This window comes from Streptomyces sp. LZ34, from assembly GCF_053890475.1.
Window position 1 is genome coordinate 6,694,554 of the sequence record NZ_CM132680.1, and the last position, 55,964, is coordinate 6,750,517.

The window sequence follows — 55,964 nt, forward strand, 5'->3', positions numbered from 1 at the left end:
GGGATCACCATCGGCCGCAGGCCGTACGCCTATATGGGCTCGCGCGCCAACGGCGCCGTCTACCGCACCGATCTGCGCACCGGCGAGGGTGGTGTCGTCCATGAGGGCGCCACCGGCACGGTGGCCGTCGGGCTGAAGCTGGACGAGGACGGCCTGCTCTATGTCGCGGGAGGCGGCGGAGGGTCCGCGCGGGTCGTCGACTCCCGTACGGGCGAGCTGGTGACCACGTACCAGCTGACCGACGCCACCGGCCACTTCATCAACGACGTCATCCTGCTCGGCGACCGCGCCTGGTTCACCGACTCGCGCGACGCCGTGCTGTACGGCGTACCGCGCGGCCGGGCCGGAGCGGTCCGCCGCCTGCCGCTCAGCGGCGACTGGGTGCAGACGCCCAACGTCAACAACGCCAACGGCATTGTCGGCACCCCCGACGGCCGGGGGCTGATCGTCGTCAGCAGCTCGCCCGGCAGGCTTTACCACGTGGATCTGAAGAGCGGTCACGCCACCGAGATCGCGCTGGCCGGCGCGGCCGACGTGGCCAACGGCGACGGTCTCCTGCGCATCGGCCGCACCTTGTACGTCGTACAGAACCGGCTGAACCTCATCGGTGTCTTCGACCTCGACACCGGCTCCCGCACCGCGACCTTGCGCCGCACGGTCACCGACCCCCGCTTCGACGTCCCCACCACCGCCGCCCGCTGGGGCGACCGCCTCTATCTCGTCAACGCCCGCTTTACCTCCCCGCAGACGCCGGAGACGACGTTCAACGGCGTCGCCGTCCCTGTGTGACGCAGGAGAGGCGGGCTACCAGGCGCGGGCCGCGCGCCGGAGGTGGTCGCGGACCCGGACGACGTCCGGGTTGGCGTCGGCGCCTGGGCGCCGCACGAGGAAGAGAGTGTTGAGCGGCGGTACGTCCGGGTCGTGGAGCAGCGCGAGGGCGCCCGACGCGAGGTGCTCATGGCACAGCGAGCGGGGCAGCACGCTGTAACCGGCCCCCGCCGCGACCTGCACGGCCCGCAACTCGCCGTTGAACCGGTCGATTTCGGGCTGGGCGGCGCGGAGGGCGGCGGTGCCGTCGTCGGTCAGCTCCAGCACCACGGCGCGGTGCTCGCGCGGGTGTGGTCGTCTGGCGAGGAGGCCGGCCTTGGTGAGCCGCGTGACGAGCGCGGTGATCTTGACAGACGCGAGGGCTGGGCGGGAGGGTCACTTCACTGGTGAAGCGAGTCACTGGTGAAGCGAGTCACTTCTCTGGTGAAGCGAGGGTGGCATGAACGAGACTCTGGACCTGGCGGTCGCGCAGAAGATGCTGGCGGCCCAGCCCTTCAGCAACCTGCTCGGCGCCCGCCTGGTGGCCTTCGGCGAGGGCGCGGCGACACTCGAGCTGGACATCCGCGACGACCTGCGCCAGCAGCACGGCTTCCTGCACGGCGGCGTACTCGGCTACGCCGCGGACAACGCGCTGACCTTCGCCGCGGGCTCGGTAGCCGGTGCCCGGCTGCTCACCGCCGGGTTCACCATCGACTATCTGCGCCCCGCCGCCGGAGCGCTGCTGCGGGCCGAGGCACGGGTCGTCCGGGCCGGCCGCACCCGCGTCGTATGCCGCTGCGACCTGTCCACCGTGGACGGCGAGGGCATGGAGACCCTGTGTGCCGTGGCGCAGGGCACGATCGCGGTAATGGCGAGCACGGAACCTCCGAACGCGACCTGACCCGTGTCGCGGGTCCGCCCCCGACCCCCTGGCACGATCAGCCGCATGCGCGATCAGCTGCGAGTCGATGACCCGTCCTTCCCGGTGAGCCACCGGCCTCGCCTGTTGCGGAGGCTGCGCACCCTGCCCCCAGCGGCCTTCGACCTCGGCATCGCGCTGCTGGTGCAGTTGGCCGTCACCATGCCGTTCGTCGTCCCCCGAGGTCCCGAACTGCCGCCCGCGACCTGGTCCGCCTACGCACTGACGACCCTGGCCGTGCTGCCGCTGGTGTGGCGGAGGCGGGCACCGTTCAGCGTGCTCTGCGCCGTCTCCCTCGCGCAGTTCTGCTACGAGCTGACCCTCGACGGCCCGGGGCAGCCCCTCCCGTACGCCGGCCTGGTGGCCGTCTACACCGTGGCCGCCGTCTCCCCGCGGCGCACCCGCATCGCCATGATGGCGCTCGCGGCGCCGCTGATCCCGGCCGGCGTGGCGCTCAACACGGGCGAGGCCCGGGAACTGCTGTTCAGCCTGATCGTCGTCTTCGGCGCCGGCACCCTCGGCACCCTCAGCCGCACCCGCCAGGCCTACGCCGCGGCCGCCGAGCGCAGGGCGGCCGAGCAGGCGGTGGTCCGCGAGCGGGCCAGGATCGCCCGGGAGATGCATGACGTCCTCTCCCACTCCGTCGCCCTGATGGTGGTGCAGGCCGAAGCCGGCCCGGTCGCGGTGCGCGCCGCCCCCGACCGGGCCGAGGCGGCCTTCGACGCGATCTCGGAGACCGGCCGGGAGGCGATGGTCCAGCTGCGGCGGATGCTGGGGGTGCTGCGCGAGGACGCCACGGACCAGCGGGGGCCACAGCCCGCCGTCAACGGGCTGCCCGCGCTGCTCGAGCGGGTGTCGGGCAGCGGGCTCACGGTCTCGTACGACACCACCGGCCAGGTCAGATCCCTGCCCCTGGACACCGAGGCCACGGTCTACCGTGTGGTGCAGGAAGCCCTGACCAACGTCGTCAAGCACGCCGCCGCCGAGCAGGTGGCGGTCCGGCTCGACTACGGCCGTGAGACGCTCGGCATCACCGTCACCGACGACGGCCGCGGGCCGGGCGCCAACGGCCCGGTGGGGTCCCGTTCTTCCGGCCATGGCCTGATCGGGATACGGGAGCGCGCCGCCGCACACGGCGGCACCGCCCGTACCGGGCCCGGGCCGGGCGGCCAGGGGTTCGAGGTCTTCGTGAGTCTCGGGGTGGGAAAGTGACGATCCGTGTGGTGGTGGCGGACGACCAGGAACTGGTCCGCAGCGGCTTTGTGATGATCCTCGACGCCCAGCCGGACATCGAGGTGGTCGCCGAGGCCGGGGACGGCGCGGCGGCGATCGAGGCGGTACGCCGCCACTCCCCCGATGTGGCGCTGCTCGACATCCGCATGCCCGGGACCGACGGCATCGAGGCGGCCGGAGCCATCTGCCGGGAGACCGATTGCCGGGTCATCGTCCTGACCACCTTCGACTACGACGAGTACGTGCATGACGCCCTGCACGCCGGGGCGAGCGGTTTTCTGCTCAAGGACGTCCGCCGGGACGACCTGGTCCACGCGGTCCGGGTGGTGACCGCGGGCGACTCACTCCTGGCGCCCTCGGTGGCCCGGCGCCTGGTCGCGGACTTCGTACAGCGCCCCCGGGAGACCCCCGCGCCACGGCCCGACCGGCTGGCGGTGCTCACCGCGCGGGAGCGGGAAACCCTCCAACTGCTCGGCAGGGGCCTGTCCAACGCGGAGATCGCCGCGGAGCTCGTCGTCAGCGAACACACCGTGAAGACCCATGTGAGCAATGTGCTGACCAAACTCGGACTGCGCGACCGGATCCAGGCGGTCATCTGCGCCTATGAGACCGGCTTGATCACCGCGGGTTGACCGACTCCGAGACCGGCGCGACCGCCACGGGATGACCGTCGGGTGACCGACTCCCTCACACGGGGGAGCGGCGGGCCGCCGGAGATCGCTCGCTCCGGCGATCCGCCGGAGGCGCGTGATCACCAGCATGGGAGTCGTCCCTGACACCGACCCCTTCCTGGAGCGCACCGATGAGGATCGCCGCCCGCACCGCCCTGACCGCCGCCGTCGCCCTGGCCCTCACCGGGGGCGCGGCCGCCGTCCCGGCCCTGGCGCACCCGGCACCGACCGCCACGGCGCGGGCGGCCACGACATCCACTTTCGACACCTCCACTCTCGACACCTCCACCCTCGACACCGACGCCCTGCAACGCACGATCGCCGACCTGCCGGCCGACGACGCCACCGCCGCGATCATCAGGGTCGGCGGCAGAGCCGGAAGCTGGCAGGGCGCCACCGGCGTCCGCGACCTGGCATCGGGCCGGCCGGTCCTCGCCGACGGCCGCTTCCGCGCCGGCAGCGTGACCAAGGTCCTCACGGCCGCCGTCGTCCTGCAACTCGTCGCCGAGCACAAGGTCGCCCTGAACCGCCCCGTCCAGCACTACCTCCCCGGGCTGCTCCCCGCCGACTACCCGCCGATCACCATTGCCCAGCTGCTCAACCACACCAGCGGACTGCGACCCGCCGACGGCCCCGGGAACTCCTTCGAGGCCCAGTACGCCCACCGCTTCGACACCACGACTCCACAGCAGCTGATCGCCTCCGCCACCGCCGACCCGCTGGGGCTGGAGTTCACCCCCGGCCACAAGCAGCACTACCTCAACATCAACTACACCGTGCTGGGCCTGCTCATCGAGAAGGTCACCAAGGACTCCTACGAGCACCAGGTCCAGCGGCGCATCCTGACCCCCCTCGGCATGCACGACACCTCGTACCCCGGCACCGACCCGCGCATCCCCGGCCCGCACAACCTCGGCTACCAGAGCACCCCCACCGGCCTGGTCGACGTCACCGACTGGAACGTCTCCGCGGGCTGGGCGGCGGGAGACGTCATCAGCACCGCCGCCGACCTGGAGCGCCTCACCGTGGCCCTGTTCAGCGGCCGGGTCGTCCCCAAGGCTCAGCTCCGCCACATGCTGGAGGTGCCCCGGGGCATCACCATGTACGACAGCACCGACCCCGCCTCGTACACCATGGGCCTCGCCCGCGCGGTACTCCCCGACGGCACCGTCACCTACGGCAAGACGGGCGAACGCTACGGCTACGCCACGGGGATGGGCGCCACCCTGGACGCCCAGGGCCGGATCGACCGCACCTTGGTCTACGCGGTCAACTCCACCAACGCCAAGTCGGCCTCCGGCAACCCCCGCAACCTGCCGATCGTCCTGGCCGCGCTGCAGGACTCCTGATCCCGCACACGACGAGGGCCCCGGCCGCGCAGGCCGGCCGGGGCCCTCGCTCGCCCACTGGTCGTCATCGCGCACTTCACCGCGACGGATCTTGCTGGCAGAGTGAAGCGATGGATGCAGGCATGAAGCAGGGGCAGTGCCCGGACTGCGGATCGGCCGAGGTCTTTCCCGTCGACGTCCACCGGAACCAGGGCGGCGCGATCTGGCTCTTGCTCACGGACAACTACGCGCGAAGGCGCGTCGACCTCACCACGCTTGCCTGTGGCGACTGCGGGCTCATACGCCAGTACGCGGCCGAGGACGCGAAGAGCCGCAACCATTTGGCACGAGCCCTCATCCGACCCGCGGATGACCCCCAATAGCGTCATTCGCGACTCCACCGCGGGAAACGGGCTCAGGCGACCGGGCTGTGCGTCCGGCTGCGGCTGGCCCGGGGCAGGACCGCCGACGCCGCGGCCCCCGTCCGAACGGCCCACGCCCGCCACGCCGCTTGCTCACGCCTGGCGGTAGAGACTTGCCAAGTCGATGAGTTGAACGCTCGGCGAGGTCTCAGCGGTGGCGCGTGCCTTGTCGTTGAAGCCTGCTCCGCTGAAGCACAGCAGGCGGGTGCGGGTGGTGTCGTAGCGGCCGGCCTGGGCGATGAGCTCGCGGATGCGCACGAGGCGTTCGATGTGGGCGACGCCCATGGTGTCGTTCCACTTGGCTTCGCCGATGGCCAGGAGCGGCGGCTTGGCGTGGCCGTCAGCGATGCCGACGACGGCCACGTCGACCTCGTTGCCGGTGCGGGCTTTGGGGTCGTGGACCACTCCGTGGCCGACACGGGCGGGCAGGCCGCCGAGCAGACCGGGGTCGGCATGATGCAGGGCCCAGTCGCGGCAGACCTGCTCGAAGTGGGGCCCCAGGACGTTGCTGACGAAGCGGCGGCGGCTGGCCTGCCAGACCCGGGCAGCGCTGCCGGGGCGCTCCAGCTGGTCCCATACCGGGCGCATGATGGCGTGGTAGAAGCCGATCAGGGGCTCGACGATGCGGTAGGTGGGGCGGTTGTCGCGGAAAGCGTCGGCGTCCCGGTGCAGCAGACCGGCGTCTTCGAGGACGTTGATGGGATGTGCGATGTCGGTGGCCTTGCGCTCCAGATAGCCGGCCATACCCCCGCGCGTGGCGTTGCCGTCGGCTACGGCCGCCAGGACGGACAGGTACAGGGCGGTGTCGCGAAGGTCTGGTTCCTCGGCCAGCAGGTACCGAGCCTCGCGGAAGAGGGGCGTCTCGGGGTTGAGGACCGTACGTACGACCCAGTCGTCGAAGTCCTCCAGACTGGCTGGGCTGTCGCCTCGGGCGAACTCACGCCGGTAGGCGGGGGTACCGCCGACGATCGAGTTGACCTGCAGTGCAAGACGGGGGTCCGTGATGTTCCAGAACTCGGCGGCGAGACGGTGGTCGAGGGGGCGTACGACAAGTTCCAGCCCCGCCCGGCCGCGCAGCGGCGCGTTGCCTGACAGCAGTCGGCCCATGAAGGACAGGGCCGACCCGCACAGCAGCAACCGAGTCCGAGAGCCGGTGCGCTGGTCACGCAGAGGGCGCAGCGCCTCCTGGATGATCGAGGGCAGCTCCGGATTGGCCTTGGCGAGATAGGGAAACTCGTCGATCACGACGGGGACGGGACGCTCGACGCCGAGAGCGAGCAGCGCGTCGACCGCCTCCGACCAGTCGGCGAAGTGGAACGGGCTGGCAGGGCGGACATGGGCGGTCAGTGCGCTGCTGATCCGCCGTAGCGACTCGGCGTCGGCGGCTTCGGTCGCACCGAAATAGAACCCGCCGGCGGCACGGCAGGCGGCGTCAAGCAGGAACGTCTTGCCCTGGCGGCGACGTCCGGAGACCACTCCGAGAGTCGCGCCCGGCTGAGGATCCGTGATGAACCGGCTCAGTGCTGACCACTCATAGTCCCGATCGAACATCTCGGCAGGCTTGTCCACGGCTCGCCTCGCCCCAAAATATAGAAGTACAGTTCACTAAAGTGTACCGCTAGTTCTGAACGGGGTCGTCTGGGAGCACTGAGATCCGGATCCTCTTCGCATTCGACCTGGTGCACCGGGCGGTGCTGCAGGTGGCCGGCGACAAAGCCGGGAACTGGCAGGGTTGGTACGACGCCAACATCCCGATTGCCGAGAAGCGCTATCAGGCACATCTGGCCGATCTTGAAACCAGGGAGTATGAATGAGCACGGTCAGCTGGGAGGAGACCAAGCGCAAGGCACGCGAGCGGCGTGAGGCCGCTGGGCTGCCAGTGCGTTCGGCGCAGGAGAAGCAGACCGCAATGGACCGGCTGACCGCAGAAGTGCGCGCTCACAAGCTCGCAGAGGTCCGGCGTGAGCAGGCACTGACTCAGCGCCAAGTTGCCACAACAATGGGAGTCTCAACACCTCGCGTCTCGGCGATCGAGCACGGCGAACTGGACCGCGCCGAGCTGGCCACAATCCGCTCTTATGTTGAAGCGCTGGGCGGTCGGCTGCGTGTGGTCGCGGACTTCGGGGATGCCGAGTACACCGTCGCCTGAGTACGGGGGCGCGAGACGACTTCGGTACCACGGGCATGTAGCGGGCGCGAGACGCTTAGCGCGGTCTAGACATGCCAGGAGGAGCAGGAGCCGGAGCGGCAGGAGGTGGGGGTGCCATGGAAGGGCAACGGGTACGTCTTCGCGTGGCCGACTGGCTGCCACACCGCCGGGACCGTCCTGGTGGGACTCCCCGATGTGATTGCGTGCGCGATCACGGCGTGGGAGCCGGTTCCGAGCACGGGCGCCAGGGCCTCGCAGACTCCAACCGAGACGGAAACTGAGACGGAAGATCACGAAGGGCCCGACCGCTGAGCGGTCGGGCCCTTCGTTCGCCCTGGTAGGGCGGGTGCGGAGGATACGAGATTCGAACTCGTGAGGGGTTGCCCCCAACACGCTTTCCAACTGTCCGTGTGGTCGTCCGGGGGCGTTCGTGGAGGTTCGCGTGGCAGGTCAAGCGGGGTGAGCGTACGGCGATGAACGGTGGCGTTCGTCGGTGGACTGGACAAAGACCAGGACAACGAGTCGCGCGCAGGCAAGGTTGAGCCGGCAGATTTACAGCGGGCTCCGCGCATCACCTGTGGCCTGCAGTTGTGCGTGCAGTTGAGGTTGTCGGGGGACGCCTGGGGGACGTCCACTCATCGAGCGAGCGCAGCAGGCCGTCTGCGGACTTTCTGCAGTGCAGGAGGTGGGATCTCGACCTTCCGCTCCGGCTCAGCCAGCTCTGTCGCCCTGACAGTCGTGTGGCAGTCACAAGTCCATGCGTCCACGGCCCGGACGGATGCCACGGCGCATGGAGCGCACCGACCCGGGCGCCGTCCTGTTCGGGAAACGCCCCGAGTGCCTGGTGTGCCCCAAGTGCGCCTGTGTGTCAGTAGGTTGCCCTAAAGTCGGGTCCGTGGATGACTTCTTCGACGTCTTTGCAGCTCAGGCTCAGCGCAAGGGTCTGGAGCAGACGGTGCTCAAGTTCCAGAATCGGTTCGACCCGGACGAGATCGAGGGCTACGTCCGGGAGTTCCAAAGGCGTGCGGAATCGGTCCGGGTGGGTTACCCGCCGAAGATCCTTGCCGCGCCAGGGATGAAGCCCTGGTATCCGGGGCCGTTGGCGGACGATCCCTATTGGGTGCCGTACGCCGAGTTTCTGCGACAGGACGGCTGGCCCACGGATCGCCTGGAGGTGCTGGACGAGGCCTCCTCGAAGATCATCGCGTACACCAACGACCCCTCGCACGGGACGTTCTTGACGAAGGGCCTGGTCGTCGGGCACGTGCAGTCGGGCAAGACGACGAACTACACGGCGGTGATCGCGAAGGCGGCCGACGTGGGATACCGGTTGATCATCGTGCTGTCCGGCATTCACAACGGGTTGCGCCGGCAGACCCAGGAGCGGTTGGCCGAGCAGCTGTTGGCCCGCAAGGACGACGGGTGGTTCACCCTGACGTCCGCAGAGGCGGACTTCGAGGAGCAGAACTCCAAGGCGGCCGCGTATCTGCATCAAAGCGGCACCGGGGTGACCCTGTGCGTGGTGAAGAAGAACCACAAACGGCTGCAGCGGTTGATCGAGTGGCTCAGGCCTGCGGTCAAGGCCGGGACGTTCGCCGACCTGCCGGTGCTGATTATCGACGACGAGGCCGACCAGGCGAGCGTGGACACCCCCATCATCAATCCGCAGATCCGCCAGTTGCTCGACCTGTTCGACAAGCGGACCTACCTCGGCTACACCGCCACCCCCTTCGCCAACGTCCTCATCGACCCCTCGGCCGGTGATCTGTACCCGGAGACGTTCATCCTCAGCCTGCCCCAGCCGGACGGGTACTTCGGCGCCGAGAAGATCTTCGGCCGGGAGGCGGTGGAGGGCGAGGCGACGGGCAGTGATCTCGACGGCCACGACATGATCCGCATCGTTCCCGCCGCCACGGTCGACCGGCTGCGGCCGCGCCGGCGAGCAGACACCGTTGGCTTCGTCCCGACCATGACCGACGAACTGACCGCAGCGGTGCACTACTTCTGGCTGGCGACCGCGGCCCGCCGCTGCCGCGGGGACCACGAGCACTCCACCATGCTCGTGCATCCCAGCATGCAGACGGTGGTGCACGAGGCCTACCGGGAGCCGCTGGAGCGGATGCGCCAGGCCATGGTCGACGCCTTGGAGCAGGACGACGAGGAGGTGGTGGGACGGCTGCGCCGGCAGTGGGAGGAGGAGAGCCGCAAGGTTCCCGCCGCTCAGTTCGGCAATCGTTTCGTCCCCTTCGGGGATCTGCGCGAGCACCTGCCCGGCATCGTGGCGCAGACCGATGTGGTCCTCGACAACCACCGCAGCCGCGACCGGTTGGACTACTCCCGGCCCGAGCCGGTGGTGGCGATTGCGGTGGGTGGCAACACCCTCTCGCGGGGCTTGACGCTCGAGGGGCTGGTGGTGAGCTTCTTCGTCCGTTCGGCCCGCACCTACGACACGCTGCTGCAGATGGGCAGATGGTTCGGGTTCCGTCCCGGCTACGAGGACCTGCCCCGGATCTGGATGACGCAGCAGCTCAAGGAGTACTTCCGGCACCTGGCGACGGTCGAGCACGAAATCCGCCTGGACATCAGGCGTTATGAGGAGGACGATATCCCGCCCGGCGAGGTGGGGGTGCGCATCCGCACGCATCCGGTGCTGAACGTGACGGCAAAGATGGGGCGGGCCCGGACGGCGTACGCCTCCTACGGCGGCCGCCGGGTGCAGACCCGCTACTTCCCCGAGGACGAGCGGGAGTGGCTGGCTGGCAACCTGCGCGCGGCTCGTACCCTGGTCGGCGACGCGCTGCGCGACGGCGCGGCACTGGACGACCGCGGCACCGGGGAGGTGCTTTTGCGCGACGTGGACGTGCGTCACGTCCTGCACTTCCTGGAGAGCTATCGGGTGCACGAGGACTCGCCGGACCTCGAGCCGCGTCTGATCCGCGCCTACATTGAGACCGAGAACCGGCGTTCGCCGCAGAGCCTGCTCAGTTGGACCGTCGCGGTCATGGGCGGCCCCGCCGCAGACGCCCGGCACGTGGTGGAGTTCGACGAGCGGGTGCGGGTCGGCACCGTCAACCGGTCCAAATTGAAGGACAGCGGCGGTGCGAAGGCCGACATCAAGACGCTGATGACGAAGGAGCACCGGGTCGTCGACATGGACGTGCCCGCGGCCGAGGCACGGCGCCGGTTCGAGGAGGGCCTGGTGGCGCTGCGCAACGACCACCCGGATTTCCAGGATCGGGGTCTGCTGCTTCTGTATCCGATCGCCAAGGACTCCCCGCCCGACGAGGCCAACCGGGACACCCGTCGGCCGCTTCAGGCCGTCGAGCACGTCGTCGGCGCCGCCTTCGTCTTCCCCGGCAACTCCAAGGACAAGGTCGCCAACCGGTACGTGCAGGTGGGCGTCGACCACCAGGCGGTCGACGACGCGGAGTACGACGACCAGGCCAACGCCCTCGACGATGAGGCGGACGACGCATGAGCGGCGCGGACACCGACTGGCGGCGCGAGCTGCGGTTCACCTGGCCGGTGGTGGGGGCGAGGCGGATTGCCGGCGAGCACATAACGATGGCGCCGATCGGCCTGGCCGTGACGGCGGGCGAGGTGCAGGTGGGGCTGGACGCGCGGGGGGATCGCCATCTGCTGCTGCCCGTCGCCCGCCTGGAGGAGGTCCACGAGGACCTGCGCTCGGCGCACGTGCGGCTCAAGCGGGAGAGTCTGCGGGTCGAGGGCCGGGTGCAGCACTACGCGGACCTGGTATGCCACCGCACGGACCTGGGCGACCTCTTCGACGACGTGGTCAGCGAGGTCCTGCAGCGCCTGGCCGAGGACGGCGGCGCTCCCGCGCACACCTGCTGGCAGACCCTTGACGCCTGGCGGGAGATGTTCCAGGGCCGCGGAGGGCGGCTGGCGACTTCCGAACAGCGCGGTCTGTTCGGAGAGTTGACCGTGCTGGAGCACGTCCTGCACGGCGATGCGTTCCTGCGGCCCACCCAGATCTGGACCGGGCCCGACCGGGTGCCCCACGACTTCCGCCTGCCCGGCACCTGGGATGTGGAGGTCAAGACGCTGGGTCGGGGCGGCTCCACCGTGGAGATCCACGGTCTGGACCAGCTGGCCCTGCCGCCCGGCGGCCGGTTGACGCTGGTCCTGGTCCGCCTGGTCGAGGACACGTCCGGCACGTCGCTGCCCGAGCTCGCCGAGCGTGTGGTGGCCGCGGCCGCCGACTCCCGCGGCGTGATCGAGCAGTTGGCTAAGGCCGGATACAGCACAGCGGACGCGGATCTGTACGCCGGCGCGCGCTACGGCCAGCCTCGGCTGCTCGGGCTCGCCGTCGACGCTGGCTTCCCCGCCCTGACACCGGCCGACCTGCGCGGTCCCCTGCCGCCCGGCATCGACGCCGTCCGCTACACCCTGGACGTGGCCGACCGACTGCCCGACGCCCTCGACCACGAACAGGTTGTGGCCCGGCTCGAGGGACGGTCGACGCCATGAATGCTCCCGTGTGGTGGGCCCAACCCTCCGCCCCTGAGGGTGCCTCCGACGCGGAGGGCATCCGCAAACAGCTCGGCCGCCCCGACCTGGACCCCCTGCAAGTCCTGGTGCGGGAGGCCGCGCAAAACACCTGGGATGCCCGCCTAGGCACCGGGGAGGTCGGTTTCGATCTCGCACTCGCCCGACCGGGCGAGACCGGCCTGGCGCCCTGGATCGATGCCCTGTTGCCGGTGTTCGGCGACGACACGTCGCTGGGCCTGGCCGCAGTGCTGCACGACCCCGACACCGTGCTGCTGACCGTCAGCGACCGCGGCACCGGCGGTCTGGGCGGACCGCTGCGCGGCGACCGCGTCCACCACGGCAGCACGGACTTCGTGGGACTGGTCCGCGACATCGGCCGCACTAACCGCCGTGCGCACAGCGGAGGGACGTACGGATTCGGCAAGGGCGTGCTGTTCACCACCAGCGCGGCCGGCACCGTCCTGGTGCGCACCCGATGCCGGTGGCAGGACCGCGTGCAGACTCGCCTGATCGCCGCCGCGCTGGGAACCGGCTTCGACCACGCCGAGCGCCGTTACACCGGCCGCCACTGGTGGGGACGCATCGCCGGGGACAACATCCCCGACCCGCTGCTGGACGAGGACGCCGACTCCGTAGCCGACGCCCTGGGCCTGCCGGCGCGCGCTGGCGACGAACTGGGCACCGACATCGTGATCGTGGGCGCCCGGTTCGGCTCGAGCGCCCCCGTGGAGGCTGACGAACCCGAGCGCCCCCGCACGATGGAGGAAGCCGCCCAATTCCTCGGCTCCGCCATGCTCTGGGAACTGTGGCCCGTAATGATCGACAACGCCCCGGGCGCCGCGCGCATGCGCTGCCGCGTCAGCGTCGATGGCCGGCCGCTGGACCTGCCCGACCCGGACCAAGTCCCCCGGCTGCAGCCGTTCATCCGCGCCCATCGCAGCGCCCACACCGACGGGCGTCACGTGCGCAGCAGGAATCCCGCCGTCGACCTCGGCCGCTTCGCCCTCGAGGCGTTCATGACACCGGTGCGCCCGCACTGGACGGACGTAGCCGCCCCATCCGAGGGGCCCATGCACCACTGCGCCCTGATGCGGCAGGCGGGCCTCGTGGTGCACTACCGACCGGGCCCCCAACTCCCGGACAGCGATGTCTCCTACGGCGCGGTCTTCCGCACCGCGGTGGGGGTGGACGACGCCTTCGCTGCCGCCGAACCGCCCACCCACGACGCCTGGGTGCCCAAGAACATGCCCGACTCCGACGCCAGGAAGCTGGTGCGCTCGGCGTTGCGCACGATCGACAACCGCATGCGCGAGTACGCCCTCGCCGAACCCGAACGGGTGTCGGCCGCTGGCCCCCAACCGCCGTTGGGAGCCCTGTCCCACCGCTTCGCTTCCCTGGTGCCCACCGGCAGCGGCCAGGGCGCCGACCATCCGCCCCCCGCCCCAGTGCGGCCAGGGGGCGGGGGAACGGGCAGCCTACTGCGTACCCTCGCCCCGCCCCGACTCGTCGAGATCGACGGCGCCTTCTACGTCATCACCGATATCAGCGTCGCCTCGGCCGCCGCCCCCATCCGCGTCCTGGCGATGGCTTCAGTGGCCCTGGACCACGGCAGCGAGAACGATCCACCGGCCGGCGCGATCGGCCCGGAGGTGGTGGGCTTCCGCAGCTCCGACGCGGCGGAGATACGCGAGGGCGACGTTTTGACCCTCACCGTTGCCGACCGACGCGACTGGGTGGTGGTGGTGCGCCCCGTCGCGGGCGCCGCAACACGAGTCCGCGTCAGCGCCCACCTCGTGCAGGAAGGAGCCCGCTGATGGCACACGACGTCATGCCGTTCCTGCAGCCCGCCCCCCAGGTCCTGACGTGCGGCCCCTGGCAGATCGACGACGCCGAGGGCACCCGAGAGCTGCCCGCGCTGCTGCCGGACTGGGACCCCCAGGCCGACCTCACCCTTTCCCGTCATGTCACCGTCGACCACCCTCGGGCGCTGGCCGACTGCAGGTTGCCCGCCGACACCCCGCTTGCCCTGGTCGTCGACTGGCACTCTTCAGCCGCGCACTACACGGGATCGGCGTTCCGCCGCCTCGTGGTCGACGCGACGAACCTGACCGTGCAGATCAAACTGTCGGGCACCGACCTCGGCGGCACCCTCGTGATCCACACACGCCTGGTGCTCGCCGACGACGTCCCCCGCCCCGAGGCGGCGCCCCCCTTCACCCCCCGCCACGCCGGGGAGATCCTGTGCGAGCAGAGCGCAGAAGTCCGCCTGGAGGGCGGCGCCTCCCGCTTCCCGATCTCTGTGATCGACTTCGCGCTGCACGGCTTCGACGAGGACGCCCGATGGGCGCTGGGCCTGCCCGACGACCCCGCCGTCCCCGTCACCGGCGGCATCCGCCTCTACCTCAACCGGACCGACACCGAACTGGTCACCGCCGCCACCCGGGCAGCAGCCCCCACCTCAATGCAGCGCCGTCTGCTCGAGACGATGTACGACGACATCGCCCGCCAACTGGTGGAAGCTTGCCTGCGCCCCGCCTGGCGCGACGCCGTCACCGACGCGGCTGACGAACCTGGCAGCCTGGCCGAAAGCCTGACGGTATTGGTCTCCAATCTGTTCCACGGCGCGTCACTGCAAACCGTGGCTACCTGGCGCGAGGCCGAACCCTCCGTTTTCGCCGCTGCCCTGCAGGGCGCCCTGCGCCGCCAGCATCAAATGCGCCGGGAGACGCCATGAGCCTGCTGTATCCACGGATCACCCCCGCCGAGGCCACGACGCTCCTGGCCCACTACACGACTCTGACCCCACAGGACATCAAGAACCACGTCGGCCACTCCCCCACCGCCTTCTACGGCACCACCGGCGGCACCCCCGTTACCCCAGCCCACCTTGACCATCTCGCCGACACCCTGCGCGACTGTGCACAGCGCGCCGGTCAGCCGACCCCGCCCGCTGACCACAACAAGATCCTCTTCGACCGCGCTGCGGCTAAAGCCCTGCACACCACGATGGACATCACCCCCGCCGAGGCTGGCCAAGGCGACATGTGGACCTACCTCGCCACCTGCCTCGTCCCCGACGTCACCGCCTGGCGCTTCGGTACCCGCACCCCCGAACGCTGGATCGGCACCGGCCTGGTCCGTCACACCCTCGCCCGCCTGTGGTGGCAGGCCCATGCCCTCGCCGAGACCCGCGACGGCGCCACCCACTACGACCTGCTCGACCGTCTCACCGAGTCCGACCTCAACCAGATCTTCGAACGCCGCACCATCGGCGGCACACCACCCCTCGCCCGCGCCCTCGCCCGCGAACTGACCGCCCCCCACCTCACCACCCTGCCTGTCCCCCGCCGCGCCGTCGTCCGCGACACCACGAAACGCCTACGCCGCCTCCTGCCCTACACCTCCTTCACCTCCCTCGACGAAACCGTCATCCAAACCAGAATCCACACCCTTGTCGCCCAATCCATCCAGGCCCTCCAACACGCCAGCACCCACCCCTGAACCCACCCGCCAACAACCACTGCCGCATCGGCTGCAATCCTCAGAACTGTAGGGAGCCTGTCGGCAGACTTACTGTGGGCTCCGTCGACCACCTGCGACCTGCGACGTACGGTGTGCCGCCCGCTGCCGGGGGACACCTGGGGAAGGCAGTCGCTCGCCGACCGCCTCACAGTCCGGTTCGATGGATGTAGGAGATGACAGTCAAGGTCTCCTCCTCGATGGTCCACGGCGAGGTGCAGTGGAGGATTCCACCGGTCGCGGTCACAGGTTCAACGGTGCGATCCAGTTCGATGGAGTGGACGATCACAAGAGCGTTGTCCGGCGCGAACCTGCGTTGCCATTCGACCTCGGCCCGCGTCAGGATGATCTGGCTGCCGTCGGACGTGGTCCCCTTCACCTCTACGTGGAGCTTCTCGCCCCCTCGCGTCAGGTGCAGGTCGTACGGCTTGCTGGCGCCGACGTCCTTCACGGTCCATCCCTGGGCCTCGAAGTGCTCCGTGGCGAGTAGGACACTGCGCTTCTCGATGGCCCTGCGCTCGGTTGCGGTCAGGAGGAATCCTTGACCGCCCTTGCGGGCGCTCCTGCGGTTCGCGGTGGTTGCCGCGCTCTGGGTTGCCTCTCGGACCTCGACCGGCAGGTCGCCGGGAACGTGGGTCGCGTCGTCCGCGGCCTTGTAGAGACGCCCCAAGAGCCGCGCCATGAAGAGCAGATCTTCGCTCAGGGCGCCCGAGTTGGGGATGGCGTCCCTCTGGTACTCGATGGCCACGACGTTGCCCGGCTCGTAGCCTTTGCCGAGCTTCGTGCGCGCGTTGAGGCGGATCTCTGTCAGCAAGTCGCAGCGCTTGGCGGCGACTTGCTCGATGAGGGGGCGGGCCCAGTCGATGCGCTTCTTCAGGGCGGCAGGCTCGCGGGGCTTGAGCTCGCCGGCGATCCACTCGGTCGTGCCCTGCATGAGCGACAGGTAGACGCGTTCACCGTCGCCGCTGAACAGATAGGCGATGTACCAGCCGTCGGTTGCGCTCGGGGTTCTGCTCTTCGAGTAGACGCGGGTCCATACGACTTCAGCCCTCTGCCCGGCCCCGTCCTTGCCCTCCACCCCTACATCGTCGAGGGGTATCTCCATGGCTGCGGCGAGAGCCTTGGCATGCTCACGCAGCCAATCGCGGATCTCGGTACGAACGACGAAGCCACGGCGCTGCATCTCTTCGTTGTTCTTCGCCTGCCACACCTTCTGAAGGCCGAGCACCTCACTCAAGAGTTCATCCACGCCCGAACAGTAGCTACGGACACTGACATTGGGCTGCGCAAGTTGGCCTGAGACGTACTGCGATCCCGGCCGGGTGGGCAGGCCTGCCTATGTCGCAGCGCGCTGCCAGCGCTGCTCGGCGTTTCCAGCCGGACGCCTTGGGGTGGCACAGGCGACAACGCGGCGCTCTTCGTGAGGCTTGCTGGCCTAGCCCGTAGGTCTGCTAGGCCGTCGTGCTGCCGAGACGCCTGAGTGGGCAGCTACGAGGTGAAATCGAGCCCAAAGCGGTTCGGCCCGTCGATCTCTCGGTTATCGGGAAGGTCGGGCGCTAGACCGGGTTCAAGATGCAGCTCATCCTCACGAGCGCGCGCCCAGAACTGGCCGTCCAGTGAGAACTTCGGTCGCGCATCGTCAGATGAGACGGGAACGAGGCGGGTGGAGATCCATTCACCCTTGATCGGTACCGGCAGTTCGAGCGCGCGGGCAACGTGGGGGTGTGATCCTTGGTGACCCAGCACGACGATGCCCTGCCGACGCAGCTTTATCCGTGCGTCGCGGGCTCGCTTCGGCGAGTCATCCTGCTGGGCGACGGTCAACACGGTCTGTCGGCCAATGATCCGGTCCGGCACCTCGCGGAATAGCTGGTTCACCCGCTGCTGTCCCGATGAGGCTCGGCCCGGCAGTGATGCAGTGAGAATGCGCTTGCGTGTTTCGGCTTCCAGATGGAGCAGCAGGTTCGTCGGCAGATCTGTCTGGAGCCCACCCCAGAGCCAGTACACCTCAGACTTGGCGCCGTAGTCGAGCTTGCGCTTGTTGTCTCGGTTGTAGGCGCGGACGCGGTTGCCGTTAGCATCCCGCTCCTGCTTCCAGCGCAAGCGCTCATCGGTGATCCGCACTATGCCTGCGGCCCACTGGCTCGTGTCGTCGTTCATCCAGGTCAGCACTGCAACATGGTTGGCACGACCACCACGCTCGCCGTGGTCAGCGCACAGATACATCTCCATCGGGATCTCCCAGCCGCCGAGATCCTTGGAAAACTTGCAGTCGATGTCGAGGCCGGCGATGGACCAGTCGAGGTCTGCGCCGTTGTCGATTTCGAACTCCTTGGTGAGGTTCACCTCGACAGCTGTGCCTAGATACGTCTTCTCGGTCTTCGTCAGGTGCTGGTACGCCCAGCGCCCGGTCCGCGGACCATCGAGCAATTCGTCGAGGGAGTCACGGAGTGCCCATCGGAAGCGCTCTCGCGCCTCCGGCTGGTTGTCGAACCACTCCACGAACGGGGCAAGGTCATCAGGGACGTGCTGCCTAAGACCGGACTGGATCCGCCACTCGCGCGGCACCTTGCCCATGGCCTCGCGCGGGGGATCCCAGGTGCGGAACCTATTGCGGCGCGAGTACTTCGCCGCCAACGCTCGCGACTCCTGCACGCCAGCCTGAGCAGCATCCTGCGGGAACGGCAGACCCTCTTGTATCGTCACGCGCTGAAGTCTGGCAGCAGGCACTCAGCCGGGTTCGACGAGCCCCACCACAGCGGGCGCGGCCGTCAAACAGCAGGAGACGCATCCTCGACCGGCTGGCGAACCGTCCACGTGTTAAGGCCCTGCAGCTTGTCTTCACTTGGGCTGACCCAGCCGAATGCGGCGCTGAGGACATGCATAGCCAGCCGGGGAGGCACGGCGTTGCCGATCTGCTGACCGACGTCACGTCCGGACCACGGGTAGTTGCTCGGAAAGGTCTGAAGGCGGCCTGCTTCGGAGAAGGAGAAGCGGTCGAGTTCGGAGCCATCCAGGCCGACTACGCGGTTGCGGGAGATCTTCCCCGTAACCGTGGCGGACGGCTCTTCGGACCGCCTGCGACCGCGGGCCTTCGGGTCGCCCCCGGTGCCGTAGTTGGAGATGACCTCAAAGGCGGTCGCTCGGCTGACCACGTCGGCCATCGTCCGCCACGGCAACAGGTTCGTGTCCCCGGAGTCTCGAGCGACGCCCTTGCGGTAGATGCGGTGGGTCGCTGATGGGAGCCTCACCGGATCCTTGCCGTATCGGGCGATCAGGACAGCCCGCCGACGGGTCTGCGGGACGCCAAATGCTTCGGTGTGCAGGATGCCGCAGTCGACCTGATAGCCCTCCTCGACCAATGCCTTCCCGTATGCCTTCCACACTGGAAGTACGGCGGGCACCTGCTCAAGGACGATCGCCCGGTAGGGGCGGTCGAGTTTGTCGATGGCGTCGAGCGCCCACATGAGAGGTTGCAGGACGAGCCCCGTCCGCTCATCGTCCAGCTTGGAAAGATCCTTCTCGACCTCCTCGCGATCCTCTCGGGCAACGAGCCGTTCGACAAACCTCAGAACGTCGTCGAGGGCCCTGCGGCCGACGCCTGTTCCCGCGACGGTGAAGGTCTGGCACGGCGGCCCGCCGGCCAACACGTCGGCCTCGGGGAAGTCGGAGGGCCCATACAGGCGAACGTCCCCCTCGACGGTCTCCAGGCCCGCGGCACGGCGGGTAGTGCATGCAGCCGAGTCCCATTCGACGCCCACCGTGGGGACACCAAGCTTCTCCGCTGCCACGTCGAGTCCGCCGGGGCCGGCGAAGAGGTCCACGATTTTGGTGGGCTGCACTCGGGTCTCCGGATGTGTCGTAACGGGGCGACGGTGCTCCGAGCTCGGTGAGCCCGGTTGCCCGCTCTGACTGTCGCTCGCTGGCGACCATGCAGCGTACCGCGAGACACTGACAGCGAAGCCTCATGCCCTTGTGAGGTCGTCCCGCCATGACACCGGCATCCTGGGCAACGACGAGGGGCCCGTGAATCGCTGCGGCTGCTCCCGCGAGATGTGCCCCCTCGGATCGCCCGCCCCTCCCCTGTGGTCGAGTACGGCGGCCCGCCGTCCTGGTCTTTCCTTCTGGGGGCCGATCGGGCGGCTCGCACACCGGCGACAGGCCGGGCTGCGCGAGCGCAGCGAGCGCCCTGATGCAGTAGAGGAAGCTGTAACGCGCCGGGAGCACGACAACGGTTTTCAAGACCGGTCGGTTCTCAGGGCAGACACCCGCACTGACCTGCAGGTCAGCACTTCCGCCTACCACTGAGGAACTGGCCCTGGCCACAGGTTGGCCGCGAGCGCCCGGAACTGCGCCTCGCAGAGTGCTGGGCTGCGATCACCCTTGGGCCCCGGGGCGCTTGCGCTTCGGCCGTCTTTGGGCGTTGACCACTCTCCGACGACAGACGCCGGCTACTGAGTCCAGCAACTCCATCCGGCACCAACACCTCTCGCCATAGAACGCAAGTTCGAATAACCTCGTGCGCGATCGAAGTCCAGAAGTCGGGACTGAGGTGTGAACTTGCGTGGCATATTATGCACATGGCAACGTACGCAGAGTCGGTGCGACAGCTACAGCCTGTCATCCCACCGGTTTTCAGCGCCCTTGAGGAAGGACTCAAGGCCGCCAATCAGCACCACACAACCAACAGCCTGGTCCGGACGGATGACCCATGGCACTACGCCCATACGGCGCGTCGGGTCGCTCTGGAACACCTGCGGAGCAAAGGGCTTCAGGCCGAGACCGACGAGGGCCGTCCGCTGTACCCCATGTCCGGCCTGCTGCTCTTCTACAGAAGCATGGCCGTACGGATACTCCGGCCCATCGAGGATGACCAGACCGGCGGGATAGCCATCCCTCCTCCCGGCCCTTCGAGGAAGCGGCAGGCGTTCTGGAGGCAGGATGCCGACTCCGCGATCCCTGGCCTGGAGACCGACAACCTGCTGCTCCTGTGGAGGGACGACGCAGGTAAGTTGGTTGATCCGATGACGCTCGTGCGGCCCACTGGGGGCGATCATCGGCGGAACAGCGTGCGCTTCGACTGGGTTGGCAAGCTCTCCCGGAGCATGGCTACTCTTCGGGCGGCTGACCTGGATGAGCTTGAACCGGACCAGCAGTACAGGCAGCTAGGAGAGTAAGCGACATGATCCACGGCGAGCGCGTCAAGCAGGTGCGAGAGATGCACCAGATGACGCAGAGCGAGCTCGCTCAAGTGGTGCCCGGACTGTCGCAGTATCAGCTGTCTCGGATCGAGCAGGGGGGTACGCAGCCAGACGAGGAGACGGAGGCTCTTCTGGCTGCGACCTTCGGCGTCTCGGTTGATTTCTTCCGGCGGCCACCGGCGGCCGACCTAGAAGCTCTATCTCCTCAGCTCCGAGCGCGGAGTCGCCTGACACAGCGAGTCAAGACTGCGGCGATGCAGTGGGCCAGACTCGTGTATGAAGAATATCGAAACCTAAGCTCTAGCGCTCGGGACATCCCCTGCCGGATTCCCATTATGCAAGGAACGAATCCCGCCAAGGCGGCTGCGGCTACCAGGGTCGTCTTGGGCTTCACGCCTCATGAGCCGCTTCCTTATCTAATCCTGGCGGTTGAGCGTGCGGGAGTCACCGTCCTGGGTCTTCCTTTCCGGGCAGACAATCTAGATGGATTCTGCGCATGGCAGGGCAACGAACCGGTTATCGCCCTACTGTCTGAAGTACCTGGCGACAGGATAAGGTTCACAGTGGCTCACGAGTTGGGACACCTTGTCTTGCATAAGCCCGGCCAAACGGGAACTGCGGTTGAAGCAGAAGCTGATGCCTTCGCGGCTGAACTGCTGACGCCTCGGTCTGCCCTGGAGCAGGTCATGCCTGCCAGGCCGACACTGAATTCACTCGCCATGCTAAAGACGCAATGGGGGGTCTCGATCAAGAGCTTGGTCCGTGGCGCCAGAGAGATTGGCTTGATCGACCAGGAGCGCGCAATCAGCTTGTACAAGCAAATCAGCGCTCGCGGTTGGAATCGCCAAGAACCTGGACACGTACCTCAGGAGAAACCGCGCGCGCTCCGAAAACTGATGGAAATCCATTATGGTGCTGGCCTTAGCACCCAATCTGCCGCACGTGGGGCCGATTGGTCTGAAGAGCTCATGCTGCAAGTCCTTGAACAGCATGCAACGGCGGAAGAACTGCCCCTTGCCCCCGTTCGTTCTGTATCCAATCAGGAAAGCAACGTAATTCAGCTGCGCAGTCGCGTCGCGTTCTAACGCAGAAGCTTCTGAAAAATGCACCCAACGATGCCCCCGTGCTCATCTTTCTGAGGAAGGCTCCTTCGCTCCCAGACGTGCGAGGCTAGGCCACAGACGTCCGAACCTCATCAGAAGCAAAGGAGGCCACGTGCCGCAGGCCAGTCCGCGAGGTACGTACTTGCAGATCTCGGAGTCTCTGCGCCAGAAGATCGAGAAGGGCAAGATCAGCGAGGCGCTGCCCTCCGAGGCAGAGCTGATGCGCACCTACGGTGTCGGCCGCTCCACAGTCGGGCGGGCGCTTAAGGCTCTTAAAGGCGACGGAGTGATCGAGTCTGTACAGGGCGCTGGCTGGTACGTCACAGGTACAGGCGACCGCCGGCCGCTCGTGGAGAAGGTGACTGATCTCCTGCGAGGCCCGGATGTCGAGGTGGGCGCCCCCTTCCCCTCCGAGAACGAGCTGTGTGAACAGTTCGGGGTATCTCGGACGGCAGTGCGCTCCGCGATCGCGCAGATGGAGGGCCGCGGGCTCATCGCGATGGGGCCGAACCGTCGGCGGCAGGTTCGGGCTCTCCCAGAAGGGCAGGCGGACTCGTAGCCTTGGCCACCATGGATCTCACAGAGCGGGCTTATGGCCTCGCCGAATCGATGCTGTCGGAACCGCTCCCGCGGCGCTGGTCGCACTCCCTCGGGGTGGCAGAGCGGGCCAGGTCGCTGCAGCCGATACTCGGGGAAGACGCTGGCCTTATGGAGGCGGCGGCAGTACTGCATGACGTCGGCTACTCGCCCCAGATCGCCTCCACCGGGTTCCACCCGCTCGACGGCGCCCGCTTTCTGCGCGACCAGGAAGGCATCGATGAGCGCGTCGTCCGCCTGGTGGCTCACCACTCGTTCGCCCTTCTGGAGGCCGAGGAGCGCGGGCTCCGGGCAGAACTGGAGGACGAATTCGAGCTCGAGCGCCCGGAGCTGGTCGACGCGCTCGTGTTCTGCGACATGACGACCACTCCGGTCGGCAGTCCTACAACCTCCGACGCTCGCATTGCCGAGATCGTCGGCCGGTATGGGCCCGACACCATCGTGGGGCGCTTCATCCAGCGAGCCGCCCCAGAGATCCACGCGGCGGTGCATCGCGTTGAGGGACGTCTCTCTGCAGTGCAAGCGGCAGGTCAGCCGATGTAAGGAGCGGTACGCGCCCCGTCCAGGCCGTGAGTGATCCGGAGCCGCATCGACGGGTGAATATCCAGCTTGTCGAGGTCCGCCGGGGAGACCCAGCGGACCTCTTTCGATTCAGAGCTGGTGCGCAGGACGCCGCCGATGGCGCGGGCATGGAAGCAGATTGAGAACTGTTGCCGGACCTCGCCGTCGTCGTAGGCCATGACGTGCTGAGGGTCGGTGTAGAGCCCCACGATGTCTTCCACGACGACCGAGATTCCGGTCTCTTCCTCCACCTCCCGCACGACTGTCTGCGCGATGCTCTCGCCGACATCGTGCCCGCCGCCGGGCAGTGCCCACAGATCGTTGTCGGTCTTGTGGATGAGCAGGAGGTTCCCGTTCTCATCGCGTACGACGGCGGTGACCGACGGTACGACCGAATTGGCCTGGGGCGCGTTCGGGTCGCGGAAGTAGTCGATACGGCTCATGCGGCTGTGCCTTCGTAGTCGGTGGGTGAGGTGATGCGGCGAGCGGTCTCCCAGACGCGTTCCACGCTGTCCGCGTACGTGTCGAACAGCTCGCCCCCGGGGACGCGCTGCAGGTGGAGGACGGGCGCCAGGTAGGCGCCGACTCCGTAGACGTGGCCGTTCGCCAGCAGCTCGTTGTCGGCGCGGTAGATCGAGTTGTATAGCGTCGTGTCGTGGAGCCTGAACTCCACGTTGGGGAGGCCGAACAGCGGCGCGTAGTTGAGCAGCGCGTTTCGGATCTTCCCCGCCATCGCCGAACCGATGCCCTCGTCTTCACCCCGTACGGCGACGGCCGGGCTGTCGGGGTCGCCCATCATGAAGCGCACCGTGACGCCGGCCGCCGACTTCTCTCGCACGAGTCGGTGGAACCGCGGTTCCTCCGTCAGCCAGAAGCCGGAGTACACCAGCACGTCGAACTGCGTGACGGCATCGGCGTACAGCTTGGTCCAGGCATCCTGCGGGACGACGGAGCGGTGGGGGTAGAGCTTCAGGACCTCCGAATCGCTGGATGCCGCTACCTCCTCGGAGGTCCGCTCATCCGACCAGAGGTACGAGACCTCACGTCGCAGCATCGAGGCAACGGCGTACTGAAACCGCCGGTAGGGCTTGCGGTTCGGCTCGGAGATCCAGCGCTCAACGGTCTTCGGAGACACGCCTAGTCGCTGTGCTACCTGCTCCAGCGTCAGGCCACTCTCCACGATGGCCCCGCGCAGCCTTTCGTTCGCCATGCGGTCTCCCCCCGCCTGGGACGTCCTGGGACGACTTTGACTGTAGCGGGTCGTGCGCAAGCCGTACATGCGCGGAGTCGAGTGTCCGTCACTTCGTCGCGATGCTGGTCATGTTGCTGATCGAGGGCGGCAGTTCCGGCATCGAGAACCACTCAGGTTGACGACGCGGAATTGATCTGCCACCTTGAGGAACAAGTAATACATGCTCCGCTTCGGCGGTGTGTGAGACCGCGCTATGCGTGTGCCCGAAGGACCCCGCGAGACGGGCCGACGGTGCGCGCTTGGCCGGTTCAACAACTCAACAGCGTGATCCACCACAGCGTGACGGCCGTGACCACACCGGCCGAGGTGAGTGGAGACCAGTCGGTCGAGACCGGGCCTGGCAGCAACCGGAGCCCCACACCCCGTGCAGGGGGACACGCCACCGACTCAAAAGAACGGGTCTGCCCAAGGGAACGGACGCCGCGCCAAGACCCCGAGTTGCGAACTCCTCGGGCGAGCGGGATGAGGCACAGATCCAGAGCCGCGTACGACGGGTACGTCGCCTCCCGGAAAAGGCGATCAAACGCGATGGAAGAGATCGCGTACCTCAAACCCAGTGTGTTGAGCACCAGTGCTCACAGTCCCCGACAACAGCGCTCCTGCGCCGGTTGCCGGGTGGCTGTGGCCACTCGTGACGAGAGGCCCAAACAAGCGCGGTCCCCAGGGATGCACCCCCGGGGACCGCAACAGGCACCTGGTTGGAGGCAACCTGTGATCACCAGCATGACACGCGGCATCCCCGCCGCGAACCCCGACGACAGCGACCCGGACATGGATGAGGCCCTGCGGCGCGTTCGGTCGGGGGGTGGGCGCTGATGGCTGCGTGTGGCTCCTGTGGCGGCGCCGGCGGTCGGACCGAGGACACCTCGGAGGGCGGGGTCACCCGCCAGACCTGGCGCACCTGCGGTTCCTGCAACGGAAGCGGGACCCGCTGATGGGCGCCCCGGTCCGCTGCACCACCTGCAACGGGACCGGTGAGGGCCAGTGGGTCATCACCGGCAACGGTTCCCAGAGCCGACAGCCCTGTGGCTCCTGCGGCGGTAGCGGACGGAAGTAGAACCCGCTGCCTCGGCGAACCTCTCTCGCCCGACTCATCCGGGGCGGCGGCCTCCGGCCAGGACAGCCCGCCGCCCCGGCCTTCTCTTCGTCTCTCACCCAAGGAGCTTCGGCATGACGGAGCGCACGTTTCAGATGACCACGCCCGGCCCGGTCGTGCTGGGCCTCAACCTGCCGATGGGCAGCATCGACGCCCAGGTCATCGACAGTCTCACCACAGCCTCGGTGGTACTGAGCACCCAGGACAGCACCGGGTCGGCCGCCGACGCCGTCAACCGCGCCCACGCCTGCCAGAACGGGCAGACGCTGGCCGTGGAAGTCCCCGAGCTGCCGGGCCCCGTGATGACGCAGACCGTCCGTGGCAACCGGATCGTCCAGCACGTCGGGGTGGTCACCGGCTCCGTGACCGGCCTGACCATCATCAACGGCCGCGTCATCCACGGCGGCGGTTTCCAGGACATGCAGCAGGTGAGCGAGATTCGCGCGAGGGTGCTCCTGCCCTCGCATTCCTCGCTCGCGGTGGTCTCCGGGTCCGCCGATGCCGTAGTCCACGGGTTCCTGGATCGGATGGAGTTCCGTTCCGTCTCCGGCGACCTGCACGTCAATGGCGCCCGCGAGCTGCGCACACAGACCACCTCCGGTGACCTGGACATCGTCCGCGTCACCGAGCGGCTCACTGTCAGCACCGTTTCCGGTGACGTTGCCGTCGACCACTACAGCGGCAACGGCGCCGAGCTGAACAGCACATCCGGCGACATCACCCTGGCCGCTACTCCGCAGGTCGCGGGCTTCATCACCGCCACTTCCGTATCCGGCGACGTACTGGTCACCGGCGCCCGGCACCTCAACCCCCGGGTCCACAGCGTCAGCGGCTCCGCGCAGGCTCTCTGACCGCGTTTTCGCCCTGCCCCGGGGCGGCGGCCTCCGGCCAAGGACAGCCCGCCGCCCCGGCTTCCCCTGCACACCCGAAGACATCGGAGCCTCACCATGAAGAGCTTCATCGGCCACCACGAGGTGGCCACGAACACCGACTACCTCGAACTCGCCCTCGGCACCCCGCTTGAGCTGTGGCTCGGCGAGGAGGGCGAGAGCGACGAGGAGCGCGCGGCCCGCCTGGACGCGGCCCGCGACATCCTCGCCGACGACCCCGAGCTGATCGACCGCGCGACGCGGATCGCCGCCGAGGCCATCGAGGCCCACGTCCCCACGCTCTTCCACAACGTCAGCCGCCTCCCGCGCCCGGCTCGCAGCGCGGGCCGTACCGCGCCGAAGACGGTGGCGGCATGAGCGCGACCAACACCACCGCTATCCAGCCGCTGCTGGAGATGATCGCCGCTGATGAGCGGACGCTGCTGCGTACCGGCGAGGTGGCCCGCGAGCTCCTGGCCCTGCATGCCGATCTGGCGCTGACCGGTGTGCGGCTGAAGTACGGCGGTGAGATCCGCCTGAACGCGCCGGCCCCCAAGGGCGTGAGGGCGTGGGCCGAGCGGCTGCGTGCCGAGGTCACCGAGCACACCGAGGACCCCGGATACGGCTCCGTGTTCCAGCACACCTCCACCGACACCGTGATCGACGGCGTCACGGTGGATGTCTGGCACTGCCGCATCCTCACCGACGCCGAGGCCGCCGCCTGGCGCGAGAGCGGGGGCCGGCCGTGAGTCACACGCTCACCGCGATATCGGCCGCCGCGCCGCTGGCCGCCGGTTGGACCATGCACGGGCTGTGGTTCCGCCGCAGCCTCGACCAGGCCCGGCGGGACCTGCTGACCGGCCTGCCCACCCGGGCCGCGTTCGAGAAGCACGCCGAGCAGCTGCTGAGCGAGACGCGCTGCGCGGTGCTGCTCATCGACCTGGACGGCTTCAAGCAGATCAACGACATCCACGGGCACGCGGCCGGTGACGCGGCCATCCGCGCGGCCGGTGAACGTCTCGGCACCTGGGTGCAGGTCCAGGACGGGGCTGTTGGGCGTTTGGGTGGGGACGAGTTCGCCGCCGTCGTACCGATGCCGCACACCTCGGATCTGCCCGTGGAGCTGCGCACCCTGCACGAGATGGTCTGCGAGCCGGTTGCCTTCGACGGCAACCTCATCCCGCTGGGCTGCTCGATCGGCGCCCATCACGGCCCTTCCCCCGCCCCGAGCCTGTCGACCGCGCTGCGGGTCGCGGACGAGGCGATGTACGGGATCAAGCAGACCGGCGGCGGCTGGCTCATCACCAGCAACCCCACCCCCGCATACCGCACGGTCAACGGCCGCCGCGACGGCCGGCCTGGCACCGACATCGACGCCGAAGGAGGAGCGGGAGCGTGAGCACGCTGGACGCCAACCTTGCCGCCGCGCACGCAGAGGTGAAAGCGGAGATCGCCCGGACCGACAACAAGACCGGCCTGTTGCTGGCGTTCATCGGCGCTCTGCTGGCCGGTGTGTGGACCGTCGCCAGCGACGCGCACCTTCCCGCCGCCGCCTATGTGGTCGGCGGCATGGGTGTGGCCCTGCTCGTCACGGCCGCAGCTCTGCTGCTGCGGGCGGTGCGGCCGAACCTGGGCGGCACCAACCCGATGGGCTTCCCACTGTGGGCAACGCTCACAGCCGAGCAGATCCGGGCCGAGCGCGCCGAGGACCGGCGTGAGCAGGACATCGCGAACCTCTCGCGCATCGCGGTCGCCAAGTTCGCCAACCTGCGCCGCGCGGTCGATCTGACCTGCGTGGCCGGTGCCCTGCTGATCGTGGCCGCCGGTATCTCCGTGGGGGGTGTGCTGTGAGCGCACTGTCGAACGTCGCCGAACGCGATGTCGCAGCCGTCCAGGATGACGGGCGGTTGACGGGCGTCAAGGCCGCTTCGACGCCCGTCAGCGTCGAGCGTGCGATCACTGCGGTTGCGGGGGTGCTGACGGTCGTCCTGACGGCCGCGGCCTTCTGGCTGTCGTACGAGCACTTGCAGGAGGTCGCCGCCCGTCACGGGATGGCCGACGCGGTGGCCCGCTCGTGGGTGTGGCCCGCGACGGTGGACCTGTTCATCGTGATCGGCGAGCTGCTGATCCTGCGTGCCTCGCTCGCCCACAAGGTGGACTGGTGGGCAATCGGCCTGGTCACGGCGGGAGACGGCGGTTCGATCGCCCTGAACGTGGCCGGGGTCGGCCAGAACGCCGGCGCTCTGGATTACGTGGTCGCTGCCGTTCCGCCGGTCGCCGCGCTGCTGGCGTTCGGCGCGCTCATGCGCCAGGTCCACGCCTACCTTGCCCGCCGCGCTACGACGGGGGTCAACCCCCCGTTGCCGGGCGTCGAAGCACCCTCGACGCCCGTTACGACGACCATCGACCGCACGCCGGCCGAGGCGCCCGCGGACGCTGCTCTTGCCGCCGTCGCGGTGCCGGAGCTCCCGGCGGCCGAGCCTGGCGTCGAAGCGGTGCCGACGGCCGTCAACGTCGAGGCGTCGCCCGTCGAAGCGCGGTCGACGGCCGTCGACCTGTGCTCGCCGGTGATCTACCCGAACCGGGTGGATCAACTGGTGCGCGCCCTGTACGGGACGGACTTCACTCAGCCGAACACTGCGCGGATGACGGAGGCGATGGCCGCCGCCGGGCTCGGCGCTTCGGAGTCCACCGCCCGTACCGCCCGCGGCCGGGTCAAGGCCCGCGAGCCGCATCTTGCCGACTTCCCGACCGCGATCGCTGGTTGAACCCCTGTTGAAAGGACCTGTCGTGATTGCTCGGCTGTTCTCCGGCCGTACGTCCGTCCGTGAGCTGAAGCGTCTGCGGCCGGATGAGCTGGCTGCCCAGGCGTATGACCACATCCAGAGCGCGCAGATCGTGCACCAGAGCCATGACCCCGCCACGCTGGCCATCGAAACGCAGCTGGCGACCGCGCTCCTGGCCCTGGCGGCCTACCTCAACGACTCGAAGTGACGCACAGGGCAGCCCCGGCCCGCTGTCCAGGCCCGGCCGGGGCCGCCCCTCCTGCTCCTGGAAAGGAGTGTGACCAGTGTCCGACACCATCCTGACCGCCGACGAGACCGCGACCGATGACGAAGAGTCCCCCGACGCACCTCCCGCCCCGGACCGCGGCTCGGACGTCGAGCCGGACGTTTCGGGCGTGGGGCTGGCGCATACGCCGGGCGGTCTTCCTGCTGTTCCGCTGACGGTCATCGGCGCCAACAGCACTGTTGCCGCCGTATCCGCCTCCGTTCTCACCGCCGGAGGCCCGGTCACGGGCTTGGCAGCCGCGGGCATCGCGGTGACCGCTGCCGGTGCTGCGGCCCTCCGCCGCCGGTCGGCGGCCAAGCGGGACACCAGTGGCGCCCGCGCTGGCAGCCGCTCCGAGGGTGGGAAGACCGGCCCCCGCTCCGGTCGTACGGGCCTTGCCTCGGGCGGCGCCCGAGGCCGGCGCGGCTCCGCTGTGGCTCGTGGCGGTGCTGGGCGAGCTGGAGGCATACACCGGGCCCGAGGCGCCGCCTCCCGTACCGCTCCGGGCAGTGCGGGCCGCAGCGGCGCCAGGTCGCTGCGCGCATCAGGCCAGGCCGCCAAACTCCGGGCTGCTGATGCCGGCCGCAGCAGGAAGGGCCTCAAGGGCGCGCTGGGCGCGGTCAAGGCGGCTCGTGCGGATCGTCGGGCTGCCGCCCCCACGCGTGCCGAGCGGCGCCGCGCGGACACCGCTGACCGGCGGGCCCTGAGCGATGCCCGGCGGGCGGCCAGGGAAGGGCGGAAGGCCGATCGGCGGGCGGCCAGGGGCAGGGGCTCCTCCAGTGGCCGCGCGGGGGCAGGAGGCAGGCGGTTGAACTTGTCGAGGTCCCCGAGGTCCGAGGCGGCTGGCGGTCGCGACCCGCGCACCAGGGGCAGGGGCGTCAGGGCTCTGGCCGGTAGGGCTGGGGCTGCGCTGGGCTCGGTTCGGGAGCGGATACGGCAGGCCAGGCGGCGGCTGCGTTCCAGGGGCCGTGCGGCGAGGGATGAGCGCACCGCGCGGCGGCTGGCTGGGATGCGGGGGCTGCGTGAACGGGCGTGGGCCCGCTGGCGGTTGTGGCGGCGGCTGACCATGTCCGCGCTGCGCTGCTATGGCCGCAAGGCGCTGGCCGGCGTCATCAGCGTGCCGTTCTTCGCCATTGGGATGATCACTCACCCGATCGGGGTCCGGCTCGGCTGGCGCTGGCTGATGTGGCCGGGCCAGCGCGTCTACGACCGGTTGGCCGCAGCGGCGAACCGGGCCCGGGAAGACCGCGATACCGGGATCCGCGACGAGTACGCGACCACGCTCGAAGCCGCCGCCGAGGACGACGAGCCGATCTCGCCTGCGGTCCGCCGCGCTCCCCGCAGTCACCACTCCTACGCAGGCACAAGCACTGGAGGTTCCACCACCATGTCCACGCCCACAGGGCCCGGCTTCCTGTTCAACGAGTCGGCCTCCGAGATGGAGGCCGCGGCCAAGAGCTACGAACCGGCCGGGATGATGCACGTCCACGACACGATCAAGGGGTTCCCCGAAGCGCTGGAGAGCGTGGCGAACACCTTCGCGATCCTCGCCCAGAAGTCGGACGAGGAATTCCCGCTCGAGCCGGAAGTCGGCACGTCGCTGGACGCGATCTACCAGGCGCTGCAGCTCGCCATCGATGAGGCCGAGGACGCGTTCCAGACCTTCCGCACCGTCCACGAGCAGGACATCCGGCGCCACGAGGAGCCCCGCAACAACGCCGAAGAGGGCTGGGACACCACCAACAACTAACCCCAGCCCCAACCCCTGTGCCTGGGCCCGCACGCCAGCTGGTGTGCGGGCCCGGCCTCTTTCCCTGCCTGGAGCCGGACTGATGACGCAGGAATCGATGACGCGAGAACGCCGTAGCCCCAAGGAACTCAACCTCAACAGCACCAAGAAGACGAAGACCCCGGGTGCTGGCAGTACGCTGCCGCCGCTGGACTGGGCCCGCGGCCATGGGCCAATCACCGGTGCCCTGTCCGCGACCACCGGGGCCGCAGCCGCCGCGCTGCTGGGCACCGCGACCGGGATGCCGGAGGGGTGGCCGCTGCTGATCGGCGCCGCTGGAGCCGTGGGGCACGGCGTCGGCCACAGCGTGCGCCGCAAACTCACCCTGCGCACCGCTGTGGCTCGCGCCGCGTCCTGGCTGGTGGCCGGGGGTTGGACCGCCTGGGCCATGGCGCACGGGCCGCTGTCGTGGGTGGCGGCCGGATCGCTGGCCGCCCTCGGGGTGGGCATCGGGGCGGCTGTCTCCCACACCGCCGCGTGGGAAGAGGTCGCCGAAGAAGAGCGGTTCACCGCCGCCGCGCGGGCCGCCGCTGCCGAGATGGACGGCCGCCGCCGAACGGTTGCCGGTGAGTGGCAGGACCGCATCAAGCGGGTCTGCATGGTGGATGTCAAGGTCATGGCGGTGGAGTTCTGGGAGACCGGCGCCGGATTCTCCATCGAGGCCGAGCTGCCCGGCGGCGGGGTGACCTGGGACCGCATCAGCTCCCGCTCCCGTGCCCTGGCCGCCGACGCCCGCCTGCCGCTGGGGTGCACCGTCCACGTCGAGGAAGGCGCCGCACAAGGGCTGGTCGTCCTGGACATCATGACCAAGAACATCATGCGGGAGGAGAAGCTTTACCCCGAGGACTACAGTCCCCTGTCGATCCTCACCGGGATCCCCTGGTGCCTTCGGCCCAACGGGGAGGCGATCCTCGTCTTCCTCCGCGAGGCGTGCGCGCTGCTGCTCGGCCCGCCCGGATCGGGAAAGTCCACGTTCATGGACGTCATCCTCGCCGGATTCGCCCGCTGCACCGACGTCCTGACCTGGGTCATCGACCTCAAGCAGGGCGCCATCGGCATCCCGTGGGTCACGCCCTGGCTGGAGGCCAAAGGACTCATCAAGCCGGACGACCCGGAGAACCCCGCCCCGGCCGGCACCCTGCCGGGCGTGGACTGGCTCGCGGCCACCCCGAAGGAAGCGATCCGGATGCTCAAGGCCGCGCTGCGCATCAACAAGGCGCGTCAGCTGCGGTATCAGAAGCTGATGCGGCAGCAGGACACCACTCTCCTGCCCATCTCGCCCGAGCTGCCGCAGATCGAGATCGTCATCGATGAGGGTGCCGAGGCCCTGGCACATGCCAACAACCGGCGCGAGCCGGAGAAGCGGGAGCTGGCCGAGCTCATCAAGGAAGTCATGCGCACCACCCGTGCGATGGGCATCCGGAAGGTCCTCACCGCCGTGGACGGCAACCTGAGCACGATCGGCGACACCGTGGTCAAGCGGTTCTCCCCGCTGTCCATCGCTCTGACCTCCGGCGAGAACTCCGGGCACAACGTCGGCAAGCTCTTCCCCAAGGTGCGCATCGACAGCACTCAGCTCAACGAGAAGGGCGCTGGCATCATCGGCGACAGCGGCGCCAACGGCTTCGCCCCCACCGAGTTCAAGGGCTGGAAGTCCCTGCCGTCCATGGTGCGCCGCGTGGTGCTCGCCACCAACGATCGCCGCCCCACCCTGGACCAGGTCTCAGTGGAGGCAGCAGGGCCCGACTACCGCGAGCGGTGGACCCAGGAGCGGGCGGGCTGGCTGGTGACCGCGGCCGAGGCCGTCAAGAGCGGCGAGACCGACGACCAGGCCCCGGACCGGACCGGCACGGTGACCGCCGTCCTGGACAAGCCGGAACCGCCGGCGGCCGAGGCCGACGACCGGCGTCGCCCCAGGTCGCTGAACCTGTCCTACCAGCGTCGGGCCGAGGGGGAAGACCCCGACGAACTCGCCGCCAAGCTCCTCGCCCAGATCGAGGAAACCTACGGCACCACCGAGGAACCCGACCGCACCGGCCGCACGGACCGCGAGAGGCGTCGCGGCCTCAACCTCTCCTACAACCGCGACGTTCCCCCGAACCCGCCCAGCACCGACCCGGAAGACGCGACGCCCGACCAGGACCCCGCCGACGTCGAAAGCAGCGGCCACCGCGAGGGATCTGGCGTGTCCGGGCCCGACTGGCTGGCCGAGGCGATCGACGCGATCGAATCGGCCGGCCCCATGGGCATGAAGCCGTCCGCCATCGCCGACATGGTCGGCCGAGACCGCAAGACCGTACGCGCCGCACTGCGAGCCGCCGCCGAACGCGGCCAGCTGGTCTACCGCGACAACGGACCCCACTCCGTCTACGTCCACCCCGACCACGCCTAGCCATCACAACCAGTTACCGGATAGTGGGTAGTGGGGCGCACCCCACTACCCACTAGAACACCCCACTAGGCCCGAAAATCCGACTCCAACAGCCTCTTCGGCGAGCACCCCACTACCCACTACCCAGTACTCACTACCCACTAGAAACAACAGACCGTAACCGCTGCGGGCGGCTCCCTCACCCCGAGGGAGCCGCCCGCAGCCCGTTCTGGAGGCTCCCCATGGTCGTCTCGCTGTCCACCGTCGTCCTACTCGGCATCGTCGTCATCGCCATGATCCGCCAGCGCGTGCTGGGCCCCGGCGCCGCGACCATCGCCGCCCTCTTCGGCTTCTGCCTCGCCTCCACCGGCCTGGCTCCCACGATCAACGAGGCCATCGCGTCCATCTCGGCCGAACTCAGCCGCATCGCCTGACCACGCCGACCGCGCAGGCATCCACCACCCCGGAGGCAGCTATGCAGCGTCCCGACCCGCACACCATCCCTGGGCACCTCGCACCGCATATACCCGCCGACCTCTACCGGCACTTAGACGGCCGCAATGTGGTCATCATCCAGACCCCCGCCCCGGCCCCGGCCCGGTCCGCACGGAAGTGGGCCGTGCCGCTCGCCATCGGGCTCGCCGGAGCCGCTGGCGTCCTCGGGCTCGTTGCGGCTGCCGTTGCGGTCTTCGACTACGCCGTGCGCACCGCCGCCCTCATCGGCTCCACCACCGGCCCGATCGGGCTCGGCCTGTCCCTCAAGCTCTTCGGTTCCAAGAACAAGTGAGGAACGCCAACCGCATGGAAGCCCAGTACGCCCCAGGGACCCTCATCGTCCTGGTCGGCTCACCCGGAGCGGGCAAGTCCACCTATGCCCGCCGTCACTTCCCGACCGGCCGTCTGTGCCTGGACGACTTCCGGGAGATGGCGACCGACGACGCCGCCGACCAGTCCGCCACACCCACCGCAGCACAGATCCAGAACCTCCTGCTGGAAGCCCGACTCGCACGCGGCCTGACCACCGTCGTGGACAGCACCAACGTGATGCCGCACGTCCGCGCGGGACTGCTCGCCCGCGCCCGCTACTACCAGCGCCCTGCAGCGGCCATCCTCTTCAAGCTGCCGCTGGCCCTCTGTTACGCACGCAACACCACCCGCACCCGTCAGGTCCCGGAGAACGTGGTGCGCGAGCTGCACCAAATGACCCCGACAGCCGAGCAGTTGGACGCAGAGGGATTCGCCGACATCCGCACCGTCGCCCTCATCCGCTCCACGACCGGCCCGAACGGGCTCGGCCTGTCCCTCAAGCTCTTCCAGCCCAAGAACAAGTAGGGAGCGCTGATTGATGCACGCACTCACCGTGCGCCAGCCGTGGGCAGACGCCATCGCCTACGGCGGCAAGACCACTGAAAACCGCACCTGGCCCGTGCCGAAGAAGTACATCGGCAGGCGGGTCCTCATCCACGCGGGAGCGGCCTACGACCGCATGGGCCGCTTCCTCATCACTGACTGGGATGCCCTCGACTCCTGGCCGAACACCCGCAGCGCCATCGTGGCCATCGCCTCGCTCACCGACTGCCACCGCAGTACCGGCACCTGCTGCGCGCCCTGGGGCCAGAGCGACGTCTACCACTGGCAGCTCGCCGACGTCCGCCGCCTCCGCCACCCCGTGCCCGCCAAGGGCGCCCTCGGGTTCTGGACTCCCGATCAGGCAGTCGTCGAGTCCGTCATCGCCCAAACCACCGCTCTCCGCCCTTCCACCTGACCCCGAACAGGAGCACAGCACCATGACCAATCCCATGCCATGGTTCGAACGTCTCACCGACAGCGTGTACGCCCTCGGCGCCGCCGCTCGCGAAGCGCAGCGCGCGGCCCGCAGTGCCGAGCTGGCCCGTGACGCCTACGACCTCGACCGGCTGCGGCCCGTCGACGGAGAGGTCCGTCTCGACGGCCGGGACCCGGGTGGCGTGCCGTTCCGCCCGCACGACGCCGCCCTGTTCACCATCGGCAAGGTCCTCATGGAGCAGGCGAACAAGCTGCGCACCCTCTACACCCAGACCGCTGAGGGCTACGCCTACGGCACCGCGTGGGCCATCCTGCGCGTCCTGGACGGCTGGCAGCCCGACGTTGTCCAGCTCGGCCGCAGCCGGGAAGGGTTCTACGTCATCCCCGGTGAGCTGTCCCCGATCCCGCCGCTCATGCCGGGCCTGGAGCGCTGGAGCGACTACAAGAAGTTCGTCCAAGCCCGTGCCCGATGGGCCATCTGCGAGGACGCGGGCCTGTTCGCCGAATACCTCGACGAACAGCCCCAGCTCTCCGACCACGAGGCCGGTGCACTCCACGAGGCCATCGACACCGCCACCGGGGCGCCGGACGCCGCGTACGCCTACGGCCAGCTCGCCGAATCCGCACTCCACTTCGCACTGCTGGAGCCCCGCGCCCAGCACGCCCGCAACGGCAAGGAGCAGTGAGGGACACCATGACCAGCCAGACCAGCACCAACGCCGCTGAACTCTCCGACACGGCAGCCGAAGCCATCCGCCAGCTCAACCACTCCACCCGCCAGACCGACGGCGGGCTGGAGTACCCCGGCGACGCCTACAGCACCATCGCCAACCTCTCCACCCTCGCCATGCGCCTGCCCCAGGCCCTCGACCAGATCCGCGCCTTCATGGACCGCCTGGGCCACGAGGGACACCTGCGCAGCGACAACGGGCCCGGCGACCTCGCCACGCGCCTGGAAGACCTGCGCGAAGGAATCACCGCCGCACAACGCTGCGCCGAAGCCCTGCACATCTGCCTGAACCGGGCCCACAACGCCCTCAGCCCCATCGGCTACGCCGAATAGCTACGCCCGGGGCGGCGGCCTCCGGCCAAGGACAGCCCACCGCCCCGGCTTCCCCTGCCCATCCACAACGGAACAGGAGATCCCGGTATGAGCCCTCCCCCGACATTACGGCTCGGCTCAGTCTGTACCGGCTACGGCGGCCTTGACATCGCAGTGCAGCAGGTTTTCGGCGGCTCAGTCGCATGGGTCGCGGATAACGATCCCGGGGCGGCACGCATCCTGGCCCACCACCACCCGCGGGTGCCGAACCTGGGTGACATCACGGCCGTGCGCTGGGAGGACGTGGAGCCGGTCGACATCGTGTGCGGCGGGTATCCGTGCCAGCCGTTCAGCACCGCTGGCAAGAGAAAGGGAACCGCCGATGACCGGCACATCTGGCCCTACATCGCCGCCGCCCTTCGCGTTCTACGACCCCGCTACGCGGTCTTTGAGAACGTCGCAGGGCACCTTCGACTCGGTTTCGACACTGTCCTGTGCGACCTTGCCGACCTCGGGTTCGATGTTGAGTGGTGCGTTGTACGCGCGGACCAGGTCGGCGCTCCCCACCAACGTCGCCGGCTCATCGTCCTCGCCACTGCTACCGACGCCCCGAACCTCGGACACGAATGGGGCGGGCGTACACGGGGACGGGGGGATGGACCTGCGGACCACGGTGACGCTGCTTCCCACGCCGAACGCGTCGTTCCCGGGGACCACAGCGAACTATCGGCCGGACGGGACACCGTACAGCGAGGGGTACGGGATGACGCTCCTCGATGCGGCACGGCTTCTCCTGCCGACGCCGACCGCGGCGGACGGCGACCGGACGAGTACCACGTACAGCAGGGGCAACCCGACGCTGCTTGGGGCCGTTTCCTCCCCGCCATCCGACGGTGGGAGCGAGTTCTCGGACGCCCCGCCCCACGAGCAACTGACGCTCTGGGGCGGCTGAACCCGCCGTTCGTCGAATGGCTCATGGGCCTTGACCACGGCCATGTCACCGCCGTTCCCGGACTGTCCCGGACCGCGCAGCTCAAAGCGCTCGGCAACGGCGTCCTCCCACAACAGGCCACGTACACCCTGCACCACCTGCTCCAGGCCAGCCATCACCAGCTGGTCACAGCTGCCTGAGCAGCGCCCGGGGCGGCGGCCTCCGGCCAAGGACAGCCCACCGCCCCGGGTTCCCCCTGCCCATCCACAACGGAACAGGAGAACCACCAGCATGACCCAACCCGCCCCCATCCGGCGAGACGCCCCCGGCGGCTCCCATCTACGGACCGCGCTGGAACTGGCCGCCGCCGGTATGCCGGCGCTTCCCCTGCGGGCCGGGAAGGTGCCGTTCGGGAACTGCCATGCCTGCACCGACATCGCCTGTGGCGGACGCCCCAACATGAAGGCCCCGGGCCCCTGCCAGTGCCCTTCGGTCTGCCACGCCTGGGCCGCCGCCACCACCGACCGCAGCGTCATCACCTCCCCCGCGTGGGCTACGGCCTGGCGGCAGGCCGTAGCCGTCGCCTACCACCCGGGCGGGGCCGGGCTGACCGTCGTGGACCTCGACAGCCCGGCCTCCGTCGCGTGGGCCCGTGAGTCCCTGCCGCCCACCCGGACCGTGCTCACCACCCGTGGGGAGCACTGGATCTACCTGGGTGCCATGCGCTCGGTGAACGGCGTTCGTGAGGGCGTCGACATCAAGTCCACGATGGCCTACGCCCGGTGGCTCGGCCCCGGAACCGGCACCATGTCCGATCTGCCGGGCGCCGTGCGCGCGCTGGCCGTGAAGGAGCCTTCCACGGTCCGGGCCGCACCGCTCGTCGTCACGGCGCCCGCGCCGGTCGGGGGCGGGGAGTGCCGCCATCGCGTGCCCGACTACCTGGAGCGTGGCATCGCTATGGCGGAGCAGCGCATCACCGAGGCCCGCAGTGCGATTCACGCGACCGTCTACCGCACGTTCCTCGCCGTGCTGTCCGCTCACGGCCGGTGCGGCTGCCTGACCGACACCCACATTGCGCGGCTGTTCGCCGCCGCTCAGGCCAAGGGGGAGTCGCCCCGGCACTGCACTGACGCATGGGCCAACGCCCGCGTCAGGTTGGGACTGTGACCATGTCCGACGACGAGAAGACCCCGGCCCGCGAGGTCATCGCCGACTACGCGCAAGCGCACTTCCGGTACTTCCGCACCGCCGACGGAACCGTGTTCGCCCAGAAGAACGGCCACCCCGTGGCCCGCCCGATCCGCTCACAGGGCACCTCGGGAAGCCACCGCCAAGAACTCATGGTCGGGCTGTTCAAGGACGGTCTCGGTGTATTCAACGGAACCGCCCTCAAGGAGGCGCTGGACTTGATCGAAGCACTCGCGATGGACCAGGACGTGCAGCCCGTTCACATCCGCGTCGCACCAGGATTCGACGGTGCGACGTGGCTCGACCTTGGGCGCAGTGACGGGCAGTCCGTCCGCATCCACCCCACCGGCTGGGATGTCGTCACCCCCGACCCGCAGGAGGTGTGCTGGCGGCGGACCCAGCTCACCGGGGAACTGCCCCTGCCGGCCAAGGACACCGACGGCAAGGGCATCGACCTGCTCCTGCGGCTCTGCAACTTCGCAGGCGCGGAGACCGAGTGCCTGGCTATCGCGTGGCTGATCGGCTGCCTCGGGCCGTCCGTGCCCGTCCCTGCCCCCTTCCTCACCGGCCCCCAGGGCGCGGGCAAGTCCACCGGCGGGCGGATGCTCGTGAGGATCATTGAGGGCATGAGCGGCGACCTTCGCCGCGCTCCGAAGGACGAGGAGAACCTGATCGCGGCCGTGGCGGCCGGGTGGGTCACGGCCCTGGACAACCTCTCCCATCTGGGCCCGGACCTGTCCGACCTCATGTGCTGCATCGTCACCGGCGCCGAGACCATCAAACGCGCCCTCTACACCGACGGCGACGTGGTGCGTGCCCGCTACCGCCGCCCCCTCCTGCTGACCGGCATCGACGTCGGCGTCATCCGCCCCGACCTCGCCGAACGCCTCCTTCCCCTCCGCCTGGAACGCCCCCGCGTCCGGCGGACCGAGGCCGAGCTGTGGGCGGAGTTCGAAGAAGTCCTGCCCGTCGTCCTCGGGTCCCTCCTGGATCTGACCGTCAAGGTCCGGGCGGCCGAGGCCGACATCCCCACCGACCTGCGGATGGCCGACTTCGCCCACCTGTGCGCGCAGCTCGACGCGGCGACCGGCCTCGGAGCGCTCAATGCCTACCGGACCAGCCTCGACGACCTCAACGACGACGTCATCGAGGGTGACCTCCTGGCCCAGACCGTGCTGAAGCACGCCGCCGGCATCGATCTGGGCGTGGACATCCGGATGACCTCCTCCGAGTGGCTGCACCGCCTCACCGGCCTGTACACCGGGGACGACTGCCGTCCCCTGCCCAAGGGCTGGCCCACCACGGGCAAGGTCCTCTCCGACCGCCTCAAACGACTCCAACCGACCCTCGCCGCTCGTGATGTCCTGATCGACTGGGGCCGCACCAAAGCGGGCCGCTACATCGAGATGACCCGACGACCGACCCCGCCGCCACATCAGCAAGAGCCGATGCTCTGACCGGCGACCCACGACCGCGGGACAAGCAAGAAGAGCACCACGCGCCCGGTGCTCTTCTTGCTGTTCGGCGGCACGCCGCCCCGATGGTCGCGCCGCGAAGCGGCTCCTTCTTCACGCCTTAACGCGCAGCGCACCACAACAGACACCCCCCTTCTCTTGTCCGAAGAGAAGAGACGCTGCGTCATCCGCGTCACCCAAGGGCGGAAAACGGCCCGTGACCTGCCGCTACAGCGGTGACGCAGGACGGCCGTGGCTGCGTCACCCCGCGTCACCTGCGTCACCGATGACGCAGAGTATCGCGCGCGGGTGACACACCCCGGGATCTCTGCGTCACTCAAAACCGCAGGTCAGAAGCGCAAATGACGCAGATGACGCGGTGACGCAGAATCCCGCACCTCGGACAGACGCGAACTCCCGAAACAGGCCCCACCCCGGAAGGGGAAGTGCCGCCCGCCCCAGACGAAGGAGTGCCCCAACCATGGACACGCCTCAGCTCGCCGATGCCGATGACCCCACGCTCGTGCTGTTGACCGTCGAAGAGGCCGCCCGCCGACTCCGCATCGGCCGGACCACATGCTTCGCGCTCATCCGCGCTGGAGAGCTGGAGTCCATCCCGGTTGGCCGTCTCCGGCGCGTTCCCGCAGACGCGCCCGCCGCATACGTCGCCCGCCGCCGCGCCGAGCAGCGCGCCGCCTGAACCACTCTCTTCCGGAGCGCTGCCCCAAGCGGGGCAGCGCTCCGGGCTTTCCGCACCTCAGAGGGAGCCTGCCTGTGGCAGAGAAAAAGAAGAAGGGCACCCGCCGCGCCAACGGCGAATCCGCGATCTACTTCGGGAAAGACGGCCGTTGGCACGCCCGCGTCCCGATGGGCTACAAGGACAACGGGGAGCCGTACCGCCGACACGTGACGCGCCCGACGCGCGACGAACTGGTTGATGAAGTCCGCCGGCTTGAGAAGCAGCGCGACGCGGGTTCGGCGCGTCAGCCCGGCAAGCCGTGGACGGTTGAGAAGTGGCTTTGGCACTGGGTTGAGGACATCGCCAAGCCGACCGTCAGCGAGAACACGTACGACGGCTATGAGGTCGCCGTTCGCGTTCACCTCGTGCCTGGTGTCGGCAAGCACCGCCTTGACCGCTTGCAGCCCGAGCACCTGGAGAGTCTGTATCGCCGTATGCAGGCGAACGGGGCGCGCAAGGCCGGCACGGCTCATCAGGCTCACCGCACCGCCCGAACCGCGCTGGGGGAGGCGGTACGGCGCGGCTACGCGCCGAAGAATGCCGCCTCGTTGGCGAAGCCGCCGCGGATGGAGGAGGACGAAACAGAGGTAGAGCCCTACTCCGTGGAAGAGGTTCAGCGCCTGTTGCTCGAAGCCAACAACCGCCGGAACAGCGCCCGCTGGATGCTGGCGCTGGCGCTGGCGCTCGGACTGCGGCAGGGCGAGACGCTCGGACTGCGCTGGTCTGACGTCGACCTGCGCAACGAGTACCTGAAGCTGCGCCGGAACCGTCTGCGCCCCAGGTACGAGCACGGGTGCCCGGAAGCCTCACCGTGCGGCCGGAAGGCGGGGTACTGCCCGGACAGGGTGCAGGTTCGGCGTGAGACCAAGAACACCAAGTCGCGAGCGGGCCGGCGTGCCGTGCCCCTGCCGGGCCCGCTGGTCGCCATGCTTCGTGCACATGCCGAGACGCAAGAGCGCGAGCGTAAGGCGGCCGGGAACCTGTGGGCCGAGTCGGAGTACGTGTTCACCAAGCCGCTGGGTGGCCCACTGAGCCCGAACACGGACTACCACGACTGGAAGCGGCTGCTGGAAGACGCGGGGGTTCGGAACGCTCGGCTGCACGACGCCAGGCACACGGCCGCCACGGTGCTCATGCTGCTCGGTGTCCCGGACCGCGTCATTGATCAGATCATGGGGTGGGAGCCGGGCACCTCCGCAAGCATGCGGGCGCGGTACCTCCACGTGCCGGACGCCATGCTCAAGGACGTGGCCCGGAAGATTGCCGATGCCATCTGGGGACCCTCGGAAACGCCCCCTGTGGACAAAAACCAGGACAACGAGCACTGAGGACAACGACGAGGGGCCCCGCTGATGATCAGCGGGGCCCCTCGTTTCGCCTGTTCAGGCGGGTGCGGAGGATACGAGATTCGAACTCGTGAGGGGTTGCCCCCAACACGCTTTCCAAGCGTGCGCCCTAGGCCTCTAGGCGAATCCTCCGCCGGAAACAATACAAGACCAGGAGCAGTGCACGCGAACTCGTTCCCGACCCGGTCCATCCGCTAGGGTGGGGGCCAGCCCCTCACGTGGCGCTATCTCACCGAACTCCCCCAGGGCCGGAAGGCAGCAAGGGTAAGTGGGCTCTGGCGGGTACGTGGGGGGCCCTTGCGTTGTGGGGAGGGCGCGGGGTGGGCGTGGGTGAGGGGGTGCGGGCGGCTTCGGATGTCGGTGGGCACCGATATCGTCGTAAGCGTGTCGTCCCTCGCGCTGTACCGCCGCTACCGCCCCGAGACCTACGCCGAGGTCATCGGCCAGGAGCATGTCACCGGCCCGCTGCAGCAGGCGCTGCGCAACAACCGGGTCAATCACGCGTACCTCTTCAGCGGTCCGCGCGGCTGTGGCAAGACGACCAGCGCGCGCATCCTGGCCCGCTGTCTGAACTGCGAGAAGGGGCCGACCCCGGCGCCGTGCGGGGAGTGCCAGTCCTGCCAGGACCTCGCGCGGAACGGGCCGGGATCGATCGATGTCATCGAGATCGACGCCGCGTCTCATGGAGGCGTGGACGACGCGCGTGAGCTGCGGGAGAAGGCGTTCTTCGGGCCTGCGTCGAGCCGGTACAAGATCTACATCATCGACGAGGCGCACATGGTCACCTCGGCGGGGTTCAACGCCCTGCTGAAGGTGGTCGAGGAGCCTCCGGAGCATCTGAAGTTCATCTTCGCGACCACGGAGCCCGAGAAGGTCATCGGCACCATCCGGTCGCGCACGCACCACTACCCCTTCCGGCTGGTGCCCCCCGGGACGCTGCGCGACTACCTGGCGGAGGTCTGCGAGCGCGAGGCGATCCCCGTCGAGGACGGAGTGCTGCCGCTGGTGGTGCGGTCCGGGGCGGGGTCGGTCCGGGACTCGATGTCGGTCATGGACCAGCTGCTCGCCGGCGCGGGCGAGGACGGTGTGACGTATGCCATGGCGACGTCGCTGCTCGGCTATACGGACGGCTCGCTGCTCGACGCGATCGTGGACGCCTTCGCGGCGAGCGACGGCTCGGCCGCGTTCGAGGTCGTCAACCGCGTGATCGAGGGGGGCAACGACCCCCGCCGCTTTGTCGCCGATCTGCTGGAGCGCCTGCGTGACCTGGTGATTCTCGCGGCCGTGCCGGACGCGGCGGAGAAGGGGCTCATCGACGCCCCGGTCGATGTCGTCGAGCGGATGCAGGCCCAGGCGTCCGTCTTCGGCGCCGCCGAGCTGAGCCGCGCCGCCGACCTGGTCAACGAGGGCCTGACCGAGATGCGCGGCGCCACCTCTCCGCGGCTGCAGCTGGAGCTGATCTGCGCCCGGGTGCTGCTGCCCGCGGCGTTCGGGGACGAGCGGTCGGTGCAGGCGCGGCTGGAGAAGCTGGAGCGGGGGGCCCTGGCGGGCGGCCTGGGTGGTCCGGGGGGCGGATTCCCGGGGGCGGGAGCCGGTGGTCTGCCCGGAGGGCCCGGGGGGCCGGAGGGCCAAGGGCCCGCCATGGGGTACGTACCGGGGCCCGACGCACACGCCCCGGCCGCAGGTCCCTCCGGCCCGGCGGCCGCGCGCGCGGCGGTGACGGGCCGTGGCGGGGCCGGGGCCGGGGCCGGCCAGGGTGCGGCTCCGGCCGCGGCGGGGCCCGGTGCGGCGAGTGGTCCGGCGGCCGGTGGTGCGGCCGGTGGTGGTCCGGCGGCTGGTGGTCCTGCCGCTGGTGGTGCGGGTGTGGCTCCGGCAGACGCCGGGGGTGGCGGACAGCAGCCCGGCGCGTGGCCCGGGGGCGCCCAGCCCGCGGAGGCGAACGGCGGCGGTCAGCGCCCCGGCGCCTGGCCCGCGGCCGCGGGCAGTGCGGCGGCTGGTGACGCGGCTGCGGGCGGTACGGACAGTGGCGGCGCGCCCGCCGCGTCCGGGCCGCGGCCCGGGGCCTGGCCGGCCGCCGCGGCTCCCGGTTCCGCCCAGGGCGCGGGGCGGCAGCCCGGCAGCTGGCCGTCGGCCGCGGCGCCTGGGCAGGGCGGTGCGCCTGGGCAGGGTGGTGCGCCGTCGGGTGGTTCTTCCGGCCCTTCTGGTGCCTCGAGCTCTTCCGCCCCTTCCGCCCCTTCCGCCCCTTCCGCGCCTTCCCCCGCGCCTGCCGGTGGTACCGCCCCAGCCGCGTCCGCGCCGGGCATGGCGCAGGGCGCCATGCAGGTGCGGCAGATGTGGCCGGACATCCTGGAGGCGGTCAAGAACCGCCGCCGCTTCACCTGGATCCTGCTGAGCCAGAACGCGACCGTCACCGGCTTCGACGGCACCATCCTCCAGCTCGGCTTCTCCAACGCCGGCGCGCGCGACAGCTTCGTCGGCGGCGGCAGCGAGGACGTGCTGCGCCAGGCGCTCAGTGACGCGATCGGCGTGCAGTGGCGGATCGAGGCGATCGTCGACCCCTCGGGCGGCGCCGGACAGCAGAGCGGGCCCGGCGGTGCGGGCGGCGGTGGCTTCGGCGGTTCCGGTGGCTCCGGGGGCTTCAGCGGTTCGGGCGGTCCCGGTGGCTCCGGCGGTGGCGGTGGTGGCGGCTTCGGGGGCGGCGGCGCCTCCGCGGCCCCGCCGCGGCAGTCGGCCCCCCGGCCCCAGGCCCAGGCGTCCGCCGCCGCGCCCGCCGCCCCCGGACCGTCGTCGTCCCCCGCCGGGGCGCCGGCCGAATCGGCGGGCCCGCCGGCGCAGTCGTCGGCGTACCGGGAGCCGGAGCCCCCGCCGATCGCGCCCGAGGACGACATGCCGGCCGAGGACGACCCGGACCTCGACGAGAGCGCGCTCAGCGGCCATGACCTGATCGTGCGCGAGCTCGGCGCGACGCTCATCGAAGAGATCGCGAACGAGTAGGAACGCGCAGGGGCGAGTCGCTTACGGGCGGGGCTCCGGTGCGCGTCGCTCGCCCTGCGCGGCGCCTGAGTTGAGTACTCGGGCGCCGTTCCGCCCTCCTCCCTACGGCGTAGGGCGGGGCGCCCCGTGAGCACGTAGGCTCGGGCTATCGGAAAGAAGAACTCTGTCGACAGCGCAGGAGTGAGCTCGTGATCCCCGGTGGTGGCCAGCCCGACATGCAGCAGCTGCTTCAGCAGGCCCAGAAGATGCAGCAGGACCTCGCCGCGGCGCAGGAGGAACTGGCCAGGACCCCTGTCGAAGGCTCGGCCGGCGGCGGCCTGGTGAAGGCGACCGTGACCGGCGCCGGTGAGCTTCAGGGCCTGGTCATCGATCCGAAGGCGGTGGACCCGGAGGACACCGAGACCCTCGCGGACCTCGTCGTCGCGGCCGTGCGCGATGCGAACAACGCCGCGCAGCAGCTCCAGCAGCAGAAGCTCGGCCCGCTCGCCCAGGGTCTCGGCGGCATGCCGGGCCTTCCGTTCTGAGACCGGCCTTACGTTCCGAGAGCGGCCGGCCGTTCCGAGAGCGGCCAGAAAGCGGTGTCACCCGGTCTGCCCAGAGTCTGACCCGGGCCTTATACCGAAGTCTGTAAGAGAAGTCTGTAAGAAGAGAAGCCACCGCGCATCAGCGCGAGATTGGAAGCGGCGTGTACGAAGGCGTGGTCCAGGACCTCATCGACGAATTGGGCAGGCTGCCCGGCGTCGGTCCCAAGAGCGCGCAGCGCATCGCCTTCCACATCCTCCAGGCCGAGCCCGCCGACGTCCGCCGCCTCGCGCATGCGCTGACCGAGGTCAAGGACAAGGTGCGGTTCTGCGCGGTGTGCGGGAACGTCGCCGAGGCCGAGCAGTGCCGGGTGTGCCAGGACCCGCGCCGCGACCAGGCCGTCATCTGTGTGGTCGAGGAGCCCAAGGACGTCGTGGCGATCGAGCGCACCCGCGAGTTCCGCGGCCGCTACCACGTGCTCGGCGGCGCGATCAGCCCGATCGAGGGCGTGGGCCCGGACGATCTGCGGATCCGGGAGCTGCTGGCACGGCTCGCGGACGGTACGGTCACGGAGCTGATCCTGGCCACCGATCCGAACCTGGAGGGCGAGGCCACCGCCACCTACCTGGCGCGCATGGTCAAGCCCATGGGTTTGAAGGTGACCCGGCTGGCTAGCGGTCTCCCAGTCGGGGGAGACCTGGAGTACGCCGACGAGGTCACGCTGGGGCGTGCCTTCGAAGGGAGAAGACTTCTCGATGTCTGACGCAACGCTGCACGCCGCCCACCCGGATCCGGACGACTTCGCGGTCCAGATCTCCGATCAGATCGAGAGTTTCATCGTCGCGGTCACCGAGGTGGCGAAGGGCGACGAGCCGGACAGCGCTGTGCCGTTCCTCCTGCTCGAGGTGTCCCAGCTGCTGCTCGCGGGCGGCCGGCTGGGTGCGCACGAGGACTTCGTCCCCGACGAGCGGTACGAGCCGGACGTCGGCCCCGAGCCGGACGTCGACGACCTGCGCGAGCGCTTCGCCCGGCTGCTCGACCCGGTGGACGTCTACTCCGAGGTCTTCGACCCGTATGTGCCGCGCAGCCAGCCCGTCGCCTGCCGGATCTCCGACGACCTGGCCGACATCCTCACCGACCTGCGCCACGGCATGGCCCATTACCGCGACGGCCGGATCAGCGAGGCGCTGTGGTGGTGGCAGTTCTCGTACCTGTCCAACTGGGGCACGACCGCCTCCGCCGCCCTGCGTGCGTTGCAGTCGCTGGTCGCCCACGTACGCCTGGACAGCCCGCTGGACGAGCTGGACGGCCTGGACACCGACAGCAATGCGGGCGGCGACGAGGAGCTCGCGGAGGAGGCGGGACGGGTGATGGCGGCGGAGATCGCGGCCCCGCTCGGCATCCGGCCCGTACGGCCCTGAGGTCGTGAGGACCCTGAGGTCGTGAGGGCCCTGAGGTCCGTACGGGCCTGAGTCCGTACGGACCCCGAAGGTGTGACCTGGGTTACCTTTCCGTGTGCTTTGGAGCGCAGCGGGCAGGGTTGGTCGCTGAGCGGGTGGGTGGTGCGACCCGGACGTCTGATCACAACGTGAGGCATGTGTCTCGCAATGTGATATTCGCGGGGTAATTTCCGGCCACTCGTTAGACTGAGCCGACCGCATTACTGAGAGCCAGGGAGCGCACGTGGGCCTTGTCGTGCAGAAGTACGGAGGCTCTTCCGTTGCCGATGCCGAGGGCATCAAGCGGGTCGCCAAGCGAATCGTCGAAGCCAAGAAGAACGGCCACCAGGTGGTCGTCGTGGTTTCCGCGATGGGCGACACGACGGACGAGCTGATCGACCTCGCCGAGCAGGTGTCCCCGATTCCGTCGGGGCGTGAGTTCGACATGCTGCTGACCGCGGGAGAGCGGATCTCCATGGCCCTGCTGGCGATGGCGATCAAAAACCTCGGCCACGAGGCGCAGTCGTTCACCGGCAGCCAGGCCGGTGTCATCACCGACTCGGTCCACAACAAGGCGCGGATCATCGACGTCACGCCCGGCCGCATCCGGGAGTCGATCGACGCGGGCAACATCGGGATCGTCGCGGGCTTCCAGGGTGTGTCCCAGGACAAGAAGGACATCACCACCCTGGGCCGTGGCGGCTCGGACACCACCGCCGTCGCCCTCGCGGCCGCCCTCGATGCCGAGGTCTGCGAGATCTACACGGATGTCGACGGTGTGTTCACCGCCGACCCGCGGGTCGTGAAGAAGGCCCGCAAGATTGACTGGATCTCGTTCGAGGACATGCTGGAACTGGCCAGTTCCGGCTCCAAGGTGCTGCTCCACCGCTGTGTGGAGTACGCACGCCGTTACAACATCCCGATCCACGTCCGCTCGTCCTTCTCCGGACTCAAGGGCACGTGGGTCAGCAACGAGCCGCAAGGGGAGCAGCCGATGGAGCAGGCGATCATCTCGGGTGTTGCCCACGACACCTCCGAGGCCAAGATCACGGTCGTCGGGGTGCCGGACAAGCCGGGTGAGGCCGCGGCCATCTTCCGTACGATCTCGGATGCCGAGCTGAACATCGACATGGTGGTGCAGAACGTCTCCGCCGCGTCGACCGGCCTGACCGACATCTCCTTCACCCTCCCGAAGACCGACGGCCACAGGGCCATGGAGGCGCTGACCAAGGCGCAGCCGACGATCGGCTTCGACTCGCTGCGCTACGACGACCAGATCGCCAAGATCTCGCTGGTCGGCGCCGGTATGCGGACGAACCCGGGCGTCACCGCGACCTTCTTCGAGGCGCTGTCCAACGCCGGGGTCAACATCGAGTTGATCTCGACCTCCGAGATCCGCATCTCGGTCGTCACCCGCGCCGACGACGTGAAGGAAGCGGTCCGGGCCGTACACAGCGCCTTCGGGCTGGACAGCGACAGCGTGGAAGCCGTCGTCTACGGAGGGACCGGCCGATGACAGGCAGTGGCGGTGCCGGTGGCCGGAAGCCGACGCTCGCCGTCGTCGGCGCGACTGGAGCCGTCGGCACCGTCATGCTCTCCATCCTGTCCGAGCGGGCGGACATCTGGGGCGAGATCCGGCTGATCGCCTCGCCGCGCTCGGCCGGCCGGAAGCTGTCCGTACGGGGCGAGCAGGTCGAGGTCATCGCGCTGAGCGAGGAGGCCTTCGACGGCGTCGACATCGCGATGTTCGACGTGCCGGACGAGGTCTCCGCGCAGTGGGCGCCGATCGCGGTCGGCAAGGGCGCGGTCGTCGTCGACAACTCCGGAGCCTTCCGGATGGACCCCGACGTGCCGCTGGTGGTCCCCGAGGTGAACGCGCACGCGGCCCGCCTCCGCCCGCGCGGCATCATCTCCAACCCCAACTGCACCACCCTCTCGATGATCGTCGCGATGGGCGCGCTGCACGCCGAGTTCGGGCTCCAGGAGCTGATCGTCTCCTCGTACCAGGCGGTCTCCGGGGCGGGCAAGGAGGGCATCGACACCCTCCGCGAGCAGCTCACCCTCGTCGCCGGTACGGAGCTGGGCACCCAGCCGGGCGACGTACGGCGGGCGATCGGCGACACCGGGCCGTTCCCCGGGCCGATGGCGCTCAACGTGGTGCCGTTCGCGGGCTCGCTCAAGGAGGGCGGCTGGTCCTCGGAGGAGCTCAAGGTGCGCAACGAGTCCCGGAAGATCCTGGCGCTGCCGGACCTGCGAGTCACCGCGACCTGCGTCCGCGTGCCCGTGATCACCACCCACTCGCTGGCCGTGCACGCGCGGTTCGAGAACGAGGTGACCGTGGCCCAGGCGCACGAGATTCTCGCGGCCGCGCCCGGCGTGGTGCTCTGCGACGACCCGGCGGAGGGGGAGTTCCCCACCCCGGCCGATGTCGTGGGCACCGACCCGACCTGGGTGGGCCGGGTCCGGCGCTCGCTCGACGACCCCAAGGCGCTCGAGCTGTTCGTGTGCGGCGACAACCTTCGCAAGGGCGCGGCGCTCAACACCGCGCAGATCGCGGAGGTCGTCGCGGCGGAGCTGACGGCCTGACGGCCAGGCGCTTTGACGGCCTGACCCTTTGACGGCCCGACGGCCCGACGGCCCGACGGCCCCAAGGCCTTGACGGCCTGATGGTCTGACGGCCGCATGCCCCGCCGCGCAACGCCCGCGTGACCCGCTCCACAGTCGCGGCCCGGCTGCCGCGTACAGTGGTGGCCTTCCAGCCCTGGGCCCCGAAACTGTGAGGTTTCTGTGACCCGAACAATGGCCTGGACCACTTGAACGGGGCTCAAACTGGGGCAAAGATCTACGGATAAGATTCCCTCCCCGCCCGCTGCAACCGACAGCGGGCGGGGAGCGTCTTTCCAGCCGCCCCGCAGTGGGCGTTGAGTAAACCGGGGCATCGGGGACGGGTTGGTGTACATGGGGGCATTCGTTGCATCGTCAAAAGCGGTGCCTCTCGCGTACAACCCTGACAGGGGGCAGCGTGTCCAACTGGCGTGGCAACAGAGGCATTCGGCATCGCAACGGTTCCTGGGCGCGGCGGCACGGCAGTGCGGCCCCCGCGTCCCCGCATCCCTGGCGGCATGCCGGTGATCGCGCCATGGTCGACCACTCGCCCCGCGCCGCAGATCTCGACAGGGCGCGAGGACGCTGACGACACGATGGCAGCGGGCACCACAGTCGATCACCTCACCGAGACCTACCGCGCGCACTACCGGTCGCTGCTCGGTCTCGCCGCGCTGCTCCTCGACGACACCGCGTCCTGCGAGGACGTCGTGCAGGAGGCGTTCATCCGCGTGCACTCCGCGCGGCGCCGGGTCCGTGACCCGGAGAAGACGCTCGCCTATCTGCGGCAGACGGTCGTCAACCTCTCGCGCTCGGCGCTGCGCCGCCGCATCCTCGGGCTGAAGCTGCTCTCCAAGCCGATGCCCGACATGGCCAGCGCCGAAGAGGGGGCATACGAGCAGCTCGAGCGCGACCAGTTGATCAAGGCAATGAGAGGACTGCAGCGCCGCCAGCGCGAGGTCCTCGTGCTGCGCTACTTCGCGGACATGACCGAGGCCCAGGTCGCCGAGACGCTCGGCATATCGCTCGGCTCGGTCAAGGCGTACGGATCGCGTGGCATCGCGGCGCTTCGCGTCGCAATGGAGGCTCCGGCATGAACGACGACACATTCGAGCCGGCCTCGGGAAACCCCGGCCGGCGGGACGGCCACGAGCCGGACGGTCGTGACCGTACGGACGACGACAACCGTACGGACGACAGGAACAACCCGGACGTCATGAACGAGGACGCCCTGCGCAGCCTCCTGCACAGCGCCGTCGACGAGCTGGAGCCGTCTCCCGACTCCCTGGAGCACCTGCGCCGCGCCGTGCCCGCCCGTCGTACGCGCCGCCGCCAGGCGCTGGTCGGCGCCGCGGCGGCGGTGGTGCTCGGCGGGGCCGCGCTCCCCGCGCTGGTCCACGTCGCCACCACCAGCGGCTCGGACGACCGCCCGGCCATGGCCGGCAGCAGCCACCGCACGCCCGGCCCCGGCCAGGACAAGCACGGCGAGGGCAGCGGCGGGAAGGAGACCGGCCGGCCCTCCGACAACGGGAGCGGGGAGAAGCAGGACAAGGGCGAGGACGGGAAGAAGGACCGCCCGTCCAGGAAGCCGGAGGGCGACTCGGGCGGCGTGGCCCCCGACCCCTCCAGCACGTTGAACGCCACCTCGCCCACCTGCGCCCGCCCCCAGCTCGGCAACGCCTCCGGGTCGGCCGGGGTGGCCGACGCCGAGGGGCGGATCTACGGCTCGTTCCGGGTCGTGAACATCTCCGGCACCCCGTGCACGGTCGTGGGCGGCGGCGTCATCAGCCCGAGCGCGCAGGGCGGCGCGGACGCCTCCCGGATCTTCGTCGTGGACCACACCTCCGGCGACGCGGCCGGCGGGCTGCCCGACCCGTCCACCGCGCCGGGCCAGCTCATCCTGAAGCCCGGCCAGGCGTACGAGGTGCAGTTCGCCTGGATCCCGCAGTCGGGCGGCGGCACCTCCGGCTGCTCCAACACCAGCACCACGCCGACCCCCGACCCCACGCCGGACTCGGCCGACTCGGCGGACGGCGGGCCCTCGGACGGTCCGGGCGACGGCTCGGGCAACGGCGGCGGCGGTGACGGCGGCGAGCAGCCGGCGGGGAGCGTCCTGCTCGGCTACACGCCCGAGGCCGGTGACCCGGCCGCGACGAGCGTGACGCTCAGCGGCGCGTGCGCGGGGACGATCTACCGCACCGGGTTGCTGGCGGGCACGTAGGGGCAGCCCTGGCCGGGGCACCTCCCAGCGGTGGCTGGGAGGGGGTTGGGAGGGGCACCTCCCAACCTGTAGCCGGAGGCGAACCGAGCCCCGAAGTACGGCGCGCGGCGCCGGGCCCGTACGGTGGTGGTGTGTATCGGTTTCTGCTGACACCCCGCTGGTGGGTGATCAACATCTTCACCGTGCTGGCCATCCCGGTCTGTCTGTTCATGGGCAGCTGGCAGCTCAGCCGCTTCGAAGCGCGCGTCGAGACCCACAACAAGCAGCAGGACGAGTCCTCCGACACCAAAGACACCGCAGAGCCGCTGCGCGAGCTGCTGCCGGTCACCGACCGGACCGCGGAGCGGTCGGCCACCGCGACCGGGCGCTATGACACGGCGCACCAACTGCTCGTCCCGGACCGGCGGCTGGACGACCGCGACGGCTTCTATGTGCTCACGCTGCTGCGTACGGACGGCGGCAAGGCGCTGCCCGTCGTACGGGGCTGGCTCCCCGGCGACGCCGACGACAAGGCCGACGTCGCCAAGGTGCCCGCGCCCCCGGCCGGCGAGGTGACCGTGACCGGGGCGCTCCAGGGGTCCGAGCACTCGGGCACCAGCGGGGTGCGGGCGAGCGGCGGGCTGCCGCGCGGCCAGCTGGGCATGATCAGCGCCGCCTCGCTGGTGAACCTCGTGCCGTACGGGGTGTACGACGCGTGGATCACCTCCGCGACCGCCCCCGGGGCCCTGGAGCCGGTGCCCCCGGCCGTGGCGGAGGGCACCGGGCTCGATCTCAAGGCGTTCCAGAACCTCGGCTACACCGGCGAGTGGTTCGTCTTCGCGGGCTTCGTCGTGTTCATGTGGTTCCGGCTGTTCCGCCGTGAGGCGGAGACGGCGCGCGACCTGGCGCTCGGGATCATTCCGCCGGAGACCCCGGCTGCTCCGGCCGGCTCTGCTGCCCTGGCTACCCCTACCGCCCCGGCTGCCCCTGGAGATCACGCTGCGGATGAGGCCGCAGATGACGCTGAGCGAACTCGATCTCCAAGCGCAACTGCTTGATCCGCTCCTCGACCACCAGCGAGCCGTGCCCCGCGTCGTACCGGTACACCTCGTGCGGGGCGCCGCGCCGCGCCAGCCGCTCCACATAGTTCTCGATCTGCCGTATCGGGCAGCGCGGGTCGTTGACCCCCGCCGAGATGTAGACGGGCGCGCGCACCGCGTCCACGTACGTCAGCGGTGAGGAGGCCTCGAAGCGCTCGGGGACCTCTTCCGGCGTGCCGCCCAGCAGCGTGCGGTCCATCGCCTTCAGGGCCTCCATCTCGTCGTGGTACGCCGTGACGTAGTCCGCGACCGGCACCGCCGCGAGCCCCAGCGCCCACGCCTCGGGCTGGGTCCCGAGCCCCAGCAGCGTCAGATAGCCGCCCCATGAGCCGCCGGCCAGCACCAGCCGCTCGGGGTCGGCGAGCCCCGAGTCGACCGCCCACCGGCGCACGGCCGCGATGTCCTCCAGCTCGATCAGCCCGACGCGGTGCTTCAGCGCGTCCGTCCAGGCCCGTCCGTACCCGGTCGAGCCGCGGTAGTTGACCCGTACGACCGCGAAGCCGTGGTCCACCCAGGCCGCCGGGCCCGCCGCGAAGGCGTCGCTGTCGTGCCAGGTCGGCCCGCCGTGGATGTCGAAGACGGCCGGGAAGGGGCCCTCGCCCGCGGGCTTGTGCACCAGGGCGTGCACCTGCCCGCCGGGCCCGTCCACCCAGACGTCGGTGACCGGCACCGACCCGGGCGCCCGCGGCCCCGGCGGGTCGAGCACCACCCGCCCGCTCGTGGACCGCACCTGCGGCGGCTCGGCCGCCGAGGACCACAGGAACTCGACCGTGCCGTCCGGCCGCGCCGTCGCCCCCGAGATGGTGCCGGACGGGGTGTCGACGCGGGTCAGCTCGGCGGAGGCCAGGTCGTACCGCCACAGCTCGCTGCGCGCCTGGTAGCTGTGCTCGACCAGCAGCGCCGTCCCGTCCGGCACCCAGTCGGCGCCGACGTCCCCGGGCAGGTCGATGGCCAGCGCCGTCTCCACACCGGAGTCCGGGTCCCACAGCATGGGCTCCCAGCGGCCCCGCCGCTGGTGCCCGACCAGCAGCCGGTTGTCCCCGGCGACCGGCGCGAACCCCATGACGGACAGGCCCAGCTCCTCCGTGCCGCCCTTGGTGTCGTCCAGCTCCGCTACGGGTGTGCCGTCCAGCCGTACGACCCGGATCGCCGAGTGCATGGCGTCGCCGTGCTCGGTGTGCTCGATCGCGATCAGCGTCCCGTCGTACGACAGGTCACCCACCCCGGCCGACTCCCGGTGGCGGTAGATCTCCTGGGGCGCGGCCCCGGGGCGTACGACGTGGACGGTGGAGCCGTCCTCGTCCGTGGACCGCCCGACGACCGCGGTGCCGTCCCGGCCGAGCGCCAGGCCGGCCGGGTAGGAGGGGGCGAGACCGGGCGTCGCGGGCTTGTCCGGTGCGCCCTCCGCCGCTGTTGCCTGGTCCGGGGCGGCGTCCGGGGCGGCGTCAGGGACGAACGGCTGGCGCAACCACACCCCGAACTCGTCGCCGTCGGTGTCCGAGAACCACCAGATCCACTGGCCGTCCGGGGAGAGCACCCCGTCCGTCGTACCGTTCGGCCGGTCGGTCACCTGGCGCTGCGCTCCGGTCGCCCGGTCCCACGCGTACAGCTCGTACGTCCCCGTCGCGTTGGATACGAACAGTGCGCGGTCCGGTGCCTCCTCTGCCCAGTCGGGCAGCGATACGCGCGGGGCCCGGAAGCGTTTCTCCCAGTCGGGCAGGGTCTGTGCGTCATTCATCCCCCCATCAAACCCGATCGGACGGCCGCCGACCGCCGTGATCCTTGCTCCGGATGGACCTCGGCAAGCTGGGCACCGCGGTCACCGACTGGAAGAGCCTGGTGAGCGATCTCGAAAAGCTCGGTACGGATGCCGACCGGGGCTGGTGCGGAAGTCGGAGGCCGCGAAATGGGCCGGACTCAACGCCACGGTGACCCGGGACTTCGTCCGCAAGACGGCGAAGGAGTTCCGGGATCTGCAGAGACTCCCGGACTGGTGGTCAAGGATTCGGGCGACGGCTCGGTTCGGGTGTCCGAGGCGCTGTGCAATGTCGACGGCGACAGCCAGCGGACACAGGACCTGATCAGGTGGTACACGGAGGCCATCACGGGGCTGGTCACCCACGCCGCGGAGATCGACGCCGCCGTCGCCCGCGCCCTGCGCGCGAGCCACGGCCAGGACCTCCACGACGCGGGCCATGCCGTCTACACCTCGCTCGACGAGGACATGGCCCCGCGCGCGGTCGAGCTGGCCTCGCTGGGGGACAAGGCGAGCCCGGAGGAGCGCGCCCGGCTGCTACGGCTGTGGGAGTCCCTGAGCCCGCGGTCGCGCGCCGAGCTCTGGGCGGCCCACAAGGACGATCTGCTGGCGGCGGGGGTCCTGTCCCCGCGGATCAGGCAGATCTCCCCGGACGCGGGGTCGGGTCGGCACGGCGTCGAGTCCCCCGGCATCGGAGAGCGGGTCACCCGGGAGAAGGCCAGGGCGCTGGCGGAGGGTGCCTCGCTGGTGGGCCTGGACGACGCGGCACGGCATCTGACCCATTACCTGGATAATTCCGGCACGACGCTGGATTTGCCCGTCGACAAAATGATGAAAGGCGACGACGCGCTTCGCGGCATGGCCGTCGACGCCATCATGGACAACGAGGACATATGGCGCGAGAAAGCGCTGACGGAATTCAAGAAGAACGGCGGCAGGCCGGTCGCCATCCCGGTGGAGACGATGAACAGCGACTATCAGTTCAGCCGGTCGGGCAATGAGAACTGGTACCTTGCCGTCGGCTCGGTCAACACCAATATCAGCGGTGTGGTCACGGTGACGCCCGCGGCCGATGGAAAGCCCCAAGTGGGCCTCGACTACCAGCTCAATGTGTGGGACCGCTACAACTGGGATTCCGGAAAGGGAACCACGATAGCCGGAGTCACCTTCTCGGACGAGGATATGGGCCGACTGCACTCGACCGGGCTGGCCCAGGAATTCGATATGCGGGGAAGCAGCTCGGCCATGCACCGCCAGCTCCTGGAGGGCCCCGGAAGTCTCAAGCCGGACTCCCTGCCGGATGGGGGCCGGGACTCCGGCGGGCGTACGGACCCCGGCCGGGACGACCCGTACCGCTGAGCCGCCGCCCTGCCGCCCCGCCGGGCCCCTCGCGGGGCACCGGGCGGGGAGAGCG

At 69.6% G+C, this 55,964-nt stretch carries 56 protein-coding genes, 1 tRNA gene, 1 other RNA gene and 1 pseudogene (1 of these 59 only partly in view); 50 read left to right on the forward strand and 9 right to left on the reverse strand.

Annotated features, from left to right (window positions below):
- A protein-coding gene (locus ACWY4P_RS27375) for an SMP-30/gluconolactonase/LRE family protein (protein WP_456202993.1) crosses the window boundary here: on the forward strand, positions 1 to 789 show its 3' portion. It extends 168 nt beyond the left edge of the window; 789 of the gene's 957 nt are visible here — the last part of the coding sequence; its start codon lies off the left edge, out of view; the stop codon is at positions 787 to 789.
- Positions 790 to 804: 15 nt separating this feature from the next.
- On the opposite strand, the gene ACWY4P_RS27380 is transcribed toward ACWY4P_RS27375, so the two are convergent.
- The gene (locus tag ACWY4P_RS27380; RefSeq protein ID WP_456202994.1) at positions 805 to 1,095 is read right to left on the reverse strand and encodes a LysR substrate-binding domain-containing protein; all 291 of its coding nucleotides are present in this window, start codon (positions 1,093 to 1,095) and stop codon (positions 805 to 807) included.
- 172 nt (positions 1,096 to 1,267) lie between these two features.
- Between ACWY4P_RS27380 and ACWY4P_RS27385 the strand changes: the two genes are divergently transcribed.
- The 5 genes from ACWY4P_RS27385 (at position 1,268) to ACWY4P_RS27405 (ending at position 5,341) form a co-directional block, all read left to right on the forward strand.
- Positions 1,268 to 1,708, forward strand: coding sequence for a PaaI family thioesterase (locus tag ACWY4P_RS27385; RefSeq protein ID WP_456202995.1), 441 nt, complete (start codon positions 1,268 to 1,270; stop codon positions 1,706 to 1,708).
- A 45-nt stretch (positions 1,709 to 1,753) separates the two neighbouring features.
- On the forward strand, positions 1,754 to 2,938 hold the full coding sequence (locus ACWY4P_RS27390) for a sensor histidine kinase (protein ID WP_456202996.1): 1,185 nt from the start codon (positions 1,754 to 1,756) through the stop codon (positions 2,936 to 2,938).
- Entirely contained in the window at positions 2,935 to 3,591 is a 657-nt protein-coding gene (locus ACWY4P_RS27395) for a response regulator (protein WP_456202997.1), read from the forward strand. The genes ACWY4P_RS27390 and ACWY4P_RS27395 overlap by 4 nt, the downstream gene beginning before the upstream one ends.
- 170 nt (positions 3,592 to 3,761) lie before the next feature.
- Entirely contained in the window at positions 3,762 to 4,979 is a 1,218-nt protein-coding gene (locus tag ACWY4P_RS27400) for a serine hydrolase domain-containing protein (RefSeq protein WP_456202998.1), read from the forward strand.
- 110 nt (positions 4,980 to 5,089) lie between these two features.
- Entirely contained in the window at positions 5,090 to 5,341 is a 252-nt protein-coding gene (locus tag ACWY4P_RS27405; RefSeq protein ID WP_456202999.1) for a hypothetical protein, read from the forward strand.
- A 132-nt stretch (positions 5,342 to 5,473) separates the two neighbouring features.
- On the opposite strand, the gene ACWY4P_RS27410 is transcribed toward ACWY4P_RS27405, so the two are convergent.
- A complete protein-coding gene (locus tag ACWY4P_RS27410) occupies positions 5,474 to 6,949 on the reverse strand; it encodes an AAA family ATPase (RefSeq protein ID WP_456203000.1) in 1,476 nt (491 codons plus the stop codon).
- Positions 6,950 to 7,071: 122 nt separating this feature from the next.
- Between ACWY4P_RS27410 and ACWY4P_RS27415 the strand changes: the two genes are divergently transcribed.
- From ACWY4P_RS27415 to ACWY4P_RS27445, 7 genes are all read left to right on the forward strand, one after another.
- A complete protein-coding gene (locus tag ACWY4P_RS27415; protein WP_456203001.1) occupies positions 7,072 to 7,194 on the forward strand; it encodes a hypothetical protein in 123 nt (40 codons plus the stop codon).
- Positions 7,191 to 7,529 (forward strand): XRE family transcriptional regulator, encoded by a 339-nt coding sequence (locus ACWY4P_RS27420; protein WP_456203002.1) that lies wholly within the window; start codon positions 7,191 to 7,193, stop codon positions 7,527 to 7,529. Before ACWY4P_RS27415 ends, ACWY4P_RS27420 begins: the two co-directional genes overlap by 4 nt.
- Before the next feature lie 895 nt (positions 7,530 to 8,424).
- Positions 8,425 to 11,007: a Z1 domain-containing protein gene (locus ACWY4P_RS27425; RefSeq protein ID WP_456203003.1), complete on the forward strand. Its 2,583-nt coding sequence runs from the start codon at positions 8,425 to 8,427 to the stop codon at positions 11,005 to 11,007.
- Positions 11,004 to 12,020, forward strand: coding sequence for a PD-(D/E)XK motif protein (locus tag ACWY4P_RS27430; RefSeq protein WP_456203004.1), 1,017 nt, complete (start codon positions 11,004 to 11,006; stop codon positions 12,018 to 12,020). The genes ACWY4P_RS27425 and ACWY4P_RS27430 overlap by 4 nt, the downstream gene beginning before the upstream one ends.
- Positions 12,017 to 13,855, forward strand: coding sequence for a hypothetical protein (locus ACWY4P_RS27435; protein WP_456203005.1), 1,839 nt, complete (start codon positions 12,017 to 12,019; stop codon positions 13,853 to 13,855). Before ACWY4P_RS27430 ends, ACWY4P_RS27435 begins: the two co-directional genes overlap by 4 nt.
- The gene (locus tag ACWY4P_RS27440; RefSeq protein WP_456203006.1) at positions 13,855 to 14,775 is read left to right on the forward strand and encodes a hypothetical protein; all 921 of its coding nucleotides are present in this window, start codon (positions 13,855 to 13,857) and stop codon (positions 14,773 to 14,775) included. The genes ACWY4P_RS27435 and ACWY4P_RS27440 overlap by 1 nt, the downstream gene beginning before the upstream one ends.
- Entirely contained in the window at positions 14,772 to 15,542 is a 771-nt protein-coding gene (locus ACWY4P_RS27445) for a DUF6339 family protein (protein WP_456203007.1), read from the forward strand. Before ACWY4P_RS27440 ends, ACWY4P_RS27445 begins: the two co-directional genes overlap by 4 nt.
- 166 nt (positions 15,543 to 15,708) lie before the next feature.
- Here the strand turns inward: ACWY4P_RS27445 and ACWY4P_RS27450 are convergent, their stop codons facing one another.
- From ACWY4P_RS27450 to ACWY4P_RS27460, 3 genes are all read right to left on the reverse strand, one after another.
- Positions 15,709 to 16,809, reverse strand: a complete 1,101-nt coding sequence (locus ACWY4P_RS27450; protein ID WP_456203008.1) for an MrcB family domain-containing protein — start codon at positions 16,807 to 16,809, stop codon at positions 15,709 to 15,711.
- Between the two features lie 239 nt (positions 16,810 to 17,048).
- Positions 17,049 to 18,266 (reverse strand): NaeI family type II restriction endonuclease, encoded by a 1,218-nt coding sequence (locus ACWY4P_RS27455; RefSeq protein WP_456203009.1) that lies wholly within the window; start codon positions 18,264 to 18,266, stop codon positions 17,049 to 17,051.
- Between the two features lie 65 nt (positions 18,267 to 18,331).
- Positions 18,332 to 19,402: a DNA cytosine methyltransferase gene (locus ACWY4P_RS27460; protein ID WP_456203010.1), complete on the reverse strand. Its 1,071-nt coding sequence runs from the start codon at positions 19,400 to 19,402 to the stop codon at positions 18,332 to 18,334.
- Positions 19,403 to 20,140: 738 nt separating this feature from the next.
- Here ACWY4P_RS27460 and ACWY4P_RS27465 point away from each other — a divergent pair.
- From ACWY4P_RS27465 to ACWY4P_RS27480, 4 genes are all read left to right on the forward strand, one after another.
- Complete coding sequence (locus ACWY4P_RS27465; RefSeq protein ID WP_456203011.1) at positions 20,141 to 20,737, forward strand: hypothetical protein; 597 nt, start codon at positions 20,141 to 20,143, stop codon at positions 20,735 to 20,737.
- Between the two features lie 5 nt (positions 20,738 to 20,742).
- Positions 20,743 to 21,846 carry an ImmA/IrrE family metallo-endopeptidase gene (locus ACWY4P_RS27470; RefSeq protein WP_456203012.1) on the forward strand — a complete coding sequence of 368 codons (1,104 nt, stop codon included), beginning with the start codon at positions 20,743 to 20,745 and terminating at the stop codon, positions 21,844 to 21,846.
- A 130-nt stretch (positions 21,847 to 21,976) separates the two neighbouring features.
- Positions 21,977 to 22,423, forward strand: a complete 447-nt coding sequence (locus ACWY4P_RS27475) for a GntR family transcriptional regulator (RefSeq protein ID WP_456203013.1) — start codon at positions 21,977 to 21,979, stop codon at positions 22,421 to 22,423.
- Positions 22,424 to 22,434: 11 nt separating this feature from the next.
- Positions 22,435 to 23,004 (forward strand): HD domain-containing protein, encoded by a 570-nt coding sequence (locus ACWY4P_RS27480; protein WP_456203014.1) that lies wholly within the window; start codon positions 22,435 to 22,437, stop codon positions 23,002 to 23,004.
- Here the strand turns inward: ACWY4P_RS27480 and ACWY4P_RS27485 are convergent.
- Together ACWY4P_RS27485 and ACWY4P_RS27490 are read right to left on the reverse strand one after the other, a co-directional pair.
- On the reverse strand, positions 22,992 to 23,465 hold the full coding sequence (locus ACWY4P_RS27485) for an NUDIX hydrolase (RefSeq protein ID WP_456203015.1): 474 nt from the start codon (positions 23,463 to 23,465) through the stop codon (positions 22,992 to 22,994). The genes ACWY4P_RS27480 and ACWY4P_RS27485 overlap by 13 nt on opposite strands.
- Positions 23,462 to 24,232, reverse strand: a complete 771-nt coding sequence (locus ACWY4P_RS27490) for a helix-turn-helix domain-containing protein (RefSeq protein ID WP_456203016.1) — start codon at positions 24,230 to 24,232, stop codon at positions 23,462 to 23,464. The genes ACWY4P_RS27485 and ACWY4P_RS27490 overlap by 4 nt, the downstream gene beginning before the upstream one ends.
- Before the next feature lie 1,212 nt (positions 24,233 to 25,444).
- On the opposite strand from ACWY4P_RS27490, the gene ACWY4P_RS27495 reads away from it, so the two are divergent.
- The 22 genes and pseudogenes from ACWY4P_RS27495 to ACWY4P_RS27600 all read left to right on the forward strand — a co-directional run bounded on the left by ACWY4P_RS27495 (position 25,445) and on the right by ACWY4P_RS27600 (position 41,917).
- Positions 25,445 to 26,221, forward strand: a complete 777-nt coding sequence (locus ACWY4P_RS27495) for a DUF4097 family beta strand repeat-containing protein (protein ID WP_456203017.1) — start codon at positions 25,445 to 25,447, stop codon at positions 26,219 to 26,221.
- A 96-nt stretch (positions 26,222 to 26,317) separates the two neighbouring features.
- Complete coding sequence (locus ACWY4P_RS27500; RefSeq protein ID WP_456203018.1) at positions 26,318 to 26,617, forward strand: hypothetical protein; 300 nt, start codon at positions 26,318 to 26,320, stop codon at positions 26,615 to 26,617.
- On the forward strand, positions 26,614 to 26,988 hold the full coding sequence (locus ACWY4P_RS27505) for a hypothetical protein (RefSeq protein ID WP_456203019.1): 375 nt from the start codon (positions 26,614 to 26,616) through the stop codon (positions 26,986 to 26,988). The genes ACWY4P_RS27500 and ACWY4P_RS27505 overlap by 4 nt, the downstream gene beginning before the upstream one ends.
- Positions 26,985 to 27,638, forward strand: coding sequence for a GGDEF domain-containing protein (locus tag ACWY4P_RS27510; protein WP_456203020.1), 654 nt, complete (start codon positions 26,985 to 26,987; stop codon positions 27,636 to 27,638). The genes ACWY4P_RS27505 and ACWY4P_RS27510 overlap by 4 nt, the downstream gene beginning before the upstream one ends.
- Positions 27,635 to 28,090 carry a Pycsar system effector family protein gene (locus tag ACWY4P_RS27515; protein WP_456203021.1) on the forward strand — a complete coding sequence of 152 codons (456 nt, stop codon included), beginning with the start codon at positions 27,635 to 27,637 and terminating at the stop codon, positions 28,088 to 28,090. The genes ACWY4P_RS27510 and ACWY4P_RS27515 overlap by 4 nt, the downstream gene beginning before the upstream one ends.
- Positions 28,087 to 29,007, forward strand: coding sequence for a DUF2637 domain-containing protein (locus ACWY4P_RS27520; protein WP_456203022.1), 921 nt, complete (start codon positions 28,087 to 28,089; stop codon positions 29,005 to 29,007). The genes ACWY4P_RS27515 and ACWY4P_RS27520 overlap by 4 nt, the downstream gene beginning before the upstream one ends.
- 22 nt (positions 29,008 to 29,029) lie before the next feature.
- Positions 29,030 to 29,233 (forward strand): hypothetical protein, encoded by a 204-nt coding sequence (locus ACWY4P_RS27525; RefSeq protein WP_456203023.1) that lies wholly within the window; start codon positions 29,030 to 29,032, stop codon positions 29,231 to 29,233.
- A 1,066-nt stretch (positions 29,234 to 30,299) separates the two neighbouring features.
- Positions 30,300 to 31,040 carry a hypothetical protein gene (locus ACWY4P_RS27530; RefSeq protein ID WP_456203024.1) on the forward strand — a complete coding sequence of 247 codons (741 nt, stop codon included), beginning with the start codon at positions 30,300 to 30,302 and terminating at the stop codon, positions 31,038 to 31,040.
- A gap of 82 nt (positions 31,041 to 31,122) precedes the next feature.
- Positions 31,123 to 33,471: a hypothetical protein gene (locus ACWY4P_RS27535; protein WP_456203025.1), complete on the forward strand. Its 2,349-nt coding sequence runs from the start codon at positions 31,123 to 31,125 to the stop codon at positions 33,469 to 33,471.
- Positions 33,472 to 33,692: 221 nt separating this feature from the next.
- The gene (locus ACWY4P_RS27540) at positions 33,693 to 33,884 is read left to right on the forward strand and encodes a hypothetical protein (RefSeq protein WP_404746054.1); all 192 of its coding nucleotides are present in this window, start codon (positions 33,693 to 33,695) and stop codon (positions 33,882 to 33,884) included.
- A 41-nt stretch (positions 33,885 to 33,925) separates the two neighbouring features.
- Positions 33,926 to 34,237, forward strand: a complete 312-nt coding sequence (locus ACWY4P_RS27545) for a hypothetical protein (protein ID WP_456203026.1) — start codon at positions 33,926 to 33,928, stop codon at positions 34,235 to 34,237.
- Positions 34,238 to 34,251: 14 nt separating this feature from the next.
- A complete protein-coding gene (locus ACWY4P_RS27550) occupies positions 34,252 to 34,782 on the forward strand; it encodes an AAA family ATPase (protein WP_456203027.1) in 531 nt (176 codons plus the stop codon).
- Between the two features lie 13 nt (positions 34,783 to 34,795).
- On the forward strand, positions 34,796 to 35,215 hold the full coding sequence (locus ACWY4P_RS27555; protein ID WP_456203028.1) for a hypothetical protein: 420 nt from the start codon (positions 34,796 to 34,798) through the stop codon (positions 35,213 to 35,215).
- Between the two features lie 22 nt (positions 35,216 to 35,237).
- Positions 35,238 to 35,921 (forward strand): hypothetical protein, encoded by a 684-nt coding sequence (locus ACWY4P_RS27560; protein WP_456203029.1) that lies wholly within the window; start codon positions 35,238 to 35,240, stop codon positions 35,919 to 35,921.
- A gap of 8 nt (positions 35,922 to 35,929) precedes the next feature.
- Positions 35,930 to 36,298: a hypothetical protein gene (locus tag ACWY4P_RS27565; protein ID WP_456203030.1), complete on the forward strand. Its 369-nt coding sequence runs from the start codon at positions 35,930 to 35,932 to the stop codon at positions 36,296 to 36,298.
- 87 nt (positions 36,299 to 36,385) lie between these two features.
- Positions 36,386 to 36,829 (forward strand): annotated as a pseudogene (locus ACWY4P_RS27570) (DNA cytosine methyltransferase); the annotation flags it as partial.
- Between the two features lie 103 nt (positions 36,830 to 36,932).
- A complete protein-coding gene (locus tag ACWY4P_RS27575; protein WP_456213369.1) occupies positions 36,933 to 37,229 on the forward strand; it encodes a hypothetical protein in 297 nt (98 codons plus the stop codon).
- 23 nt (positions 37,230 to 37,252) lie between these two features.
- Complete coding sequence (locus ACWY4P_RS27580; RefSeq protein ID WP_456213370.1) at positions 37,253 to 37,408, forward strand: hypothetical protein; 156 nt, start codon at positions 37,253 to 37,255, stop codon at positions 37,406 to 37,408.
- 91 nt (positions 37,409 to 37,499) lie between these two features.
- Entirely contained in the window at positions 37,500 to 38,375 is an 876-nt protein-coding gene (locus ACWY4P_RS27585; protein ID WP_456203031.1) for a bifunctional DNA primase/polymerase, read from the forward strand.
- Between the two features lie 2 nt (positions 38,376 to 38,377).
- Positions 38,378 to 39,853: an ATP-binding protein gene (locus ACWY4P_RS27590; protein ID WP_456203032.1), complete on the forward strand. Its 1,476-nt coding sequence runs from the start codon at positions 38,378 to 38,380 to the stop codon at positions 39,851 to 39,853.
- Positions 39,854 to 40,331: 478 nt separating this feature from the next.
- Positions 40,332 to 40,550, forward strand: coding sequence for an excisionase family DNA-binding protein (locus ACWY4P_RS27595; protein ID WP_456203033.1), 219 nt, complete (start codon positions 40,332 to 40,334; stop codon positions 40,548 to 40,550).
- Between the two features lie 74 nt (positions 40,551 to 40,624).
- Positions 40,625 to 41,917 carry a tyrosine-type recombinase/integrase gene (locus ACWY4P_RS27600; RefSeq protein WP_456203034.1) on the forward strand — a complete coding sequence of 431 codons (1,293 nt, stop codon included), beginning with the start codon at positions 40,625 to 40,627 and terminating at the stop codon, positions 41,915 to 41,917.
- Between the two features lie 65 nt (positions 41,918 to 41,982).
- On the opposite strand, the gene ACWY4P_RS27605 is transcribed toward ACWY4P_RS27600, so the two are convergent.
- Positions 41,983 to 42,067 (reverse strand) — tRNA-Ser (locus ACWY4P_RS27605).
- Positions 42,068 to 42,141: 74 nt separating this feature from the next.
- Between ACWY4P_RS27605 and ffs the strand changes: the two genes are divergently transcribed.
- The 10 genes from ffs (at position 42,142) to ACWY4P_RS27655 (ending at position 52,752) form a co-directional block, all read left to right on the forward strand.
- An RNA gene (ffs, locus tag ACWY4P_RS27610) (signal recognition particle sRNA small type) lies at positions 42,142 to 42,236 on the forward strand.
- An 83-nt stretch (positions 42,237 to 42,319) separates the two neighbouring features.
- A complete protein-coding gene (locus tag ACWY4P_RS27615) occupies positions 42,320 to 44,929 on the forward strand; it encodes a DNA polymerase III subunit gamma and tau (protein WP_456203035.1) in 2,610 nt (869 codons plus the stop codon).
- A gap of 188 nt (positions 44,930 to 45,117) precedes the next feature.
- On the forward strand, positions 45,118 to 45,453 hold the full coding sequence (locus tag ACWY4P_RS27620; protein WP_456203036.1) for a YbaB/EbfC family nucleoid-associated protein: 336 nt from the start codon (positions 45,118 to 45,120) through the stop codon (positions 45,451 to 45,453).
- A 161-nt stretch (positions 45,454 to 45,614) separates the two neighbouring features.
- A complete protein-coding gene (gene recR, locus ACWY4P_RS27625; RefSeq protein WP_456203037.1) occupies positions 45,615 to 46,214 on the forward strand; it encodes a recombination mediator RecR in 600 nt (199 codons plus the stop codon).
- Positions 46,207 to 46,872: a DUF5063 domain-containing protein gene (locus tag ACWY4P_RS27630; RefSeq protein ID WP_456203038.1), complete on the forward strand. Its 666-nt coding sequence runs from the start codon at positions 46,207 to 46,209 to the stop codon at positions 46,870 to 46,872. The genes recR and ACWY4P_RS27630 overlap by 8 nt, the downstream gene beginning before the upstream one ends.
- Positions 46,873 to 47,134: 262 nt before the next feature.
- Entirely contained in the window at positions 47,135 to 48,406 is a 1,272-nt protein-coding gene (locus ACWY4P_RS27635) for an aspartate kinase (protein WP_456203039.1), read from the forward strand.
- Positions 48,403 to 49,476, forward strand: coding sequence for an aspartate-semialdehyde dehydrogenase (locus tag ACWY4P_RS27640; protein ID WP_456203040.1), 1,074 nt, complete (start codon positions 48,403 to 48,405; stop codon positions 49,474 to 49,476). The genes ACWY4P_RS27635 and ACWY4P_RS27640 overlap by 4 nt, the downstream gene beginning before the upstream one ends.
- Positions 49,477 to 50,012: 536 nt before the next feature.
- A complete protein-coding gene (locus tag ACWY4P_RS27645) occupies positions 50,013 to 50,591 on the forward strand; it encodes a SigE family RNA polymerase sigma factor (RefSeq protein WP_456203041.1) in 579 nt (192 codons plus the stop codon).
- Positions 50,588 to 51,715, forward strand: a complete 1,128-nt coding sequence (locus ACWY4P_RS27650; RefSeq protein WP_456203042.1) for a hypothetical protein — start codon at positions 50,588 to 50,590, stop codon at positions 51,713 to 51,715. Before ACWY4P_RS27645 ends, ACWY4P_RS27650 begins: the two co-directional genes overlap by 4 nt.
- Before the next feature lie 131 nt (positions 51,716 to 51,846).
- A complete protein-coding gene (locus tag ACWY4P_RS27655) occupies positions 51,847 to 52,752 on the forward strand; it encodes an SURF1 family protein (RefSeq protein WP_456203043.1) in 906 nt (301 codons plus the stop codon).
- Here the strand turns inward: ACWY4P_RS27655 and ACWY4P_RS27660 are convergent.
- Entirely contained in the window at positions 52,664 to 54,532 is a 1,869-nt protein-coding gene (locus tag ACWY4P_RS27660; protein ID WP_456203044.1) for a prolyl oligopeptidase family serine peptidase, read from the reverse strand. The genes ACWY4P_RS27655 and ACWY4P_RS27660 overlap by 89 nt on opposite strands.
- Before the next feature lie 255 nt (positions 54,533 to 54,787).
- Between ACWY4P_RS27660 and ACWY4P_RS27665 the strand changes: the two genes are divergently transcribed.
- The gene (locus tag ACWY4P_RS27665) at positions 54,788 to 55,909 is read left to right on the forward strand and encodes a hypothetical protein (protein WP_456203045.1); all 1,122 of its coding nucleotides are present in this window, start codon (positions 54,788 to 54,790) and stop codon (positions 55,907 to 55,909) included.
- The last annotated feature ends 55 nt before the right edge of the window (positions 55,910 to 55,964 follow it).

What these genes read in the sequence shown, in the direction of transcription:
- ACWY4P_RS27660 (WP_456203044.1), bottom strand. Translation starts at nt 54,532, where the DNA reads ATGAATGACGCACAGACCCTGCCCGACTGGGAGAAACGCTTCCGGGCC.
- ACWY4P_RS27435 (WP_456203005.1), top strand. Translation starts at nt 12,017, where the DNA reads ATGAATGCTCCCGTGTGGTGGGCCCAACCCTCCGCCCCTGAGGGTGCC.
- ACWY4P_RS27565 (WP_456203030.1), top strand. Translation starts at nt 35,930, where the DNA reads ATGACCAGCCAGACCAGCACCAACGCCGCTGAACTCTCCGACACGGCA.
- ACWY4P_RS27585 (WP_456203031.1), top strand. Translation starts at nt 37,500, where the DNA reads ATGACCCAACCCGCCCCCATCCGGCGAGACGCCCCCGGCGGCTCCCAT.
- ACWY4P_RS27420 (WP_456203002.1), top strand. Translation starts at nt 7,191, where the DNA reads ATGAGCACGGTCAGCTGGGAGGAGACCAAGCGCAAGGCACGCGAGCGG.
- ACWY4P_RS27400 (WP_456202998.1), top strand. Translation starts at nt 3,762, where the DNA reads ATGAGGATCGCCGCCCGCACCGCCCTGACCGCCGCCGTCGCCCTGGCC.
- ACWY4P_RS27560 (WP_456203029.1), top strand. Translation starts at nt 35,238, where the DNA reads ATGACCAATCCCATGCCATGGTTCGAACGTCTCACCGACAGCGTGTAC.
- ACWY4P_RS27470 (WP_456203012.1), top strand. Translation starts at nt 20,743, where the DNA reads ATGATCCACGGCGAGCGCGTCAAGCAGGTGCGAGAGATGCACCAGATG.
- ACWY4P_RS27445 (WP_456203007.1), top strand. Translation starts at nt 14,772, where the DNA reads ATGAGCCTGCTGTATCCACGGATCACCCCCGCCGAGGCCACGACGCTC.
- ACWY4P_RS27430 (WP_456203004.1), top strand. Translation starts at nt 11,004, where the DNA reads ATGAGCGGCGCGGACACCGACTGGCGGCGCGAGCTGCGGTTCACCTGG.
- ACWY4P_RS27390 (WP_456202996.1), top strand. Translation starts at nt 1,754, where the DNA reads ATGCGCGATCAGCTGCGAGTCGATGACCCGTCCTTCCCGGTGAGCCAC.
- ACWY4P_RS27490 (WP_456203016.1), bottom strand. Translation starts at nt 24,232, where the DNA reads ATGGCGAACGAAAGGCTGCGCGGGGCCATCGTGGAGAGTGGCCTGACG.
- ACWY4P_RS27555 (WP_456203028.1), top strand. Translation starts at nt 34,796, where the DNA reads ATGCACGCACTCACCGTGCGCCAGCCGTGGGCAGACGCCATCGCCTAC.
- ACWY4P_RS27530 (WP_456203024.1), top strand. Translation starts at nt 30,300, where the DNA reads ATGCGGGGGCTGCGTGAACGGGCGTGGGCCCGCTGGCGGTTGTGGCGG.
- ACWY4P_RS27595 (WP_456203033.1), top strand. Translation starts at nt 40,332, where the DNA reads ATGGACACGCCTCAGCTCGCCGATGCCGATGACCCCACGCTCGTGCTG.
- ACWY4P_RS27485 (WP_456203015.1), bottom strand. Translation starts at nt 23,465, where the DNA reads ATGAGCCGTATCGACTACTTCCGCGACCCGAACGCGCCCCAGGCCAAT.
- ACWY4P_RS27440 (WP_456203006.1), top strand. Translation starts at nt 13,855, where the DNA reads ATGGCACACGACGTCATGCCGTTCCTGCAGCCCGCCCCCCAGGTCCTG.
- ACWY4P_RS27540 (WP_404746054.1), top strand. Translation starts at nt 33,693, where the DNA reads ATGGTCGTCTCGCTGTCCACCGTCGTCCTACTCGGCATCGTCGTCATC.
- ACWY4P_RS27480 (WP_456203014.1), top strand. Translation starts at nt 22,435, where the DNA reads ATGGATCTCACAGAGCGGGCTTATGGCCTCGCCGAATCGATGCTGTCG.
- ACWY4P_RS27535 (WP_456203025.1), top strand. Translation starts at nt 31,123, where the DNA reads ATGACGCAGGAATCGATGACGCGAGAACGCCGTAGCCCCAAGGAACTC.
- ACWY4P_RS27405 (WP_456202999.1), top strand. Translation starts at nt 5,090, where the DNA reads ATGGATGCAGGCATGAAGCAGGGGCAGTGCCCGGACTGCGGATCGGCC.
- ACWY4P_RS27645 (WP_456203041.1), top strand. Translation starts at nt 50,013, where the DNA reads ATGCCGGTGATCGCGCCATGGTCGACCACTCGCCCCGCGCCGCAGATC.
- ACWY4P_RS27630 (WP_456203038.1), top strand. Translation starts at nt 46,207, where the DNA reads ATGTCTGACGCAACGCTGCACGCCGCCCACCCGGATCCGGACGACTTC.
- ACWY4P_RS27640 (WP_456203040.1), top strand. Translation starts at nt 48,403, where the DNA reads ATGACAGGCAGTGGCGGTGCCGGTGGCCGGAAGCCGACGCTCGCCGTC.
- ACWY4P_RS27590 (WP_456203032.1), top strand. Translation starts at nt 38,378, where the DNA reads ATGTCCGACGACGAGAAGACCCCGGCCCGCGAGGTCATCGCCGACTAC.
- ACWY4P_RS27550 (WP_456203027.1), top strand. Translation starts at nt 34,252, where the DNA reads ATGGAAGCCCAGTACGCCCCAGGGACCCTCATCGTCCTGGTCGGCTCA.
- ACWY4P_RS27580 (WP_456213370.1), top strand. Translation starts at nt 37,253, where the DNA reads ATGGGCCTTGACCACGGCCATGTCACCGCCGTTCCCGGACTGTCCCGG.
- ACWY4P_RS27505 (WP_456203019.1), top strand. Translation starts at nt 26,614, where the DNA reads ATGAGCGCGACCAACACCACCGCTATCCAGCCGCTGCTGGAGATGATC.
- ACWY4P_RS27465 (WP_456203011.1), top strand. Translation starts at nt 20,141, where the DNA reads ATGGCAACGTACGCAGAGTCGGTGCGACAGCTACAGCCTGTCATCCCA.
- ACWY4P_RS27650 (WP_456203042.1), top strand. Translation starts at nt 50,588, where the DNA reads ATGAACGACGACACATTCGAGCCGGCCTCGGGAAACCCCGGCCGGCGG.
- ACWY4P_RS27575 (WP_456213369.1), top strand. Translation starts at nt 36,933, where the DNA reads ATGGACCTGCGGACCACGGTGACGCTGCTTCCCACGCCGAACGCGTCG.
- ACWY4P_RS27495 (WP_456203017.1), top strand. Translation starts at nt 25,445, where the DNA reads ATGACGGAGCGCACGTTTCAGATGACCACGCCCGGCCCGGTCGTGCTG.
- ACWY4P_RS27545 (WP_456203026.1), top strand. Translation starts at nt 33,926, where the DNA reads ATGCAGCGTCCCGACCCGCACACCATCCCTGGGCACCTCGCACCGCAT.
- ACWY4P_RS27385 (WP_456202995.1), top strand. Translation starts at nt 1,268, where the DNA reads ATGAACGAGACTCTGGACCTGGCGGTCGCGCAGAAGATGCTGGCGGCC.
- ACWY4P_RS27500 (WP_456203018.1), top strand. Translation starts at nt 26,318, where the DNA reads ATGAAGAGCTTCATCGGCCACCACGAGGTGGCCACGAACACCGACTAC.